Origin of the sequence: Nonomuraea sp. NPDC003560 (assembly GCF_042878785.1) — a bacterium.
Taxonomy (GTDB): Bacteria; Actinomycetota; Actinomycetes; order Streptosporangiales; family Streptosporangiaceae; genus Nonomuraea.
In genome coordinates, this window is record NZ_JBIAOF010000024.1 from 1 (window position 1) to 55,775 (window position 55,775).

The 55,775-nt window shown below is 72.1% G+C and carries 51 protein-coding genes and 1 pseudogene (1 of these 52 running past the window's edge); 31 read left to right on the forward strand and 21 right to left on the reverse strand.

All coding sequences use genetic code 11. From position 1 onward, the window contains the following. Positions 1–809: 809 nt before the first annotated feature. Complete coding sequence (locus ACFYUV_RS50115) at positions 810–1,520, reverse strand: GntR family transcriptional regulator (RefSeq protein WP_387683003.1); 711 nt, start codon at positions 1,518–1,520, stop codon at positions 810–812. Between the two features lie 122 nt (positions 1,521–1,642). On the opposite strand from ACFYUV_RS50115, the gene ACFYUV_RS50120 reads away from it, so the two are divergent. From ACFYUV_RS50120 to ACFYUV_RS50145, 6 genes are all read left to right on the forward strand, one after another. Further along, on the forward strand, positions 1,643–2,167 hold the full coding sequence (locus ACFYUV_RS50120) for a YbhB/YbcL family Raf kinase inhibitor-like protein (RefSeq protein WP_387683005.1): 525 nt from the start codon (positions 1,643–1,645) through the stop codon (positions 2,165–2,167). Beyond that, entirely contained in the window at positions 2,164–2,565 is a 402-nt protein-coding gene (locus ACFYUV_RS50125; protein WP_387683007.1) for a cupin, read from the forward strand. Before ACFYUV_RS50120 ends, ACFYUV_RS50125 begins: the two co-directional genes overlap by 4 nt. 139 nt (positions 2,566–2,704) lie before the next feature. Continuing rightward, positions 2,705–3,985 (forward strand): M14 family zinc carboxypeptidase, encoded by a 1,281-nt coding sequence (locus ACFYUV_RS50130; RefSeq protein ID WP_387683009.1) that lies wholly within the window; start codon positions 2,705–2,707, stop codon positions 3,983–3,985. Positions 3,986–4,193: 208 nt separating this feature from the next. Continuing rightward, the gene (locus ACFYUV_RS50135; RefSeq protein ID WP_387683011.1) at positions 4,194–5,087 is read left to right on the forward strand and encodes a LysR family transcriptional regulator; all 894 of its coding nucleotides are present in this window, start codon (positions 4,194–4,196) and stop codon (positions 5,085–5,087) included. 37 nt (positions 5,088–5,124) lie between these two features. Then, entirely contained in the window at positions 5,125–6,150 is a 1,026-nt protein-coding gene (gene speB, locus ACFYUV_RS50140; protein WP_387683013.1) for an agmatinase, read from the forward strand. Positions 6,151–7,135: 985 nt separating this feature from the next. Then, complete coding sequence (locus tag ACFYUV_RS50145; protein WP_387683015.1) at positions 7,136–7,843, forward strand: poly-gamma-glutamate hydrolase family protein; 708 nt, start codon at positions 7,136–7,138, stop codon at positions 7,841–7,843. On the opposite strand, the gene ACFYUV_RS50150 is transcribed toward ACFYUV_RS50145, so the two are convergent. From ACFYUV_RS50150 to ACFYUV_RS50175, 6 genes are all read right to left on the reverse strand, one after another. Continuing rightward, positions 7,810–8,109 carry a hypothetical protein gene (locus tag ACFYUV_RS50150; RefSeq protein ID WP_387683017.1) on the reverse strand — a complete coding sequence of 100 codons (300 nt, stop codon included), beginning with the start codon at positions 8,107–8,109 and terminating at the stop codon, positions 7,810–7,812. The two genes, ACFYUV_RS50145 and ACFYUV_RS50150, sit on opposite strands and share 34 nt — an antisense overlap. 369 nt (positions 8,110–8,478) lie before the next feature. After that, a complete protein-coding gene (locus ACFYUV_RS50155; protein WP_387683019.1) occupies positions 8,479–9,603 on the reverse strand; it encodes a hypothetical protein in 1,125 nt (374 codons plus the stop codon). Positions 9,604–10,693: 1,090 nt separating this feature from the next. After that, positions 10,694–12,637, reverse strand: coding sequence for a protein kinase (locus tag ACFYUV_RS50160; RefSeq protein ID WP_387683021.1), 1,944 nt, complete (start codon positions 12,635–12,637; stop codon positions 10,694–10,696). Between the two features lie 431 nt (positions 12,638–13,068). Beyond that, positions 13,069–14,796, reverse strand: a complete 1,728-nt coding sequence (locus ACFYUV_RS50165; protein WP_387683023.1) for an SIS domain-containing protein — start codon at positions 14,794–14,796, stop codon at positions 13,069–13,071. A 36-nt stretch (positions 14,797–14,832) separates the two neighbouring features. Continuing rightward, entirely contained in the window at positions 14,833–15,705 is an 873-nt protein-coding gene (locus ACFYUV_RS50170; protein ID WP_387683024.1) for a BtpA/SgcQ family protein, read from the reverse strand. Between the two features lie 436 nt (positions 15,706–16,141). Further along, positions 16,142–17,590 carry an FAD-dependent monooxygenase gene (locus ACFYUV_RS50175; RefSeq protein WP_387683026.1) on the reverse strand — a complete coding sequence of 483 codons (1,449 nt, stop codon included), beginning with the start codon at positions 17,588–17,590 and terminating at the stop codon, positions 16,142–16,144. Between the two features lie 63 nt (positions 17,591–17,653). On the opposite strand from ACFYUV_RS50175, the gene ACFYUV_RS50180 reads away from it, so the two are divergent. Next, positions 17,654–18,325, forward strand: coding sequence for a TetR/AcrR family transcriptional regulator (locus tag ACFYUV_RS50180; protein ID WP_387683028.1), 672 nt, complete (start codon positions 17,654–17,656; stop codon positions 18,323–18,325). A 168-nt stretch (positions 18,326–18,493) separates the two neighbouring features. Further along, a pseudogene (locus tag ACFYUV_RS50185) lies at positions 18,494–18,724 on the forward strand (aldo/keto reductase); the annotation flags it as partial. Here the strand turns inward: ACFYUV_RS50185 and ACFYUV_RS50190 are convergent. Further along, positions 18,670–18,819, reverse strand: coding sequence for a hypothetical protein (locus ACFYUV_RS50190; RefSeq protein WP_387683093.1), 150 nt, complete (start codon positions 18,817–18,819; stop codon positions 18,670–18,672). The pseudogene ACFYUV_RS50185 and the gene ACFYUV_RS50190 sit on opposite strands and share 55 nt — an antisense overlap. A gap of 316 nt (positions 18,820–19,135) precedes the next feature. On the opposite strand from ACFYUV_RS50190, the gene ACFYUV_RS50195 reads away from it, so the two are divergent. Beyond that, a complete protein-coding gene (locus ACFYUV_RS50195; protein ID WP_387683095.1) occupies positions 19,136–19,684 on the forward strand; it encodes a hypothetical protein in 549 nt (182 codons plus the stop codon). A gap of 90 nt (positions 19,685–19,774) precedes the next feature. Here ACFYUV_RS50195 and ACFYUV_RS50200 read toward each other — a convergent pair whose 3' ends face one another. Then, positions 19,775–20,014, reverse strand: coding sequence for a hypothetical protein (locus ACFYUV_RS50200; protein ID WP_387683097.1), 240 nt, complete (start codon positions 20,012–20,014; stop codon positions 19,775–19,777). Between the two features lie 14 nt (positions 20,015–20,028). After that, complete coding sequence (locus ACFYUV_RS50205; protein ID WP_387683099.1) at positions 20,029–20,181, reverse strand: hypothetical protein; 153 nt, start codon at positions 20,179–20,181, stop codon at positions 20,029–20,031. Positions 20,182–20,555: 374 nt separating this feature from the next. Between ACFYUV_RS50205 and ACFYUV_RS50210 the strand changes: the two genes are divergently transcribed. Beyond that, on the forward strand, positions 20,556–20,996 hold the full coding sequence (locus ACFYUV_RS50210) for a hypothetical protein (protein WP_387683030.1): 441 nt from the start codon (positions 20,556–20,558) through the stop codon (positions 20,994–20,996). 881 nt (positions 20,997–21,877) lie between these two features. Here ACFYUV_RS50210 and ACFYUV_RS50215 read toward each other — a convergent pair. Then, on the reverse strand, positions 21,878–22,132 hold the full coding sequence (locus ACFYUV_RS50215) for a hypothetical protein (protein WP_387683031.1): 255 nt from the start codon (positions 22,130–22,132) through the stop codon (positions 21,878–21,880). Here ACFYUV_RS50215 and ACFYUV_RS50220 point away from each other — a divergent pair. After that, positions 22,131–22,271: a hypothetical protein gene (locus tag ACFYUV_RS50220; protein ID WP_387683033.1), complete on the forward strand. Its 141-nt coding sequence runs from the start codon at positions 22,131–22,133 to the stop codon at positions 22,269–22,271. The two genes, ACFYUV_RS50215 and ACFYUV_RS50220, sit on opposite strands and share 2 nt — an antisense overlap. Positions 22,272–22,399: 128 nt before the next feature. Here ACFYUV_RS50220 and ACFYUV_RS50225 read toward each other — a convergent pair whose 3' ends face one another. Beyond that, on the reverse strand, positions 22,400–26,743 hold the full coding sequence (locus ACFYUV_RS50225; RefSeq protein WP_387683035.1) for an NACHT and WD repeat domain-containing protein: 4,344 nt from the start codon (positions 26,741–26,743) through the stop codon (positions 22,400–22,402). Between the two features lie 333 nt (positions 26,744–27,076). Between ACFYUV_RS50225 and ACFYUV_RS50230 the strand changes: the two genes are divergently transcribed. The 4 genes from ACFYUV_RS50230 (at position 27,077) to ACFYUV_RS50245 (ending at position 31,414) form a co-directional block, all read left to right on the forward strand. Continuing rightward, complete coding sequence (locus tag ACFYUV_RS50230) at positions 27,077–27,676, forward strand: neutral zinc metallopeptidase (protein WP_387683036.1); 600 nt, start codon at positions 27,077–27,079, stop codon at positions 27,674–27,676. Between the two features lie 156 nt (positions 27,677–27,832). Further along, a complete protein-coding gene (locus ACFYUV_RS50235; RefSeq protein WP_387683037.1) occupies positions 27,833–28,108 on the forward strand; it encodes a hypothetical protein in 276 nt (91 codons plus the stop codon). 78 nt (positions 28,109–28,186) lie between these two features. Further along, a complete protein-coding gene (locus ACFYUV_RS50240; RefSeq protein ID WP_387683039.1) occupies positions 28,187–29,473 on the forward strand; it encodes a cytochrome P450 in 1,287 nt (428 codons plus the stop codon). A 105-nt stretch (positions 29,474–29,578) separates the two neighbouring features. Then, positions 29,579–31,414 carry a CocE/NonD family hydrolase gene (locus tag ACFYUV_RS50245; RefSeq protein WP_387683041.1) on the forward strand — a complete coding sequence of 612 codons (1,836 nt, stop codon included), beginning with the start codon at positions 29,579–29,581 and terminating at the stop codon, positions 31,412–31,414. A gap of 73 nt (positions 31,415–31,487) precedes the next feature. Here the strand turns inward: ACFYUV_RS50245 and ACFYUV_RS50250 are convergent, their stop codons facing one another. Further along, positions 31,488–32,519, reverse strand: coding sequence for a M20 family metallopeptidase (locus ACFYUV_RS50250; RefSeq protein ID WP_387683043.1), 1,032 nt, complete (start codon positions 32,517–32,519; stop codon positions 31,488–31,490). Between the two features lie 90 nt (positions 32,520–32,609). On the opposite strand from ACFYUV_RS50250, the gene ACFYUV_RS50255 reads away from it, so the two are divergent. Continuing rightward, positions 32,610–32,999 (forward strand): PPOX class F420-dependent oxidoreductase, encoded by a 390-nt coding sequence (locus tag ACFYUV_RS50255; RefSeq protein ID WP_352326421.1) that lies wholly within the window; start codon positions 32,610–32,612, stop codon positions 32,997–32,999. Positions 33,000–33,020: 21 nt separating this feature from the next. On the opposite strand, the gene ACFYUV_RS50260 is transcribed toward ACFYUV_RS50255, so the two are convergent. Further along, entirely contained in the window at positions 33,021–33,602 is a 582-nt protein-coding gene (locus ACFYUV_RS50260) for a TetR/AcrR family transcriptional regulator (RefSeq protein ID WP_387683044.1), read from the reverse strand. Positions 33,603–33,730: 128 nt separating this feature from the next. Here ACFYUV_RS50260 and ACFYUV_RS50265 point away from each other — a divergent pair, with 128 nt between their 5' ends. Continuing rightward, positions 33,731–34,879 (forward strand): FAD-dependent oxidoreductase, encoded by a 1,149-nt coding sequence (locus ACFYUV_RS50265; RefSeq protein ID WP_387683046.1) that lies wholly within the window; start codon positions 33,731–33,733, stop codon positions 34,877–34,879. A gap of 38 nt (positions 34,880–34,917) precedes the next feature. Here ACFYUV_RS50265 and ACFYUV_RS50270 read toward each other — a convergent pair whose 3' ends face one another. Then, positions 34,918–35,688: a methyltransferase domain-containing protein gene (locus ACFYUV_RS50270; protein WP_387683047.1), complete on the reverse strand. Its 771-nt coding sequence runs from the start codon at positions 35,686–35,688 to the stop codon at positions 34,918–34,920. Between the two features lie 157 nt (positions 35,689–35,845). Here ACFYUV_RS50270 and ACFYUV_RS50275 point away from each other — a divergent pair, with 157 nt between their 5' ends. Continuing rightward, positions 35,846–36,763 carry an NADP-dependent oxidoreductase gene (locus tag ACFYUV_RS50275; protein WP_387683049.1) on the forward strand — a complete coding sequence of 306 codons (918 nt, stop codon included), beginning with the start codon at positions 35,846–35,848 and terminating at the stop codon, positions 36,761–36,763. 126 nt (positions 36,764–36,889) lie between these two features. Here ACFYUV_RS50275 and ACFYUV_RS50280 read toward each other — a convergent pair whose 3' ends face one another. After that, entirely contained in the window at positions 36,890–37,534 is a 645-nt protein-coding gene (locus tag ACFYUV_RS50280) for a class I SAM-dependent methyltransferase (protein WP_387683050.1), read from the reverse strand. 119 nt (positions 37,535–37,653) lie between these two features. On the opposite strand from ACFYUV_RS50280, the gene ACFYUV_RS50285 reads away from it, so the two are divergent. From ACFYUV_RS50285 to ACFYUV_RS50305, 5 genes are all read left to right on the forward strand, one after another. After that, on the forward strand, positions 37,654–38,226 hold the full coding sequence (locus ACFYUV_RS50285; RefSeq protein ID WP_387683052.1) for a TetR/AcrR family transcriptional regulator: 573 nt from the start codon (positions 37,654–37,656) through the stop codon (positions 38,224–38,226). 202 nt (positions 38,227–38,428) lie between these two features. Continuing rightward, positions 38,429–40,138 carry an ABC-F family ATP-binding cassette domain-containing protein gene (locus ACFYUV_RS50290; RefSeq protein WP_387683054.1) on the forward strand — a complete coding sequence of 570 codons (1,710 nt, stop codon included), beginning with the start codon at positions 38,429–38,431 and terminating at the stop codon, positions 40,136–40,138. A 148-nt stretch (positions 40,139–40,286) separates the two neighbouring features. Next, positions 40,287–41,249, forward strand: coding sequence for an alpha/beta hydrolase (locus tag ACFYUV_RS50295; protein ID WP_387683056.1), 963 nt, complete (start codon positions 40,287–40,289; stop codon positions 41,247–41,249). Further along, positions 41,246–42,553 carry a sensor histidine kinase gene (locus ACFYUV_RS50300; protein WP_387683058.1) on the forward strand — a complete coding sequence of 436 codons (1,308 nt, stop codon included), beginning with the start codon at positions 41,246–41,248 and terminating at the stop codon, positions 42,551–42,553. Before ACFYUV_RS50295 ends, ACFYUV_RS50300 begins: the two co-directional genes overlap by 4 nt. Further along, positions 42,550–43,221 carry a response regulator transcription factor gene (locus ACFYUV_RS50305; RefSeq protein ID WP_358297365.1) on the forward strand — a complete coding sequence of 224 codons (672 nt, stop codon included), beginning with the start codon at positions 42,550–42,552 and terminating at the stop codon, positions 43,219–43,221. Before ACFYUV_RS50300 ends, ACFYUV_RS50305 begins: the two co-directional genes overlap by 4 nt. 2 nt (positions 43,222–43,223) lie before the next feature. Here the strand turns inward: ACFYUV_RS50305 and ACFYUV_RS50310 are convergent, their stop codons facing one another. Then, positions 43,224–43,529, reverse strand: coding sequence for an antibiotic biosynthesis monooxygenase family protein (locus ACFYUV_RS50310; protein ID WP_387683060.1), 306 nt, complete (start codon positions 43,527–43,529; stop codon positions 43,224–43,226). Positions 43,530–43,560: 31 nt separating this feature from the next. Between ACFYUV_RS50310 and ACFYUV_RS50315 the strand changes: the two genes are divergently transcribed. Beyond that, complete coding sequence (locus ACFYUV_RS50315) at positions 43,561–44,145, forward strand: TetR/AcrR family transcriptional regulator (RefSeq protein WP_387683062.1); 585 nt, start codon at positions 43,561–43,563, stop codon at positions 44,143–44,145. A 167-nt stretch (positions 44,146–44,312) separates the two neighbouring features. Beyond that, complete coding sequence (locus ACFYUV_RS50320) at positions 44,313–45,056, forward strand: SDR family oxidoreductase (RefSeq protein ID WP_387683064.1); 744 nt, start codon at positions 44,313–44,315, stop codon at positions 45,054–45,056. A 7-nt stretch (positions 45,057–45,063) separates the two neighbouring features. Here ACFYUV_RS50320 and ACFYUV_RS50325 read toward each other — a convergent pair whose 3' ends face one another. Next, positions 45,064–46,554, reverse strand: coding sequence for an FAD-dependent oxidoreductase (locus ACFYUV_RS50325; protein ID WP_387683066.1), 1,491 nt, complete (start codon positions 46,552–46,554; stop codon positions 45,064–45,066). Between the two features lie 47 nt (positions 46,555–46,601). Between ACFYUV_RS50325 and ACFYUV_RS50330 the strand changes: the two genes are divergently transcribed. From ACFYUV_RS50330 to ACFYUV_RS50340, 3 genes are all read left to right on the forward strand, one after another. Continuing rightward, positions 46,602–47,258 carry a TetR/AcrR family transcriptional regulator gene (locus ACFYUV_RS50330; protein WP_387683067.1) on the forward strand — a complete coding sequence of 219 codons (657 nt, stop codon included), beginning with the start codon at positions 46,602–46,604 and terminating at the stop codon, positions 47,256–47,258. Positions 47,259–47,336: 78 nt separating this feature from the next. After that, on the forward strand, positions 47,337–49,724 hold the full coding sequence (locus tag ACFYUV_RS50335) for an ATP-binding cassette domain-containing protein (protein WP_387683069.1): 2,388 nt from the start codon (positions 47,337–47,339) through the stop codon (positions 49,722–49,724). Next, positions 49,721–50,551, forward strand: coding sequence for an SDR family oxidoreductase (locus ACFYUV_RS50340; protein WP_387683071.1), 831 nt, complete (start codon positions 49,721–49,723; stop codon positions 50,549–50,551). Before ACFYUV_RS50335 ends, ACFYUV_RS50340 begins: the two co-directional genes overlap by 4 nt. Before the next feature lie 10 nt (positions 50,552–50,561). Here the strand turns inward: ACFYUV_RS50340 and ACFYUV_RS50345 are convergent, their stop codons facing one another. The 3 genes from ACFYUV_RS50345 to ACFYUV_RS50355 all read right to left on the reverse strand — a co-directional run bounded on the left by ACFYUV_RS50345 (position 50,562) and on the right by ACFYUV_RS50355 (position 52,046). Further along, entirely contained in the window at positions 50,562–50,975 is a 414-nt protein-coding gene (locus ACFYUV_RS50345; RefSeq protein ID WP_387683073.1) for a VOC family protein, read from the reverse strand. Between the two features lie 77 nt (positions 50,976–51,052). Next, positions 51,053–51,601 carry a copper chaperone PCu(A)C gene (locus tag ACFYUV_RS50350; RefSeq protein ID WP_387683075.1) on the reverse strand — a complete coding sequence of 183 codons (549 nt, stop codon included), beginning with the start codon at positions 51,599–51,601 and terminating at the stop codon, positions 51,053–51,055. A 130-nt stretch (positions 51,602–51,731) separates the two neighbouring features. Continuing rightward, the gene (locus ACFYUV_RS50355) at positions 51,732–52,046 is read right to left on the reverse strand and encodes a hypothetical protein (protein WP_387683077.1); all 315 of its coding nucleotides are present in this window, start codon (positions 52,044–52,046) and stop codon (positions 51,732–51,734) included. A 246-nt stretch (positions 52,047–52,292) separates the two neighbouring features. Between ACFYUV_RS50355 and ACFYUV_RS50360 the strand changes: the two genes are divergently transcribed. From ACFYUV_RS50360 to ACFYUV_RS50370, 3 genes are all read left to right on the forward strand, one after another. Beyond that, entirely contained in the window at positions 52,293–53,450 is a 1,158-nt protein-coding gene (locus tag ACFYUV_RS50360; protein ID WP_387683079.1) for an AI-2E family transporter, read from the forward strand. Between the two features lie 100 nt (positions 53,451–53,550). Next, positions 53,551–54,024, forward strand: coding sequence for a hemerythrin domain-containing protein (locus ACFYUV_RS50365; RefSeq protein ID WP_387683081.1), 474 nt, complete (start codon positions 53,551–53,553; stop codon positions 54,022–54,024). 270 nt (positions 54,025–54,294) lie between these two features. After that, positions 54,295–55,775: the 5' portion of a SulP family inorganic anion transporter gene (locus tag ACFYUV_RS50370; RefSeq protein ID WP_387683083.1), read on the forward strand. Its footprint extends 715 nt past the window's final position; 1,481 of the gene's 2,196 nt are visible here — the first part of the coding sequence; it begins with the start codon at positions 54,295–54,297; its stop codon lies beyond the right edge, outside the window.

Consider the following 55,775-nt stretch of genomic DNA (forward strand, 5'->3'; position numbering starts at 1 on the left):
CGCACTCGAAGGATCACGCGATGGCCGTCTCTGTTTCACGGCCGCCACGCTTGTGACCAGGTCAAACTCGTACACCACTCCCGTGGACGCAACCCTCTCGGAGCCCGGTGTGAGCCGTGTACGAGTCTCGTCTACTCATCTCATACTCGCAGGTACGGCGCTCCTACCCATGTATGCGGCGCATGCCCGCGGCTGACATTCTCCTGTCCGTTCAGCATTCCAGCACGTCACGCCGCATTTCTTCCGCAGGGAGCTCCCTGCCTGGCAACCAGCACCTCAGTGATCAGTGCCTGCTCCCACGGACCTGTCGGATTGTCGGCCAGCAGCGGCTTCCTCAGCGCTTCCACGAGGGTGCGCAACCGATCACCGAGTACGCCGGGCGAGCTGTACGAGTTGGAGAGCTGCAGCCGAGCAGCCCCTCTACGTCCACACCAGCCGCCGCAAGGTCTGCGCCGCGCTCGTGAACGCCGTCGTCGCGCTGGGCCACGCTCACCCCGGAGGCCTCGACCGGCTCGCACCGCGCCGCTGAAACCTCGCGCCGAAAAGCGCGACCCGGGGGGAATGGACCAAGGTGTCTACGAAACGGAGAGCATCTCCGCTCGGGTTGGGATGTACCCCCTCTCCCTGGTCCGGGCGGTCCGATGGTTATCTGGGGTTGTCAAGCGACCTGGCTGGTCAGCCGCGTGAAAGTCTGTCAGGCACGTCAGACAAGTGGAGCTCAGCATGCCGAGCATGGTGAGCTCCGGCGTGAAGGCATTCGAACGTGTGGAGAGCGATCGATCAGCGTTGATCTCGCTGCCTGTCGAAAGTTACGACTGCAGCTTGACTTGATCAGGTGCGGATGTGAGGGCGGCGACGGTGAGCGTCAGGTGCTGGGTCAGTACCTCGGTGGCGGTGTCGGCGTCACGGGCCAGCGCCGCTTCTTCCAGGCGGCGGTGTTCCGCGGCGCCGTCGCGGTCGGGTGTGCGCTGCGCCGACCAGCGGCGGGCCAGCTCGCCGGCCGTCCATAGCCGGTCGAAGGTGTCCAGCAGCACGGGGTTGCCGCACCCGTCCAGCAGGGTCCGGTGGAAGACGCGGTGTGCCTCCGACCACGCGATGGTGTAGTACTCGCCTTCCTCCGGCTCGTACGGCGGTGTGCGGGTCAGGCGGTGGTGGGCCGCGCGCACCCGTGCCTCCCAGTCGAGGTCGCCGCGCTCGATCGCCAGGCGCAGCATGACCGGCTCGATCGTACGGCGGGCCTCGGTGATCTGTTGCCACCGCCGGTCGGAGAAGTCGGGGACGGCGAAGCCGCGGTTGGGCAGCCGCACCGCGATGCCCTCGCCCACCAGTCGCACCAGGGCCTCGCGGACGACGGCCAGGCTGACCTGGTGCTGCTGGGCCAGTTGCTGCGGCTTGAGCGCCTCACCCGGGGCGTGCTCGCCCCTCATGATCGCTTCCTGAAGCCGGGTGTGAACGCGCTCGGAGAGCATCTGTTTCGTCGAGGGGTCGGCCGTCCGCATCATGCCCTCAGGATAGACCATCTGCCAAATAATCGATTATTCGTGTTACAGTCGATGATATGCGAACGGCGCCCCCCGATGGCGCTGCTCACGTCTGCCGCCCCATCGGCCGACACCCTCACCATTTGTTCGAAGGACCAGACATGAACAACCCCTTTGCCCGCCTGCCCCAGGTGCCCTCCTTCACCGTCACCAGCACCACGCTGGCCGACGGTGCCCCCTGGCCCGCCGAGCAGATGTCCGCAAGCCTCCCGGGAGGCAAGGACATCTCGCCACAGCTGTCGTGGAGCGGCGCCCCCGAGGGGACGAAGAGCTACGCCGTCACGGTGTACGACCCGGACGCGCCGACCGGCTCCGGGTTCTGGCACTGGGCCGTGGCCGACATCCCCGCCACCGTCACCGAACTGCCCGAAGGCGCGGGCGACGACACCGGAACCGGCCTCCCCGACGGCGCGTACCAGCTTCCCAACGATGCCGGGGTGGCGCGTTACCTCGGCGCGGCCCCGCCCGTGGGGCACGGCCCCCACCGCTACTTCGTCGTGGTGCACGCCCTCGACACCGAGACCATCGGCGTCCCGGCCGCTGCCACCCCCGCCTACCTCGGCTTCACCATCGCCGGTCACCTCCTCGGCCGCGCGGTCCTGACCGCCACCGCCGAGACCCCATGACCGTGACCCCGATCGAGCTCTCCGCGTCCGGCATCCATCTGTCCCGGGGCGGCAGGATCCACGCCGGCGCCCGGCCGGCGGACGCCGGGCGCGATGGCTGGCACCTGAAGGCATTCCACGCCAGGACCGGCTCCGACGTCCACGCCGACCACTGGCACGTGAACACCGAGGCCGACGAGATCGTGTCCTGCGTCATCGGCAAGATCCGCCTCTACCTGCGTCCACAACGGTCGGGACGGCAAGGGGAAGGTGAGGAGGAGATCAGGCTGACGGCCGGCACCGCCGCCATCGTCCCGCGCGGACGGTGGCACCGGATCCAGCTCGACATCCCCAGCACCATCATGACCATCACGGCGTCATGTGGCGGCCGTTCGGAGAGCCGCGCCGACCCCCTCTGACGGCGCCTGCTCTCCGATGGCGCGCTTTCTGGTGACCGACGCCCTCCAACGGCACGCGCTCCTAGCTTCGCTTACGCGGCCGAGCAGGGAGCCTCGACGGAAACGGCCACCGCGCGACGACGCTCGGAGGACGCTGAGCATGGAACGACTCAAGCGATACCTCGAACGGGTTCCGGACGCCTCCCACTTCCCGACCCTGCCCGAGATCGAAGATCGGCTGCGGCGGATCCACGCGCGACACCCGGAGACGACGGCACTCGAGGTCATCGGCACCTCTCGTGCCGGGCTGCCGCTCACCATGCTCTCCGTGAGCGCAGGGGCCGCACGCGGTGACCGGCACGCCGTGGTCACCGGCATGCCCCACCCCAATGAGCCCACCGGCACGTTGGGAGCCCTGGCCCTTGGCGAACTTCTTGCCGAGGATCCGTCGCTGGTAAAGGAACTGGGCCTGGTCTGGCATCTCGTGCCGTGTGCGGACCCCGACGGCGCCGCTCTCAACTACGGCTGGTACGCCGGCCCCTACACCCGCCGCCACTACGCCGAGCACATCTACCGCCCCCCGTTCCCCGAGCAGTACGAGTGGACGTTCTCCCGGCCCGACCTCGACCCGCCCGGCCTCGACCCGATCCCAGAGTCGGCGGCCGTCGCCGCCGTCATCGACAACTTGCGGCCGACGTTGCTGATCACCATGCACAACGGCGAGACCGGCGGTCTCTTCGCGTATGTCACCCAGGATCTGCCCGGCCTGGTCGAAGGGCTCGGAGAGACCGGTGAGGCAACAGGGTTGCCCATTCACGGGGGCCGTCCCGAACTCGACGTCCACGTCCTTGGCCGAGGACTCTTCCAGATGTCGGATCCAGCGGGCGGCATGCTGTCGAGCACCGAGTACGCCCTGGCATACGGCACCGTGGGCGTCGTCCAGGAGCCACCGATGTGGGTCCATGCCGCCATGGCCGACGACGCTCTCAGCGATCAAACCCTCCGCCAGGTCCACGACGCCGCCCAGGCAGCCAGAGCCGATCTGGCCGTTCGCATGGCCGGCTGGGTCGCCGCCGTTCGGGCCCACCACGACCTCGACACCCCTCGCGGCCGGGGGGTGCTGGAGCAACTGCGTTCCCTGAACGCCGGTCCCGAGCCCGGCCTGGAGTCGGCCGACCAGCAGTGCACCCTGGCCTACGCACGATCAGTGGCCGAGGACGTGCTGCTCGACACCCTGCGCTGCACGGGACATCTGACAGCGTTTCTCCGAGACGAGTCGAAGAGGTCGCCGTTGACTCCGGAGGTCGCCGGCGTCCTGGCCGAGGTGTCGAACACCCTTGCTGCATCGGCTGAGCGGGCGAGCGAACTCACCTTCGTCGGACTCGGACCCGCCGTCCGGGCTCACGTCGGCATGGCGCTGACCACTGCGAGTCTGTTGTGAGCGACCGCCCGCATCGCACCAGGTGAACCGCCGGACGAGCGCCTTTCGATGGTGTTCGTCTCACAGCCTCCCCGTGGGCCGCCATGTGGCCCACACCATCGTCGTGATGCACCGCATCCGATCGTGGAGACTGGACCGACTGCGGAACTGATCCGTGCGCCTCGTCATCGCTCAAGGCGCACCTTGCTTGAGGCGGTGCCCCGACTGAATGATTGACCTGCGTCAGCTCCAGGTGCTGCGCGCCATCGCGGTGAACGGCTCTCTGGCGGGGGCGGCACGGCAGCTCCGGTTCGGCCAGCCCACGATCAGCTACCACCTAGAGGCCCTGGAATCCCACCTCGGTGCGCGGCTGGTCGAACGGAGCCCTGCCGGTGCCGTCCTGACCGACATCGGCGCGATGGTGCTGGAGCACGCGGCCGGGGTGCTCGACCGGATCGCCGTGGTGGAGTCGGAGGTGCAGGCCCGTCTGGCCCATGGCCTGGCCACTCTGCGTGTCGGCGCCTTCACCACGGCCGCCACGAAACTACTCCCACGCCCGCTGCGGCGAGCGACCGAGGGCAGCGGGGTCCGGGTCGAACTGACCGAGGCCGAGCCCCTTGAGCTGCTTACACGGGTCAGGTCCAGGTCGCTGCACTGCGCGCTGATCTACGACGTCGCAGGTGTCACACCGCGCTACGGATCGGATCTGTACGTGGAGAAACTGTTCGACGATCCCTTCCGCCTGCTGCTGCCCGTGGAGTACGCCCCCGCCGGGCCTGTCGATCTCGGGCAGTTCGCCGAGGAGGGCTGGATCATCTCCGCCGGCGGCTACGACCCAAGCGACCAAACACTCTTCGCCACCTGTCAATTGCTCGGCTTCCGCCCTCGCATCGTGCTTCGTACGGACAACTACAGCGTGATCCACGGATTCGTGGCCGCCGGTGGCACGGTCGCGTTGGTGCCCGAGCTCGCGCTGGAGCAGGGACACGACGTCGTCGCCCGGGAGACGGCGCAGGACATCGGCGCGCGCAGCGTCCTGTTCGTCACCCCTGCCGGCCCGCAGCCGCCCCTCGTCGAACGGCTTCGTACGCAGCTCCATAGCCACTATGGAGCCGCTACCTAGAACCGGGGCATTCCGACCGTGTCGCCTGACTGCGACGATGGGCGACATGACCCGTTACGGCGCCATGTACGGCCCTGACCTCACGTTCCTCGGCGTGCCTGCCTGTGATCTTGACGAGCCCGAAACCTGGAGCGATGCCCGGGTCGTCATCCTGGGTGCTCCATACGACGGCGGCACCTCCTACCGGGCAGGCGCCCGATTCGGTCCCGGTGCCATCCGCCAGGCATGCTACCTCGGGCACGATGGCACCCGCCCCTCTCTGGCCCTGGGCGTGGACGGCCTGCTCGACCTCAAGGTCAAGGACGCCGGAGATGTGGAGATGTTCAGCGGTGACGCGCACGGTGCCCACGCGGCCTTGGAGCGGGCCGTGAACATCGTCTCGGCGGCCGGGAAGATTCCACTCGTACTGGGCGGTGATCACTCTATCGCCCTGCCGAACGTCACGGGCGTCGCCCGCGCAGTCGGCTGGGGCGGGGTCTCGATCATGCATTTCGACGCCCATGCCGACACCGGAGACAGTTCCTTCGGCTCGCTCATCGGCCACGGGCAGCCGATGCGCCGCCTCATCGAGTCCGGTGCCGCCAGGGGCGACAGATTTCTGCAGATCGGGCTGCGCGGCTACTGGCCCGGGCCCGAGACGCTCACCTGGATGGCCGAACAGCGGATGCGCTCCTACGAGATGACCGAGCTCGTCGAGCGTGGCCTGAACACCTGCCTCGACGAGGCATCGCAGATTGCCGTCGACGGTTGTGATGGCGTGTATCTGTCGATCGATGTCGACGTGGTCGACCCTGGAATGGCCCCGGGCACCGGAACCCCCGAGCCTGGCGGACTGACCTCACGCGAACTGCTGGACGCCGTACGACGGCTTGCCTACGAGTTGCCCATCGTCGGTGTCGAGGTGGTCGAGGTCGCTCCTGGCCACGATCAATCCGACATCACCGCCATGCTCGGCAGCCGGATCGTGCTGGAAGCGCTGTCCGGTCTCGCCCGCCGGCAGGCAGAGAAGAACGGCGGGCTCGAGCCATGGGATCGCAGCCAGCCGTTGCTCGACAGCTACTGAAGCACGAAGGCGCCCGACAGGCCGAGCGCTCTGACATCAGAGCGCGATCAAATGCGTGGCGGTCAGAACCGCCGCCAGGATGTCCCGCACTGGATCCACGCCGCTGCCCCGACCGGCCGGCACGGTGAAGGGCCTTGGCAAAGGCTGGGCGCAGGAATTAGCGCGAGCGACCTGGGGCTTGTTCGCCTGTTAGTGGTCTGTGACGTGATGGCCCCGACTTTCTACAGCCCCGGCCAGCCGCCACTGGGTTGATCAGTGGGAGCGGCGGCGGGGCGCCAGGATCTCGGTGACCTTGGCGATGACCTCAGGTCCGGGTTTGACGTGCGCATGGCGGTGCGGGGGTTCTTGTGCCGGGTCTTGCCCATGATGAGCTGCAGCGGCACTTCGGCGTCGCCGAGGTGGGTGGCGGCGCTGTGGCGCAGCTGGTGCAGATCGAGGCCGGCGTACTTCTCCAGCAGGACGCGGGCGCGGTCGTAGCCCAGGCGGGCGCGACCGGTGTGCGGGCAGATATCGCCAGCCGCCGGCCGGCGGGCGGGGACGGGGCGCGTTGGGCCAGGAACAGCGGACCGTCGTGCGCGTGCTGCCGTCCGGGAGCCGGAGAAGCCGCGGCAGCCGCTCGGCGATCAACTGCCAGGCCGCGTCCAGCGCCCGTACTCGTCCGGCCAGGTGCTCGGCCACCGGCTCAAGGCTCGGCCCGTGCAGGACGCCCTCCTGGACCGCCTCCCACTGCGCGCCGTCCAGCAGGCGCGCCCGCGGGTCGGCCCAGGAAGAGCAACTGGAGGACGACTGGCGCTGCCTGCCCATGCTGCTGGCTGGCCGGTCTGGCGTGAACGACACGAACTTTGCACATTACGCCGCATGCTTGGTTCGAGTCCGGGACGGCTCCGCGCCGGCCGGGGTGGGGGGCCAGGGCGATCCCGCGAGTCAAGATGGTCACGCGTACCTGGCATGATGGCGGCCCAGGAAGATCTTCGGAAGGCTTGATGTGAAGAAGACGCTGTCCATCGCCGTTGCGGGCCTGCTCGTGATCGGCCTTGCCCCTGCCGCGCACGCCGTGTCCACGGCGCAGGTGAGCGCGCGCGATGTCTACGCCGGCTACGCCCAGCTCTCCGCCCAAGAGACCGAGGGCAGGGACTATCGCCGCGTCCAGCGCGTCCCCCGCGGAGCGCGGGTGGCGCACATCGCCATCCACGGCGGCGCCATCGAGGCGCCCACGTCGCAGCTCGCCGACCAGGCTGCAGGCCGCAGGCACGCCTACTACTCGTTCGAGGGCATCAAAGCCTCCGGCAACAGCGCTCTGCACATCACCGCCACGCACTTCGACGAACCCAAGGCGCTCGCGGTGGTGGCGGGCGTCGACTACACCATCTCCTGGCACGCCGCCGCAGGCACCGGCGCCACCACTTACGTCGGTGGACGAGACACGGCATTGATCAAGAAGGTGAAGGCCGAGCTACGCGCCGCCGGGTTCCCCGTCGCGGCGTCCGTGCCCACGGAGATCGGCGGCACGAGCACCCGCAACATCGCGAACAGGAACCGCAGAGGCATGGGAGTGCAGCTGGAGATCAGCCGGGGCCAGCGGGAGCGGTTCTTCGACGGCGGCAAGCTGACTCGCGCCTGGGTTGAGAACCCCGCCAACCGTACGAACGCCTTCTACCGCTACGTCGCGGCCGTCAACCGTGCCCTTGGCTGAGCGGCACGGATCTTCTTGCCACGGTCCTCGCGCGGCGGCGTGTACGACATGCGCAGATATGAGCAGATCACGTCCACGATCGTCTGCCGCAGCGCCGGGGTGTCCTGGGCCAGGCGCTCCAGCGCGTACAGACCGGCCAACCGGACGGGGGCCTGAGCGTTGCCGAGCTGCTCGGCGGCCTTGGTGTAGAGCTCGGTGACCCGGCGTTCGGCAGCGTCGTGCGTGGTGTGCGCGGCGGCAAGCTCCTGGTGGCGCTGACGGCGCACGCCAGCCGGTCCTGCTCGTGACCCAGACCGCGAACATGCGATCTCTGAAACTCGCCGCCCTCGTGAACCTCTCGTCCGCCACGTTCGGTTGTTCGATGAAGGCGATGGGCCCGCCCGACAAAGCCGTGCGTCGCGGCCACTTCCTCGGCTGTGGGGTCGGGCACGGAGATGAGCAGCTCCACGTCCGACGGGTCAGTCTCCAGGACATCGCTTCCGGCAACTGCGGGCGCATCGGATCGTAGAGCTGCCCGAGCGTGGGGCGGAAGGTCATGGCCACCGCAGGTAGTCTCCTCGGTCACGGGCACTGGGGTGCGGCAGTCCCGCGGCTGCCGTCGTCATCGCACATCGTCATCGCACATCGGTCATCGGTCATCGTGCGGCGTCACTGTGGCGGCCATCTTCACGGCCACGGGCCTCGTTCTTGTCTCCGGCGGACTGGGCACGGCGATCGAACGCATCACGAGCGGTGTCGCTACCGGGATTCCTGGCTGCCGCGGACTGGATGCGGGCCGCGGCGTCCCTGCCCATTAGCATGCTCTTGCCCATGCCCGCTGATCTACCCCGACCACCGCTACCGGAACGAGGAAGATGATCAAAGCCTTCGACAAGGCCTGCCGAAGAGCACGATCGCGCGACAGCGAGCATCATGGCCCACCGAGCCTGCTGCTGCGGGGCTTGCCGGAGAATGCGGAGGCAGCGCCGAGTCCGGCAGGACGCCGACCGCCGGGTTGAGGCCGCCAGGGCGGACGCCCGCGACGCCTGGGCCCAGGTGTCCGAGGCGAACGCGCCCGGGGCACGGCCGAGCAGGCCCGCGACGACGCCCTGGGCGAGCGGGAGCAGGCCCAGGCCGAGCAGCACCGGACGTCCGCCGCGGCGCCGGCCACCCAGGCGGCCGGGGCCGGGCGCCGCTCGGCGGCTGGCCGGGCGAAGAAGGCCAGCCCGACGCTGCTGGACGCCGGAGCGCCCGGGGCGCCCGGTCCGGGCCGGGCCACTAGCTCGGTCACGGTGTCGTCCCAGGGGCGGACTGGTCATCTGGATGCTCACGCGCAGGCGCGGTGGCGCGGTCGTAGGCGGCGCCGAGGGCGCGCAGCACGGCGTCTCAGTCCAACGGGGCGCGCGCATCGGTGCGTGCAGCTCCCTCTTCACCGCGATGCTGTCGCCGGTGAGCTCCATGTCAAGCAGGTCGCGCGGGCCGCCGTAGCTGTCGCCGTGCTCGTCGGCGGTCAGCAGCTCGGCGGTGATGCGGGTGGTCAGGCTGTCGCTGAGCGCGGTGCGGTTGTCGCGAGCGGCGGCGCGGTCAGCGGCCGGCGTGAGCACGGGCACGCCGGTGGCCAGCAGCGCACGGGCACGGGAGGCGGCGGTGGAGTCGCTGACCTGGCCCAGCCCCTCCATCAGCGCCGCGTGGTCGCCGGACCGGTCAGCAGTGTTGAGCAGGAACGCCAGAGCTTTGGCCAGTTGCCAGGCGATCTCGGCGTACGGGTCGGCCTGGTTCATCGGCTGCGACAGTGCGCCGTACAGCGCCTCGCTCAGGGGACGCAGCTCGGGCAGCGCTGCGTGAAACTGGGCCGGGAACAGCGGCTGGGCCGGGCGCGGGGGTCGAGCTGGTCATGACGGCTCCGAGGGGGCGGTGGGGGCGCTGGTGATCGTGCGGGGCAGTTGGCCGGAGGTGTAGGGGTACTTCTTACGCAACGCTGCAAACCGGGCCTTGGCCTGGGCTGCGGTTACGGCGGCGGGACGGGCAGGCTGTGGCTCAGCAGCTCGGCGATCTGTTCCCAGGTGCGGCCGCGAGCGCGGGCGGCGTGCAACACGATCAGTTCGCGCTGCTCGGCGGCGCAGCCACTGGTGGCTGCCCCTGGGCGGCGCCCACCGCGCGCTGGCCGACAGCCGGGATGCCACCCGAACAGGTCGAAGCCTGGCTCCGGGACGTCCTGCGCACCCATGGCTGGCAGCCGGCACCACCGGAGGTGTGGCTGCCTTTGCTTCCCTTCCGATCAGGCCGCTACCGCCCCATCCGCGTCCTGCCACTCCGTGCAGTCCAAGGGCCTCCCTCCGCTGGGCGCGGCTGACCAGACGCTGTCCGCCCGGGCGGAACGCCTGCGGCCGGCCGCTGCCCTGTGCTGTCACGGGCTGACGCTCGCAAGCTGCAGGTCGGTGCCGCCCCTTTCCCCAGCCGATCACTGGCGCAGACATCGATCAGCGGGCTCAGCAGCGGCCACGTCTATGTCATGGCCGCTGCTGAGCGAGAAGGTGGTCACCATCCGGCCGCCCTGGTCCGGGCGGTCCACCAGCTCACCCTGATATCCAGGAACCGTGCAAGCTGCTGAACCTGCCCGAACCGAAGGTCACCCCGCCCCGCCGTCGGCGCCGAAGGGGGCGGATCAACGTCAGATCTGACGTGATATCGGAGCTGCCGCTCCTCCCGCCGCCGCGCACGTTCCGCACGTCTGGCCTGGCACCGTTCACGACGGTCCTGGCGCCTGGCCTTCCGATGCTCGCGGCGTGCCGCCACCACCGCCCGGCGGTGCTCAAGCCACCTCTCCAAGGAGTTGTGCCGGAATACGGCAGAAACGGGTCGTAGGCTTGATCAATCTGGATCACTTCGCAGTTGCCGCAACCGCACGGTGCCGTCCCTGCTGCCGGTGGCCAGGATCTTCCCGTCCGGGCTGAACGCCACCGACAAGACCCAGTCGGTGTGGCCGGTGAGGGGGCGGCCGATGGAGGTGCGGGTGGCCACGTCCCACAACCGGACGGTGTGGTCGCTGCTGCCGGTGGCCAGGATCTTGCCATCGGGGCTGAACGCCACCGAATCGACGCCTTCGGTGTGGCCGGTGAGGGGGCGGCCGATGGGGGTTCGAGTGGCCATGTCCCACAACCGGACGGTGTGGTCACTGCTGCCGGTGGCCAGGATCTTGCCATCGGGGCTGAACGCCAGCGCGGCGACCCAGTCGGTGTGGCCGGTGAGGGGGCGGCCGATGGAGGTGCGGGTGGCCACGTCCCACAGCCGCACGGTGTCGTCATCGTCGGCGGCCAGGATCTTGCCGTCCGGGCTGAACGCGACCGAGGTGACGGTGCCCGTCGGGTTGTTGCGGGCCGCGAGGGGGCGGCCGATGGAGGTGCGGGTGGCCACGTCCCACAGCCGCACGCTGTTGTCTTCGTCGGCGGCCAGGATCTTGCCGTCCGGACTGAACGCCAGCGCGGAGACCGGGGCGGGCGGGCTGTTGAGCGTGAGGGGGCGGCCGATGGAGGTGTTGGTGGCTACGTCCCACAACCGCACGGTGTTGTCATAGCTGCCGGTGGCCAGGGTTCTGCCGTCGGGGCTGAACGCCACCGCGGAGACATCGTCGGTGTGGCCGGTGAGGGGCGTGCCGAGGAGGGTGCGGGTGGCTACGTCCCACAACTGTGCGGTGTCGTCTCCGCCGGTGGCCAGAATCTTGCCGTCGGGGCTGAACGCCACCGAGTGGGCGATGCCGTTGTGGCCGGCGAGGCGCTGGCCGAGGAGGGTGGCGGTGTCTTCCCGGGTGAAGGTGTAGTAGGCGGCCGACAGGGCGGCGGCCAGGCCTGCGACGCCCAGCCCGGTGAGCAGGCGGCGGCGGGACAGGACCTGGTGCACCTGATCTCGTGTTGCGGATACCGGTGCGGACGCGAGGGGCAGGGTCGGCGGAGGCGCCTGGGTGGTGGGGGCGGCTAAGCCGGTTTCGATGGCCTGGCGCATGGCCGCGGCATCCCGGTGGCGCTGTTGGGGGTCTTTGGCCAGCGCGGTCGCCAGTATCTCGTCCCAGAAGGGGGCCGAGGCCGGGCTCAGTTGGGAGGGCGGCTGCGGGGTCTTGTGGATGTGCTGGAAGAGCACGACGGCGGGTGAGTGCCCGGTAAAGGGCGGCCGACCGGTGAGCAGCTCATACAACACGCATCCGGTGGAGTACAGATCCGAGCGGGCGTCGGCGGGCTTGCCGTCGGCCTGCTCGGGCGACATGTAGGACGGGGTGCCGATCTGTATTCCGGTGGCGGTCAGTCGGGTGGCCGTCTCCGACATGAACTTGGCGATCCCGAAGTCCATCACCTTCACCCGCACCCGGCCGCCGACGCGGTGGACCATGATGTTGGCGGGCTTGATGTCGCGGTGCACCACCTCCCGGCCGTGACTGTGCTCCAACGCCTCCAGGACCGCCGCCACGATCTGCCCGGCCTCGTCCGGGGACGGTGGCGCCTGGCGCAGCAGATCGGCCAGTGTCCCGCCCTCCACCAGCTCCATCACCAGATACGGAACCGGATCCCCGTCACCGATGTCCTCACCGCTGTCCTCACCGACGTCGTAGACGGTCGCGATGTGGGGATGCGACAAGCCCGCCGCCGCCCGCGCCTCCCGGCGGAACCGGGCCCGGAAGTCCTCATCGCGCAGCATCTGCGCGGGCAGCACCTTGACCGCCACCATCCGCTCCAGCTCCCGGTCACGCGCCCGGTACACCACCCCCATACCGCCGCGCCCTAACGGTTCCAGCAGCTCATACCGTCCCGACAGCACTCTCACCACACCACTCCGATCCCGCCACCCCTCTGATCAACACCAAAACTACGGGCCAGAGCGCAGGCTGACGTCTCGGCCACCTCGGCGACTCCGCCACCTACGCAGCACTCGCGTAACGCTGACCAGCAGTTGTGCCACCCCGCGGCCCGGTCCCGCCCTATTCCGGTGGCATCCCTTCAAGAGCTGCCTTCGATCCCTGCTGCCGGTCGGCATGGTTGCCTTGGCCATCCTGGTTAGGACGACCCCAACGCGCAGAGGAGCGGCCCTGCGGCGGAGACTATCTGCTGCCAGAGGGCAGCCTCTGGCCCAAAGTTGATCACTGCGTGCGCCTTCTTCTTCTGAACCGGAAAGGCAAGGCGGCCGATGCCCCTGCGGCGCTCCTCCATGGCGGCACACCAGCCAGCCCTGCCCAAGGCATATGTGAGGAAGAAGTGCTGTTACTGGCGTACAAGCGGAGACGCTGGAAGTGCTTCAGCCCTGCCGGGCGCAGGGGGCGAGAACGCCGTGGTGAGGAACGCGCTCACCGCCATGAGAAGCGCACGCGACGCGCCAGGGGTCCACGTCACCGCTCGCCACCGTGGTGGCGTGGGGCGGGTCGCCTTGGGCTGGAGTCGCACGCCGTCATCCTGGGCGCCCGGTACGACGGACGCAGTGGTAACGGTCAAGGAGCATCTCGGAACCCGCACATGCGTGCAATCACGTCCTGACCAGTTTGAGGGAGCATTCCCTCGAGCGTCCAAGGGCTCAGAGATCGCCGAGGAGGCCCAATGGCTGATCAGCGTGTGGAAGGCGGGGAGGCGGCTGGAGAGGCGGCCTGACGTGGTGGAGGTGTTGCGCGCGCGGTGACGGAGGTGTTCGCCCCGCAGTACGTGGCGATCGTCATGCCGCCGGCGGCTGGACTGCTCGCTGAGGGGTGGCGGGGGCTGGGTGGGGGGCCGCGGCGTTGTGCGCGGTCGGGGTGCGGCGGGGCCGCCTGGATTCGATTCACCTGGTGGAGCGGGCGTCGCGGAAGGGCCGATGGCGGCAGGGTTCGCCGCCGTGGTGGTCGGGCTGGCCGTGCTCGCGGTGTTGGACGCTCCTGGGGTGGTGACGGCGTCGGTGGCCGTGATGCTGGCGTGGGTGCTGGTGATGGGGCCGATCACCCTGTGGTGGAAGATCAGCTTCCACACGGGGGTGTCGGCGGGTACCGCCGTGGTGCTCGCGCATGTGCTGCCGGGGCCAATAGCGATCACGGTGCGGCCGAGCGCGCGGGGCCGCCGCGCCACGGCCAGAGCGCGCCGCCGGCTACGGCCCGCCGCCGCGAACACCAAGGTCGGCATGTCCAGCGGGCGGGCCAGCACCTCGACATGTTCCCACTCCTGGAGGTCCTGCGCCGCGGCGAGCACCCCGGCTGCCTCGACGAGTTCGGCGGCGGCGAACTGGGCACTGCCGTATCCGGGACCGCTGCCCAGTGCCAGCATCACCGGTGCGCCGGCCACCTGATCGGCCACCCGGGCGCAGTTGTGCCGTACCAGGTCGGTGGTCGCCGCCACGGCGTCGGCCACTGCTGCGAGCTCGGCACCCACGGTGTCGGCTGCGCTGTCGGCGAGGTGGCCTCGGGCTCGGCCGATCTCGATCGCGACCACGTACAGGGGCAGGAGGCTGGCCTGGAAGGTGCGGATCCCAGGGCATGGCAGCAATCCGGTCAAGGGAAGCACCAGCGCGTGCTGCGCGGCCCGCGCCACGGCGCTGTCCGGGGTCGAGGTGACGGCCAGTGTCCACACGCCGTGCTGGGCGGCGCGCGTGAGCACGTCGACAACCCGGGCGTTGCCACCCGACGCCGAGACCCCCACCACCAGCGTGTGCACTCCCGCTCGGCGCTCCCACGGGGTGCCGTACTCCAGCAGGCGCAGCGTGCTCACAGGTTCGCACGCCACCCCGCCCAAGGTATGGAAGGCCATCTCGGTGGCCAGCGCCGCGTGCAGAGAGTCGCCGTTACCGGTCACGACCACCCGCGTCAGGCCGTCCCAGCTCGGCCCTCTCGCCCGTCGCCGTGCGGCGTCCGCGACCACGGGGTAGCAGGCGCGCAGGTCCTCGCTCAGCGCGGCGACCTGGCGGGGTATCTCTGCCAGCGTGTAGCGAGAGGTCACCGTTATGCCTGCCTTCCCGTGGTGGCCGACGGTCACCGTGGCCAGGGTCGCCTTCCGTCCTGGTTATCCCACCTACCGCTGGGCGGAGCGCACGATGTCCACGTACGACGCCACCTTGTCCTTGTCGATCATGCCGCCCCAGCCTCCGTTCTCCAGGCAGGTTCCGACGAACGCCGCGTCCGCGCCATCGGCCGATCCCAGGAGACGGGCGGCGTTGTCGTGGTGGGTGTGCCCGGCCAGGACGACCGGAAGCCGCGGGCACGCCGCACGGACTGCGGCGATCATGCCCATGGTGATGTCGTCGTCGCGGTGGCACAGGGAGACCGCGTCCGCGCCTGCCTGCCGGGCCGTCGCGGCGACCTCGGCCACCGTCTTGCCGCCGCCGAACCAGGAGAAGTGCATCGACGCGACTTCGGCGATCAGTGCGATCCCTTGCGCGCCAATCTTGTTCCGGTAATCCGCCACCGCGAGCGGGTCGCCCTGCACCAGGCCGCCCGCTGTCATGGTCGCCCCGACCAGCGCGCCGACCCGGGTGAAGTGCCCGCCCGCGACCTGCGTCACCGCCAGCGACGCCTGCACGGCGTTGCGCATCAGCTGGGCCCCGACCTGGAATCCCGGCCCGGCCGTCTCCACGACGGCCCGGGTGATGAGAGCCATGGCCGCGATCCGCGCTGGATCGGAGTCTGTCCCTGTGGCGTACACCCGGTCCACCGTCTGGATCAGGCATCCGTTCGCGCCGCCTTCCACGAGCGCACGCGCGGAGGCGACGGCGCGCTCCACGATCGGCTCGACACCGCCCCCGTCATAGAAGGGGGTGCCGGGCAGCGGCGGCAGATGGATCATGCCCAGCACCAGCTTGCCGCGTCCTAGCCACGACACTCCGTCCGAACCTGGCATGGCCACCGCTTCCGCCTCGGGACCGCCTGCGAAGGCGCTCGACGCCAAGATCTCCGGCCCCTCTCACCATGACACCGTTCCAGCCGATCGCCCACCCCCGTACCGCATCGGCCGGGCACGGCGTTCCGCCTCCTGCTGGGCCCAACTGCAGATCAAGGCTGCCATGCCCGTGACACTCCAGCGGCCTGCCTCCTCGCCCTCGCGCCCCCGAGCGCTGAGAGCTCGACGGGGCGGTTTGCGCCCTTCCAGGGCGTCGGGTTCGCGGACCCGCATCCAGCCGCGCGAGGCCGGCCTGCGCGGGGGTGCGAACACCCGCCCGCCGCGCCTCTCCATGTCCACGCAGCGGGGACGGCAGGCGATCCGCGCACCTGCCGGAAGGCGCGACGGCCGCCATGTCTCAGCGTGTGACAGTCTGGAAACCTCGCCGTCCGATCTGGACCGGGCTGGTCCGGCGTTCAGCAGGGTCCCGCCGTGGCGGGGCGGGTCAAGCCGCCCCCGTCCAGTCCAGCAGGGCCTGCTGCTCGGCCTCCATCGGCCCCGCCCAGGCGAGGTGCCCGTCCGGCCGGACGAGGAGCGCCTCGGCCTCCTCCAGGTCGGGCGAGGGCTGCCAGGCCGTGGCGGTGACGATCTGCATGCGGTCGTCCCGGCTGCCGGGCGCGCCGGCCCGCTTTCCCGTATGGACGAGCAGGAATCGCCCGTCGTGCAGCAATTCGTACAGACGCCCAACCTCGGGCCGCTCCGCGACGCTGATCGGCAGATCGGGCACCCGGGCCCCGGCCGGGAAGCCGTCGCCGTAGTGGGTGCCGATCGCCGAGACCGAGGCGGCGAGGTCGTGATTGACCTCCCCGATGCGCAGGAGGCCGTCGAGCATGCCGCGCAGCGCCATGACCGGCCGCCGGTACTGCGGCACCAGAGTCAGTTCCATCAGCAGCGTCTGCACCTCGGTGTTGGCGGTGACGGCCGCGCCGACCGGGCGGCGCTCGGCGTCGTAGGAGTCCAGCAGCCCTTCCGGAGCCCAGCCCTTGACCTGGGCGGCGAGCTTCCACCCCAGGTTCATGGCGTCCTGCAGACCGGTGTTGAGGCCCTGTCCCGCCGCTGGGAAGTGGATGTGGGCCGCGTCGCCCGCCACCAGGAGCCGGCCCTGCCGGTACCGCCCGGCCAGGCGGGTCGCGTTGCCGAACCGCGACAGCCAGCGCGGCTCGGCGACGCCGAAGTCCGTGCCGGCGACGTTCGTCAGCGCTTGCCGGAACTCCTCGTACGTCAGGGGTAGGCCGGACGGCACCCGCATGCGTTCGGGATCGATGACCACGAACCGGGTCAGCCCGCCCTCCAGCGGCACGGCCAGCACGCCGCGGGCCTCGGCCACGCGCACGGCGTCCGGATCGGTGACCGCGAAGTCGCCGAGCATGCCGGACAGCGTCTCGTCGGTTCCGTCGAAGGGGATGCCGGCCGCCTGCCGGACGATGCCGCGTCCGCCGTCGCAGCCCACGACGTAGGAGGCGCGCAGCGTCTCTTCCCGGGCTGTCTGGACGACGACGCCGTCCGGCTCCTGCCGCACGGCGGTGACCTGACAGCCACGGACGATCTCGGCGCCCAGCTCGCGGGCGCGGGCGTCGAGCAGTTCCTCGGTCCGGGCCTGCTCCAGGAACAGGGTGTAGCCGTGCCGGGTGTCGAGGGCGGTGAAGTCGAGGCGCGTGTTCAGGCCCGCGAAGTGCCACCCGGGCAGGGTGTGACCGCGGGCGAGGAAGCGGCCGGCGATGCCGCGCAGGTCCATCACCTCGATGCTGCGCGGGTGCAGCGTGAGCGCCCGCGACTGGCTGGTGGGCGCGTCGTTCCGTTCGAGCACGCGGACCGCCACGCCCGCCAGGGCCAGCTCCGCGGCCAGCAGCAGTCCGGTGGGCCCGGCTCCCACCACGATCACGTCGATGTGCACGCTTGCGTCCCTCCTATTAAATGAACACCGTTCATAAAATCGAGGTCATTAGTATCACTGGGCATGGGACCCACGTCAACCTCCTCGTCCGCCCAGCGCTCCCGGGGCCGCCCCCGCAAGATGGGCGTGCCGGAGGCGGTCGCCACCGCCCTGCGCCTGGTCGACGAGGACGGGCTCGACGCGCTGACCATGCGCCGTCTGGCCGCGGCCCTCGACGTCCAGGCGGGCACGCTCTACCGGCACTTCGCCACCAAGCAGACGCTGCTCGCCGCCATGGCGGAGGAGATGCTCGCGGGCTGCGCCGACCCGCTGCCCGACGGGCTCGCCTGGCGCGATCAGCTCACCGAACTGGCCGGACGGCTGCGCACCGCGCTGCTGCGCCACCGCGACGGCGCACGCGTCTACGCCGGCACCCACTCCGTCGGCCCCAACACGCTGAACTACGCCGAGACCCTCGTGGGCGTGCTGCGCGAGACATGCCCGACCCCCGAGGCCGCCACCCGTACGGCACTCACGATCATCCATTTCACCGTCGGCCACACCCTGGAGGAACAGGCCGCCCAGTCTCTCGCCGGCTCCGAGTTGCCCGCCTCACTGACCCTGCTGCACGCGGCCCTCGACCCCGACGCCTACCCCAACCTGGCCGCCGCCGAAGCCACACTCACCAGCACCGATTTCGCCGCCCACTTCGCCCACGGCCTGAACCTGATCATCACAGGACTGACCACCGACTGATGCCGGCGTCGAGAGCCGGATCGCGAAAGGGCATGTCCTCAGGCCGGGCGGGCCGCAACCGTCGGGGAGTCCGCGCAGGGGGCGGACGCAGGAGACCAGGTCGTCCAGGGCGACGCCGAGCAGTTGGAATGGGGTGCCCACCTCCAGGAGCGCCTGACGCAGGTTGTCGTGGCGACACACCGGTTGTCGGGGAAGTTCACCCGCGCCGACGCCACCGCCGGGTCCAGGATCAGCCGCGACGCCGTACCCGAACACCACCTGGCGATCGCCGCCGAGGTCGACAAGGTCGCCGACGAGCTCGGCGTCTCCTCCTCCCAGGTCGCCCTCGCCCGGACCAGGGCGCATCACACCTGGATCCACCCGAGCTCCGGCGCGCGGACGCTCGACCAGCTCACCGACAACCTCGCCGCCTGCGACCTGCGGTTGCCGCCGGACGTGGGCGAGCGGCTCGACCAGGTCAGCGCCTGCCCGCTCGGGTTCCCGCAGAGCTTCATCAAGATTCGCGGGAGTCCGTCTACGGCCCCTCGATCGGCCGCTTCGACCGCCGGGTGCCGTGAGCGGCGACCGCCGATCCACGGGGGCAGCGACGGCCGCGGAACTCCGCCCGGTTCCCGCAGGACCGCGGCGGCAATCCTGGCCGGACGGAGACACCTTGAGCACCCGCCGATGGCAAATGCTGTTCGCGCGGACGCTGGGCCGGCGACGCGGAGCGGTTCACCCTACGTAAGAGTCCGCCCACAGTGGGTTGCCGGGCAACGAACGCCACCCGGCCCAGCCTGCCCGTCCACCTTCACGGAAGGGGCCCCGCCCATGTCGCCGCGACGTACCGCCCGAGGCTCGGGACGATCCGCGCCCGCCGTGCTCCTCGCCCTCACCGTGCTGGTCACGACGGGGCTGAGCCTGCTGCCCGCGTCCGTCGCGCACGCGGCGCCCCTCCAGGTCTGCACCCTCCAGGAGGACATCGTCTACCAGCCGCCGCTGACGAACACGCCCCAGACGGTGGCGTTCGCCGTCCACGGCCGGCTCACCGCCTGCACGGACGGTTCCGCCCCCACCGGCTGGTACGAGGAGTCCGGGACGGCGGCGGGCGCCACCTGCACCAGCCTGCTCTCCTCGGGCGACGGGACCCGGACCTTCCGCTGGAGCTCCGGAGAGCACAGCACGTTCGCCTACCACCGGGTCGTGAACCGGGTCGCCGGCTACATCCAGGTCATCGCCACCGGCTCGATCCAGGACGGCAGGTACCAGGGCCTGCCCGCCATCTCGCAGGGCCTCGGGCTCCAGCCCGACCCGCTCGCCTGCGCCGGCGGCGGCGTCACGCGGCTCACCGCGCCCGGAACCCTCACGATCGGCATCTGACGGGCGGCATCTGACGGGCGGCATCCGCGCACGCCCTTCCTGCGTGGATGGGCGTGCGCGGAGCAGCCGCAGGACGGTTCGCGGAGGGGTTCAGTCGGTCGGGGTGCTCGACGCGGGGTTCTCCTTGAGCCGCATGCACTCGTCGTAGTAGAGAAGCGCCTCGTTGGCGGCCTTCTCAGGGCTCCAGCCCCGGGCGACGAGGGCCTGGTAGTTGTGGTTGTAGATCTGGTAGCAGTCGGTCCGGCTGTCGGCCTGGGCGGCGACGGCGGCGGGGACCATCCAGGCGGCGGCCAGGAGCGTGGCGATGACGAGGCGGCGTGCGTGACGCATGGCGATCCTTCCTGTTACTTGGTTCCCCAGCCGGGCGAGTGGCAGGCGGGTCCGTTCGGTCCGGTGTTGCATGACTTGCCTTCGGTGGCCTGGACCGGCAGGGACAGCGCCCCCACTGTGGCCGCGGCCAGCAGCGCGACGGTGATGACGGGACGAAGACGGGTCACATGGGCTCCTGCGGTGAGGTCGCGACGTACGCGAGATGCTTCCGTGCCGGCCGCCGGATGCCCCGATGATCTCCGGGACCGCACTGCGATTGTCGGACGCCGGCGGCGGCCCCGGCTCCTCCCCGAGGCCGTGCCCTCCGGCCACAAGGAGGACGACAGCCACGGCCGCCCGGCGCCTCAGGAACCGATGTTGAGGAGTTTGCCGAGGAGGGCGGTGAGAGGTGTCGTCGAGGAAGGCCGGGATCGCGGCCTGCGCCTCAGCCAGCCGCCGCCGCCCCGGGTCGGTGATGGTGACGGCGTAGGAGCGGCGGTCGCGGGGGTTACGTTCGCGGCGTACGTGGCCCGCCCGCTCCAGGTCGTCGCAGACGCTGACCATGACGCTGCGGTCGATGCGCAGCTCCTCGCCCGCTTCTACAGCGACACCTGCACCTACGTCCGCCTACCCGGCCACGCAGGAGGCTGCCTCAACCCCGGCCTCGCTGCCCGGTGAGCACGTCGTCGTGGTGGAGGCGGGCAACTCGGCGGTCCATGTCGCCTACGAACTGGCCACCGACTTGGCCATCGGGCGCCGGGTGACGCCGGCCAGCCGGGAGCCGATCCGGGTCATGGCCCAGCGCCCGCTGGGGCGTGACCTGCACTTCTGCTTGCGCGTGACCGGGTTCGACCGGCTGCCGCCGGCCCACGCCGAGGCCCCGCCCGCCTCGCCCGTGCTCGATGACGACCGCTACCTTCAGGCGCTGCGCGAGAGCGTACGCCTGGACGGCCGCTTCGACACGGAGCAGGGCCTGGCCTGGCTGAAGTCGCTCGGGCTCTGAGTCGCCGGTAACAGTCTGGGTTACGACTGGCGGTTACAACGGCGATGTCGTTTCCGAATAGCAGCGCGAGCGCGAGCTTGGAACACGAACGGGAATGACGACGCGCGTGCTGTATTTAAAACGCTACGAGACTTGATACGTAGCTGAGAAAGAAGCCTGGCGAACGCTACGCTGAGACCGGGAACCGAGACTTGGGGTCCTGTGGTGGAGGTTTCCCCCGCCGAAGCTTGCCGGCCAGACGGGGGTCACCATCTTGCGGGCTCAGGCAGCCGATTCGGCTACCTGAGCCTGTTCACCACCAGGTCTACGGCCATGAGCACGGCTCGCACGGCAAGCGGCGCCCCTTCCGGCCACCAAGGGTGGTTCTTCCTCTTACGTCCTTTGCGCACTGGATGCCCTTCCTCGTGGTGTGACGAAGGGACCGGCCATCTGAGCAGCCGACCCCCCGATTGACTGCTGCCAGAACCGCGTGCGCTGCGGACAAGACAGAGCTTAGACGTGCGGTCATGTGGCTGTATTGCATTAGCGGTTTATCGGGAGCAGGCCCGCTGTTGGCTGTGTCGGCTCCGTTGGGGTGCTGCGGAAATACGCGTAATCTCGCAGGTTGGTGCAGGGATTTTCGTTCGCCCCGCACGACAATGTGTGATGAGAGTCACATCGAGTCGTGTCGGCGTGTCATCGCTGCTCCGCATCAGGCCGAGACGCTGGCCACCCCACTCAGCGCGCGTGACGACCACGAGGCGGCGATCGACACGTCCCCCTCTTCGACCACATGCGCAGGCACGGGTTCGACGCCGACCTGTTGCAGCGGGCGATGGCCGCCTGCGACATCCCGACCCATCGCCGGAGAAGGCTGGTCCAAGACCTCGCCGACGGCACAGTCAGCTCCGCATCCCCTCGACCATGAGCACCCGGGCCGCCTCGGCTTCGGTCGCCGCGGGCACTTCGACGAGATCGTTCTCGTGGCGCAGGACGGTGACGATCCCGGTCAGCAACGTGAGCCGGCGGATGCGGTCTCGGGCGACGACCTGCCGGTCGGAGGGCGCCCGCGAACTGCTCGGCGGACTGCCCCCGGCCGCGGCGATGCGATGCTGGATGGACCTGTTCGGGGACTGGATCGCGACCAAGAACGGCATGCCCGACACGCTGCTCGCGATGATCGAGTCGGGCGAGATCGCCCATGCGCAGGCCCGGAGCGAGCCACTGGTGGCCATCACCACGATTCTCGACGCCGGTCGCGCGGCGGGCGACCTCCGCTCCGACGTCACCGCCTGAGACATCGCCGCCTCCCTCATCGGCATCTTCACCGTGGCCCCCCGGCGCGAGCATGAAGCCAAGGCCGGTCGCCTGCTGGACCTCCTGATGGACGGCCTCAGGCCGCCCGCCCGGCCGGCACGCTGAACTCAGCGTACGAAGGCAGCGCAGGTCGGCACGTACGGTTTGCCCGGTACGTACAGGTTCCACTCCGGGCGGCTGATCGGCCGCTGGGCCAGGGCGCATACGGCGGCTTCAAGGTCGGAGGGCAGGCTCACATCCCACGCGCGAATGGTGGAGTCATAGCCGGTGCTGACGAGGGTGCGGCCGTCCGGGGTGAAGGCGATCCCGGAGACGTCCCCGTCGTGTCCGGTCAGTGGACGGCCGAGTGGCCGCTGGGTGGCGACGTCCCACAGCCGGATCGTACGATCACGGCTTGCGCTCGCGAGCAACCGGCCGTCGGGGCTGAAGGCCGCCTTCCATACCGTGTGGGTGTGCCCCACGAGCGGCTGGTTCTTCGGCCGTACCGCGTGCGGATCCCACAGCCGGATCGTGCGGTCGCTGCTCGCGCTGGCCAGCAGCGAGCCGTCCGCGTTGTACGTGATGGAGGTGACGGCGTCGATGTGGCCGCGCAGCGGGGCGGCCTTCTCGCGGCGGGAACGCCGATCCCACTGGCGGATGCTCCCGTCGTCCAGCCCTGCCGCGAGGGTGGCGCCGTCGGGGGAGAAGGCCAGGGCGGAACCGCGCACGCCTGCCACCGGCGGGCCGAGCTGCCGCCGGGCGCGTACGTCCCAGAACCGCAAGGTGCCGTCCGCGCCGGTGCTGGCCAGCATCCCCCCGTCGGGGCTGAACGCGAGCCCGCGGACCCAGCTCTGCCCGTTGCGCTCGGTGTGGCCGCGCAGCGGTGGCCCGATCGGCCGCTGGGTGGCGACCGTCCACAGGTCGATCACGCCGTCGGCCGCGCCGGTGGCCAGCATCGTGCCGTCGGGGCTGAAGGCCACCGGGCCGCCGTCGCCGGTCCTGCCCGGCGCGATGGGCTGCCCGAGCAGGCTCACGACGAGGCGTCCGCGGCGGTCGCGCCCGGCCAGGTTCCACAGCAGCACGCTCGTGCCGCTGGAGGTGGCGAGCGTACGGCCGTCATGGCTGAGGGCCATTTCGTAGACATCGCCGGTGCCGGGCCTGGTGACGGGCCGCTCGATCTGCCGGCCGCGGACGAGGTCCCAGACGCGTACGGTTCCGTCGTTCCCGGCACTGGCCAGCGCCTTCCCGTCCGGGGAGAAGGCCACGTCCAGCGGCGTGCCGGTGTGGCCGACGAGGGGAGCGCCGACCGGCCGGCGGGTGCTGAGGTCGTACAGGGCGATCGTGCCCGCCTCACCGCCGGTGGCCATGGTGACGCCGTCGGGGCTGACGGCCAGCGCCGAACCGGAGGCTTTGAGGGCGGCGCCGAGCCGGCGGTGAGTGGTCGTGTCCCACCAGCGCACGGTTCCATCGCTGTCATCGCTCAGCAGCTTGGTGCCGTCAGGGGTGTAGGCCACCTTCCACGCCGTGATGTTGCCCTTGCGGGTGGCCGTCCGGGGCGTGATCTCGCGGCGACGGGCCACGTCCCAGAACAGCACGGTTCCGTCCGTGCCGGCGGTGGCCAGTACGCGCCCGTCCGGGCTGAAGACGACGTCCTCGACCTGGTCGGTGGTGATCTGGGCGAGACGCCGCCGGGTGGCGACCTCCCAGAGGTACAGGATGCCGTCGTCTCCCGCCCCGGCCAGCGTCTCGCCGTCGGGGCTGAGTGCCAGCGCGTCGAAGCGCACGGTCTGCCCCTCGATGACGTCCGCGACGGTGAGCGGGGCGCCGGCCTGCCGTTGGCCGGCGACGTCCCAGATGTAGATCGCGCCCCTGTTGGATTCCTCCGTACCGCTCGCGCAGAACAGGAGTTTGCCGTCGCGGCTGAAAGCCACTGCCCGCGCCCATTCGCCCGGCCCGGTGGTGAAGCGCGCGATCGGACGGCCCGTGGCGATGTTCCACAGCCGGACGCTGCCGTCACGTCCGGCCGAGGCCAGCGTCCTCGCGTCGGGGGCGAACGCCACCCTCTCGACCTCGCCGACGTGACCGGTGAACACGGCGCGAGCAGGGTTGAGCAGGGCGGTGGTCATGGCCGCGCGGGAATCCGGGGTGTCCCGTATCTCATGGGCCGTGACAGCCAGCAGCCGGGACAGAGCCGGATCGGTCTCGCTCAACTCCACGCTGCGACCGGCCAGTTCGCGCGAGCGCACGGTGCTTTCCTGGTTGCTCGCCTCGGTGGCGCGGTTCATCGCCACGCCGACGCCCGTCAGTGACGCCAGCGCCAGGATGGTGAGCAGGGCGAGGACCACGCGACGGGTCCGCGCGGTCCGCGTCGCCGCCCGCTCGCTCGCGTGCAGGAACGCGCGATGCACGCCGGTGAGCGCGGGGCTGCGTACAGGATCGTCGTCCCAACGGGGGAACGCCTCCTGCAGCGCCGTCAGCCTGGTGCCCCGGTAGAGGAACGCCGGATCGCGGCCTCTGGCCTGCCAGTCGGCGGCGCTGTCCAGGAACTGCCGCAGCACCAGGTGATCGCTACGATCGTCGTCGAGCCAGCCGTGCAGCTTGGGCCACGCGCTCAGCAGCACGTCGTGCGCGATCTCGACGGTGCCGCGTGGGCTCCCCTCGTCGGCGCCGCCCTGAACGAGGAGCCGGCGCTCGGTGAACGCCTCCAGCACGTCATTCACGTCGGCCGCCCGGTCGGCGGCGTGCGAGCCCAGCAGTTCGGCGCGCGTGACGCGGCGGCGTACCGGCCGCCCGTCCGGGCCGGTGGCGGCCAGCCGCAGGAACACCTCGCGCGCCAGGCGTCGCCGCTCGGCGGACAGGCTCCCGTAGACCTCTTCGGCGGCCGACTCCACGGCATGGGCGACGCCGCCGACCAGCCCGTACGTCCTGCTGGTCAGCGTTCCGCCCTGGCTCTTCTCCCAGGTGAGAAGCATCGCCTGGGACAACAGGGGCAGCACGCCTGCGCCATAGCCGCCCTCGTCGGCGTACGAGCGCAGATCGCTCAGCACGCTGTCGACCAGACCTGCCTCGACCTCCAGGCCGGCGATGCCCGCCGGCCCGGTAATGGCCCGGCGCAGGTCGGATTCGGTCATCGGACCGAGGACGAACTGCCCGTCCTCCAACGCCTCGGCCAGCGTGGGGTGAGCGGCGCAGGTGGAGGCGAAGTCGCCACGAACGGCCAGGACGACCAGCGCGGGCGTGCCCGCGACCGCGACCAGGGCGGTCAGGAACGCCTCGCGTTCCCGACCGCCGGCCAGCAGGAACACCTCCTCGAACTGGTCCACGACCAGCACGAGCCGACCGGCCTCGTGCCGGGCTTGCCGCTCGGCATCAGCGAGTACGGCGTGCCGCACGGTGAGGTGCGCGTCCTGCGGATTGGCCTCCAGTGAACGGCGTACCGCACCTGGTTCGAGCCCGCCCAGAGCGCTCAACCGGACCGCCATCTCATCCAGTGGGCGCGCGGTCGGAGTCATCACCACCTGCGGCCAGTCCTGGCAGTTCACGGCGCCGGGCAGCAGCCCGCGGGCCAGTGCGGGCAACAGCCCGGCCCGCAGCAGGGAGGATTTGCCCGCCCCCGACGCGCCGGTGACCATGGCCGGCCGCGCCCCGGACAAGCGCTCAGCGAGCTTGCCCAGCAGCTTCGCGGTGGCGCGCTCACGGCCATAGAAGATCGGGGAATGGTGGCGGTCGAACGGCCACAACCCTCGATACGGCGCCTCGTCCAACCATCGAGGACCGGGAGCGTCCGCCTGCTGCTGCGAGGTGGCCGCGCGCCGGCTGACGGCCGCTATCTCATCACGTATCAGGATCAGCTGCACCGACTGCTGAAGGGCGAGATCCCGATCGTGCCGTTGCTCGGCGGCCTGGCGGTACAGCAAGTCCTGAAGCTGAGTGGCCTTGCCCGACAGATCGCCCAGCAGTTGACGGAACTCGGCGAAGCTTCCGCTCAACTCGGCGAAGACCGTCGTGAGATGGGCCTGCAGCCGCTGGTCTCCGCTGGTGAGCGCGGCCTCCAGAGCGGCTCCTGCCGCATCGATCCCGTGCAGCACGCCGGCGATCTCCCGCCGCAGGTCCGGCGTGTTGCTGTTGGCGGCCTCCAGGGCTTGCAGGAGCTGGGTTCCGATCTCGTTCTCGATCTCCTCCCCTGACAGCAGACGGCCGGCGGCGCGCCTCCGTACCGCGTCCATCGACTTGATGATCACATCGGCCAGCACGTTGCCGCCGACACCGGCCAGCACCTGCACCCCGGCCGCGACGGGACCATCGGCGCCTTCGAAGGCCAGCGGCACCAGGGCGCTGGCGCACAACGTCGCGATGACCGCGTGCGGCGACAGCTTCAGCAAGCCGCTCCCGCTTCGCCGCACCACCGAGGCGATCCGCTCCCGCGCCGCGTGCGCCTGGGAATCGCCGGGCACCCCGGTGGCCGATCCCATCCACAACCCCCATCGATCCGCGAAGGCGCCCGCCTGCCCTCTGATATCGCCACAGCGCCTCACACCGCTACAACCGCTGTCGAGGTCCCGGCCGATCGACATGCGCTCGTGGCCCCAGGCGGAAGAGCGCACGCAGGCCCCGCACCGGCCACCGCCCGTCCAGCCCGAGTACGGCCCGGCGCCCTCGCTGGTGGCAGGCTGGACGCGGCCACGGTCCTGGTCGAGTCAATGTGGGTTTGGGCGCATGTGGGCTGACACCCTTGTAAAGTCCGGTGCCATGCGTCCGAGCTCGAGACCTGCGAGGAGCCGGATGCGGCCAGCGCCGACGTCGAGGTGTTCCGGCGCTATGTCGAAGAGGTCTCCCTCTGTCTGGACAAGGCCTGGGGGCCGCTGCTGACGAAGGCCGGTCTGCGGTACACCAAACCCAAGGTGGTGTTGTCGTACGGCGAGCGGGTCAAGACCTCCTGCGGCATCTACGCACCCGACGCCACTGACAGCGTCTACTGTCCTAACACCAAGACCGTCCACATGATGGTCAGCGACTACGGACTCAAGGGCGAGATCGACAAGCCACAACTGCTGGAGGCCCTCAGCACGGGCTATGCCATCCATGTCCAGAACGTCGCGGGCATCATGAACGCCGTGGCCAAGACCATGAAGAAGCTGTCCAAGCGGGACGCGCTGGCCCTTCAGTCCAGATACACGCTGCAGACGCTCTGCTTCTCCGGGGCGTTCACCGGCAGTGTCTGGGATTCGCTCGGCCACACGCGCGAGCACGGCCAGGACTACTACATCGACCGGCACGTCATCGACGGCAATTTCGCCGGCCTCGGCAAAGCGTCCAATCGTGTCTACTGGATCAGGCGGGGGTTCGAGTCCGAGTCTCCGTCCGCCTGCAACACCTTCACGGCTCCGGCCGCCAGGGTGAAATAGCGCGCGCCCATGTCACGCGGGTCGACGCCGGCCCCTTGGGCCATCCCACGTGAAAGGTGTATTCGAAGCCAACAACCCAAGATGACGATGGCGCTTGCCGTGACGGCTCCATTCCTGATCGGGTGGACCTGTAACAGCAGGTGGCAGGAGCGGCCCATGAGGTTACAGGCGAAGACGTGGAAGCTCGTCGCCGGCACAGTGCTCGGAGCCGCGGCGGGCATTCCGCTTGGACTCCTGCTCAGCGCCTTCCTGACATGGCGTCACGTCCTGGCCGGCATCGTCCTCGGCGTCGTATGCCTGATAGCGGCGACGCTGCTCGTGCCCACGAGGCACAAGCGCGCCGCGGCCGAAGTCCTCAAGGAAGCCAAGAGATTCCCGGCCGAGACGGACGTGGAGGTTTTTCCTCTCAAAGTGGCGTCCTCATTCTGCTGACGCGGCGAACCGGAGAAAGGTGACCGCGGCCGGTCCGGGACACTTGCCGGGCGGGCGCGTCCGCGAGACGGTGGCCGGATGCGTGACATCCCCGGCCCTCCTCCCGCGGCGGACGGCGGGCTGAGCGCCGTCGCGGCCGCCGGCGGCCTGCACACCTACCAGCTGCGGCTGCACGAGCGGTACGGCCCGCTGGTGCGCTTCCAGCTCCCCGGCGCGCCGGCCGCGATCTCGGTGGCCGACCCCGTGCTGCTGGAGGCCACGGCCGCGATCGACGCACGCCCCGACGAGCTCTTCGCGTTCCTGGCGCCCCTGTGCGAGGCCGGCAACCTGCAGACGCTCCCCGCCGACGAGCACGGCCCCTTCCGCCGGGTCCTGCTCTCGGTGCTCGCCGGCCGCCGCTCGCACGAGGCGCACTTCGCCGGCTTCGTCACCCTGGCCACCGAGCTGGCCGACCGCTGGGAGCGCCGCGCCGCCGACGGCCCGGTGGCGCTCCAGCAGGACCTGAGCGAGCTGTCCCTGCGCATGATCGCCCAGTACACCCTGGGCGGCGGCCTCGCCGACCCGGCGCGGGTGGTGAGCGCGTTCGGGACCGTGCTGGCCGTCCACCTGGGCCGTCGCCACGAGCGCGACGACGACCTCGCGCGCGGCGACCGGGCGCTGGCGTACCTGCGCGAGGTCGTGGACGGGGTGCTGGCCCGCGGCGGCAGCGAACTGGTCGCCGCCCTGGCGCGGGCGGACATGTCGCCCGCCCGGATCAGGGACACCGTGCTCATGATCATGCTCGCCGCCCACCACACCACCGGCGTGGCCGTCTCATGGACCCTGCACCTGCTCGCGCGCAACCCCGGCCCGGCCGCGCGGGTGGCCGCCGAGCTGGACGACGTGCTGGGCGACCGCGCCGCCCCCGACTACGCCGACCTGCGGCGCCTGCCGTACCTGGAGATGGCGCTCAAGGAGTCGATGCGGCTCTACCCGCCCGGCCCGTACGGCGCCCGCGAGACCACCGAGGACCTCACCCTGGACGGCCACCACGTCCCGGCCGGCACCACGATCTTCTACCCCTTCTGGGCCGTGCACCTCGACCCCCGCCACTGGCCGGACCCGCACGCCTTCAGGCCCGACCGCTTCACCCCCGAGGAGCAGGCCGCCCGCCACCGCTACGCCTACCTCCCCTTCGGCCTCGGGCCGCGCGGCTGCGAGGGCGCGAGCCTGGCCATGGTCGAGGCCGAGCTGGTGCTCGCCGTGCTGCTCAGCAGGTTCGCCTTCGAGCCGGTCGAGGACCATCCGGTGACGCCCGTCGAACGTTTCGTGCTGTGGGCCGAGCACGACATCCGCATGCGCCTGACCCGCCGCCTCCCCCGCTGACGTCCCGGACGGGTGTGGCGGGGCTTGCCTGGGCGGGCCCGCTGGCATATGAGTGATGCACGCTCGTTCGGACGCCGCCGGCACACCTATGCACGGGGAGAGTCGATGAACATCCGCGGGAAGGCGACGGCCACTGTGGCGGCCGGCGTCCTGGTCACGATCACCACCCTCGCCGCGGGCGGCCCGCCCGCCTCGGCCCTGACCACGGCCGGGACCACGGCTGGGACCACGGCCGGGACCACGGCCCCGGGGGTGACGCACGAGGAGAACCCCCGCGTCCCCGCGGGCGCCGCGTGGTCGGAGGCGTACTTCCCCTCCGCCGACGGCAGCGGCGTCGAGCTGCACGCCGACGTGCTGCGCCCGGCGCACCTGCCGGCCGGCGCGCGGACGCCGGTGATCGTCTCGGTCGGCCCCTACTTCGCCCACGCCGGGCAGACCGGCCCGGAGGGATGGGACCAGGTCGGGCCGTCGGCGCGGTTCCGCGACTTCGTGGACGGCGCCGGGCTGATGGCCCGCGGCTACACCTTCGTGATGGTCGACCTGCGCGGCTTCGGCGGCAGCACCGGCTGCCTCGACTGGGTCGGGCCGGGCGAGCAGGCCGACGTGCGGGCCGCCGTCGAGTGGTCGGCGGCCCAGCCCTGGTCGACCGGCAAGGTCGGCATGTACGGCAAGTCGTACGACGCGGTCACCGGCCTGGTCGGCAACAATCTCAGGCTGCCGAGCCTGAAGGCGGTCGTCGCCCAGGAGCCGGTCTGGAACATGTACAACTACCTGTTCAGCAACAAGGTCCCGCGGCCCAACGTCACGGGCACGCCGGAGGCGTACAACTCGATCGCGACGATGGCGCCGATGGCCGGCGACAGCGACCGGTACAAGGCGAACGCCCAGTACGAGACCGCCCATCCCGCCTGCCTGTCCGACAACATCACCAACAACAACGATCCCGACCTGCGCTCGGCGTACTGGCGGGCGCGCAATCTGGCCGACCGGGCGGCCGGCACCAGCACGCCGCTGCTGGTCACCCAGGGCTTCATCGAGCCCAACACCAAGCCCGAGGACATGGAGGTCTACCTGGACAACCACCGCGGGCGCGAACGCGGCTGGCTCGGCCAGTGGGAGCACGTGCGCGGCAACGACACCGACGCCCAGGGCCGGCTGCTGCAGGGACGGGCCGGCTGGTTCGACGAGGTGATGCGGTTCTACGACCAGTACCTGCGCGGCGTGCGGCCCTCGGCGGCCGACCCGGCGTACGCGATCGAGGACAGTCTCGGCGGGTGGCGCGCCCAGCCGACCTGGCCGGTGGTCACGACGTCGTACGAGGCCCGGCTGTCGGCCGGCGCGTACCTGGACGACGGCGGCGGCGCCGCGGCGACGGCGACCACCGCCCCCTCCGGCCGCTGGGACATGGAGCACGCGCCGCCGCTCGAACCGCTCTCCACCGCCGAGAAGAGCTCGGCCAGGCAGAGCGCCGCCGCCTCGGGCAGCTTCTGGACCTGGTCCACGCCCGCCGCCGAGCGGCTCAGGCTCACCGGCACGCCGCGGATCAGGCTCGACGCGAGCACGAACGGCAACGTCATGGTCCGCCTGTGGGACGTCGCCCCCGACGGCAGGGCGACGATGTTCGACGAGAACGTGGCGCTGCTGGAGCGCCGCGGCCCGGTCGCGTTCGACCTGAAGTCGGCCGACTGGACCTTCGAGCCGGGCCACCGGCTGGGCGTGCAGATCGGCACCATCGAGTCCAACGGCTGGCTGGACGTGCCCTCGGGCAACACGATCAAGGTCTCCGGCGCGCGCCTGAGCCTGGACCTGCTGGCCACGCGGCACGACGTGCCCACCCAGGGGGACCGCTCGCCGTACCTGGACCGGTACCTCGCGGCCTACACCACCACGCTCGGCGGCGTCGGGCCCGGCACCTTCCCGCTGCGGCTGTCCCGCCGCTGACCCGCCCGGCCCCGGCCCGTCCCCGGCCCGTCGCGCGCCCGATCCGCCGGGCCTGGAGACGGGCCGGGGAACGTCAGAGCGCCTCGCCGCGGGCGCGCAGGAACCCGGCCATCGCCTCGACGCCGAGGGCGATCGCCCGCTCGTCCGGCACGAAGTCCGGGTCGTGCGGCACGCCCTGCTCGCCCACGCCGAAGAAGAACATCGCCCCCGGCGCCCGCTCCAGGAACAGCCCGAAATCCTCCCCGTTGAACGGATAGGACGCGTGCAGCAGCAGGGCGTCCAGGTGCCGCGCGCCGGCCCTGGCGTGCTCCGGAGAGTTGACCGACGACGGGTGATGGTCGAGGAACCGCAGGCGGGACCCGGCCTCGGCGCGCAGCAACGCGCGGATGTCGTCGTACCGGCTGTCCGGCCAGGCCCGGACCCACCCCTGCACGGCGTCGTGCTCGCGGTGGACCTGGGCGTACACGAAGGTCGCCAGGGGGCCGTCCGGGGTCCGCAGGTCGGTCTCCAGCTGTGCCATCTCCTCCGGGGTGGCCGGCGGCGTCACCGTCGACAGGCCCGCGACCAGCGCCTCGAACCGCCGGGCCGCCGCCGGCGACAGGCCCTCGATGCGGAAGACGTCCTGGCCGGGGTGCCCGAAGCCCGGGGCCACCGCGAACGTTCCGGTGGGCAGGGGCGCGCAGTGCAGGGCGTACACCTCGCGCGGCGGGACCGGATCCATGGCCCCGTCGGCGATCATGGCGCGGGCGCCCACGCAGGTCTCCTCGGCGGGCTGGAAGAAGAAGACCGCCCGGCCCCGGGGCCGCTCGCGGGCCAGGGCCCGCGCGACGCCCACGCCGATCGCGGTGTGCACGTCGTGCCCGCACAGGTGCTCCGCGCCGCCGGGCACGGCGACCGCGTCCAGGTCGGCCCGGTAGCCGATCGCGGGGCCGTCGCCGGCGTCCAGGACCGCGACCACGCCGTGGCCGCCGACGCCGGTCCGGACCTCCAGGCCCGCCTCCCGCAGCGCCGCCGCCACCAGGGCCGCGGTGCGCCGCTCCTGGCCGGCCGGTTCGGGGTGGCGGTGGATCTCGCGTCGTAACTCGATCAGATCGTCGTCGCTCATGGCCGAATGCTGGCACATCGTCCTGGACTCGAACTGATGGAATGGGTGGGTTTGGGGTGACGCCGGTGTCAAGGTTGCATACTTCCCCGCATGATCTTCACGCAGGCAGAGCTCGACTACCTGGCCGGACAGCACCTCGGCCGGCTGGCCACCGTCTCCCCCTCCGGAGACGTGCAGAACAACCCCGTCGGCTTCTTCGTGGACGCCGCCACGGGCACGATCACCATCGGCGGGCACGCGATGGGCGCCTCCAAGAAGTTCCGGAACGTCCAGCGGGGCAGCACCGCCGCCCTCGTCGTGGACGACCTGGCCTCGGTCGACCCGTGGGTGGTGCGCGGCATCGAGATCCGGGGCACGGCGGTGGCCCTGGCCGACCACGAGCCGCCGGTGCCGTACTTCTCGCGGGAGGTCATCGTGATCACGCCCGTCAGGATCGTGTCGTGGGGGATCGACGGCGGGCGGTCGTCCAGGACCGTCTGAGGGCGCGGGCCGGCGCGGTCGCTAGCGCGGCGGGCGCCAGCCGTGCGCGAGGAGGTCGAAGACCTGCTCGACGGCCCCGCGAAGATCCGGCCGCCCCCGCGTGAGCGCCGGGATGTCCAGGACGAACCGGGCGAGCGCGTGGCAGGCGACGTCATCCGGGGCCACGCCCGCGTCCTCGGCGATGGCCGTGCCGAGGGCGGCGGCGTGCCTGGTCCACATCCGTTCGTAGTACTCCAGCAGCGCCGGCGTGGACTCCACCAGCTCGGTGAACCCGGCCCGCAGCGGATGGGCCGCGACCTGCGGCCAGGACGCCAGCACGTGCCCGCGCAGCGCCTCGACGACGCTCTGCCCCTCCGGACGCCCGCGCACCGCCGCGACCAGCTCCGCCTCCCGGTCGGCCTCCTCGTCGAAGACCAGCGCCTCCTTGCCGGGGAAGTGCTTGAACAGCGTGGTGGTGGACACGTCGGCCGCCTCGGCGACGTCCCTGACGCTCACCCGGTCGTAGCCGTGCTCCAGGAACAGGCGCAGGGCGGCGTCGGCGATGGCTCGGCGGGTGGCGGCCTTCTTGCGTTCGCGGCGGCCGGCGACGGGTGGCGTGTCCATGCCGCCCACCCTACCAAAAGGTGGCATGAGTAAATTAGTTGACCGGTTGCACATTTGTACTCGTTCTGCTTCTCTGGAGCGGCGGCGCTCGCCGTACCCACCCCTGATCACGAACGAGAGGTCCAGTCATGCGCTCACCCGCACCCGCCACCGCGCGCATCCACGTCGTCGGGGCGGGCCCCGGCGGACTCACCTGCGCCCGGGTCCTGCAACGGCACGGCATCCCCGTGACCGTCCACGACCGCGACGCCCACCCGCGGGCCCGCGACCAGGGCGGCACCCTCGACCTGCACGCCGATGACGGCCAGGTCGCCCTGCACGAGGCCGGCCTGCTCGACGACTTCCTCCGGCTGGCCCGCCCGGAAGGGCAGGAGATGCGGCTGCTCGACCCGTCCGGACGGCTGCTCGACCACCACGTCCCGGCCGCGGGCGAGCTCTTCAAACCCGAGATCGACCGCGGTGTGCTGCGCGACCTGCTGCTCGGCTCGCTGGAGCCCGGGACCGTGCGGTGGGGCGCCGCCGTCGAGCAGGTCACCGGCCCGCCCGGCGGCCCGCGCCGGGTGCACTTCCGCGACGGCACGTCCGTCGAGGCGGACCTGGTCATCGGGGCCGACGGCGCGTTCTCCCGGGTGCGCCCCGCGGTCTCGGCCGCGGCGCCGCGCTACACCGGGGTCACCTTCCTGGAGGCGTGGTTCCACGACGTCGAGAACGCCCACCCCGCCCTCGCCGCGCTCGTCGGACAGGGCGGCGCCACCGCGGCCGACGGCGACCGGGCCCTGTTCGCCCAGCGCAACGGCGGCGACCACATCCGCGTCTACGTCATCCAGCGCCTGCCCGCCGGGTGGATCGCCGCGAGCGGCCTGAGCGCCGGCGACACCGCCGGGATCCGCGCCCGGCTGCTCGACGCGTTCTCTGGCTGGTCGCCGGACCTGCTCGGGATGATCACCCGCAACGACGGGCCGTACGTCGATCGCCCGCTGTTCGCGCTGCCCGTGCCGCACGTGTGGGCGCGGTCGTCCAGCGTGACCCTGCTCGGCGACGCCGCCCACCTCATGCCGCCGCTCGGCGTGGGCGCCAACCTGGCCATGCTCGACGCCTGCGAGCTCGCCCTCGCGCTGGCCGGCTGCGCCACGGTGGCCGAGGCCGTGGCCACGTACGAGAGCACGATGCTCCCGCGCGCGGCGGACGCGGCCCGCGCCCTTGAGCACGGCGCCGAGGCCCTGCTCGAACGGCACGAGAGCGGCGAGCTCGCCGCCTTCGCCCCGCCCCACCGCTGACCCGGCCCCGGCCCCGGCCCTGCCCTGCCCCTGGGGGCCTAACGCGTGGCCGCGGTCACGAACAGCGGCAGGGCGAGGAACAGCCGCCCGGCCCGCGCCCGTTCCCGCTGCTCGGCGAGCCAGCCCTCGGCCTCCGCCGCACTCACCGCCCCGGCCGAGCGCGCCATCCCCGCCAGGTCGGCCAGCACGGCCACCAGCGTCGCGTCGGTCACGACGCTGGTGTGCACCTCGACGGTGACGTCGGTGAAGCCGGCGTCCAGCAGCAGGTTGCGGGTGCCGCGGACGACGCGGGGCGATGTGACGAGGTCGGCGCGGGCGTGCACGATCCGGCGGGTGAGCGCGGCGTCGCCGGAGTCGATGACGATGGTGTCCCAGTCCTGACCGAGCAGCACGATCCGCCCGCCGGGCGCGAGCACCCGCCGCGCCTCGGCCACGGCGCGGGCCGGGTCGTCCAGGACGTGGTACACCTTCTCGGCGCGATAGCCGTGCAACTCGCCGTCGGCGAACGGCAGCGCGTACGCCTCCGCCACCCGGAACTCGGCGGCGGGCCACCGCCCGGCCGCCACGTCGATCATCCGCTCGTCGGGGTCGACGCCGATCGCCCGCGCGCCAAGCCCGGCCAGCTCCGCCGCCGCGCGGCCGGATCCGCAGCCGACGTCGGCCACCGCCGCCCGCGGCGCGAGGCCGAGCAACTCGTAGGAACGCGCCCGCAGCTCGGCCGCCCCGGGCAGGTGGTCCGCGAGGTCGAGCAGGGCGATGAGCGCGTCGGTCTCCTGGCCGGTACGGCCTGTCGTCTGGTTCTTGGTCATGTGCGGGATCCTGCGGCTTCAAGTGCGCTTGAAGTCAAGCCGCTTCCTGGGATCGGCGGTCCTGGGAAGAGCGGTCCGTTTCGGCGCCGGCGCGGGAGCGGCAGGGTGGGCTGCGGCCGCGCGAAGGGCCGGTCCGGACGAGGAGGGTGATCACGCGATGAAGGCTGTGCGGTTCCACGAGTACGGCGGGATCGACGTCCTGCGGGTGGAGGAGGTCGAGCGTCCGGCGCCGGGGCCCGGTCAGGTGCTGGTCGAGGTGCGGGCGGCCGGGATCCAGCCCGGCGAGACGATGATCCGCCAGGGGGCGCGGCACGGGCGCTGGCCGGCGACGTTCCCGTCCGGGCAGGGCAGCGATCTGGCCGGCGTGGTGGTGGCGGCCGGTCCGGAGGTGCGCGGGTTCGCGGTGGGCGACGAGGTGCTCGGCTTCACCCATCGCAGGGCGAGCCACGCGGAGTTCGTCGTGGCCGACGACGTGGCGCTGACCCTGCGGCCCGCGGGGCTGCCCTGGGAGGTGGCCGGGTCGTTGTACGTGGCCGGCACGACGGCGTACGCCACGGTGTTCGCGGTCGATCCGGGGCCGGGGGAGACGGTGGTGGTGTCCGGAGCGGCGGGCGGCGTCGGGTCCATCGCCGTGCAGCTCGCGCGGCGGCGGGGGGCGACGGTGGTCGGGCTGGCGAGCGAGGCCAACCACGCCTGGCTGCGGGGGCACGGCGTGGTGCCGGTCGCGTACGGGGAGGGCGTGGCCGAGCGGATCCGGTCGGCCACCGGCGGGAAGGTGGACGCGTTCATCGACACCTACGGGGACGGCTACGTCGATCTGGCGGTCGAGCTGGGCGTGCGGCCCGACCGGATCGACACGATCTGCGACTGGGCGGGCGCGGCCAGGGTCGGCGCGCGGACGTACGGGGAAGGGGCGGCCGCCTGCGCGGTCGTGGTCGGGGAGCTGGCCCGGCTCGCCGCGCGGGGCGAGCTGGAGGTGCCGATCGCCCGCGTGTACCCGCTGGAGCGGGTCCGGGACGCCTTCGGCGAGCTGGAACGTCGGCACACCCACGGCAAGATCGTGCTCACGCCGTAACGACGGCCTACGGACGGCGTTGCGCCCGACGCGGAACAGGGCGCGCGGTCCGGCCGGGTCGCTCTGACGCGGAACAGGGCGCGCGGGTACGGACGGGTGGCGCCCGACGTGGAACAGCGCGTGCGGCTAGGGACGGGTGGCGCGGATGTGGAACAGCGCGTGCGGCAGGTCGCCTTCGGCCTCCACCCGGAACCCCGCGCCCGGGATCAGCGTGCCGAGCAGGGCGCGCAGGTCGTGGCGCATCGCGGGACCGGCCAGCGCGCCGACGACGCGGCGGGCCAGCGGGCCGGTCGGCGGCCGGAACTCGGCCACGAGCAGCCGCCCGCCCGGACGCAGCACGCGGAACATCTGGCGCAGCGCCTCCGGCCTGGCCGCCACGGGCATGTGGTGCACCGCGAAGCTGGAGACGACCAGGTCGAACGAGCCGTCCGGGAACGGCAGGTCCTGGCCCTCGCCGACCACGTAGTCGCAGTTGGCGGGGGCGCGCCGGGCGGCGTACCCGATCATCTCGGGGGACGGGTCGAGGCCGGTCACCCGGCCGCTCGGGGTGACCACGGGGGCGATGATCCGGGTGAGGTAGCCGGTGCCGCAGCCGACGTCGAGCACGCGGTCACCGGCGCGCGGCCCGGCGGCGGCGGCCAGGCGGGTGAACGCGGCCCGGCGCCCGCCGAGGAACGCGACCGCGCTGAGCAGCTCGTACCGGCGCGGGTAGTCGATGGTGCCGCCGGACTCGGCGTGCTCTTCGTGGTGGTGCAGAAGCCTTCCCAGCATGGCGGTTCCTCCGGTCAGTTGCCGAACAACCTGTTCGGTAATGAATGATGTGTTCATACGGGACGCGGGTCAACGAGCAGATCGGCCGTGGCGTCCGGTAGCGCACAGGGAGGGGGAAGGTGTCCGGAGACCGGCGGGTGCGGCGCACGCGGCGACAGGTCCGGGAGGCGCTGGTGTCGCTGATCCTGGAGAAGGGCTATGAGGCGGTGACCGTCACCGACATCATCGAGCGGGCCGACGTCGGCCGCTCCACCTTCTACGCCCACTTCTCCGGCAAGCAGGAGGTGCTGCTCAGCAACCTGGCCGAGCTGGCGTTCCTGCGGCGTCCGCCGGGCGGCGGCGCGCCGGGGGAGTTGTTCGCGTTCAGCCTGCCGATGTTCGAGCACGTCCGCGAGCAGGAACGGCTGGTGCGCGCGCTGCTCGGACGGCGCGGCGGCGGGCCGGTGTACGCCCGGGGCGAGCAGGTGGTCGCCGACCTGGTCAGGGCCGACCTGCTGACGGCGGGCGCGCGGGAGCAGGCCGGGCTCGACCTGCTGGTGGTGTGCGTGGTGGGGGCGTTCATGGGGCTGATGCGGGCCTGGCTGGACGGCGCGACCGCCGCCTCGCCCGCCGAGCTCGACGCCGCCTTCCGCGCGGCGGTGACCCCGGGCGTCCGGGCCGTCCTGGGCCCGTCCGCGGGGTGCGGCACGTAGTCTACGGTGGGAACGTTTGTGATCTACGGCCAGGAGACCGGACATGGCAGGTGACGACGACATCTCCGGGTGACACCGGAGGGTGATCGGCCCCGGCGTGCGCGCGTGAGCGCCGCCGACGTGGGCCTTTTCGTCGTTCCCCGAAACCCTGTCCCCTTCACCGGGCGGCTTCGGCGCGCCCGCGTCCTCCTCCGAGGTTCACATGCTCTCCAACCCCTGCACGCCCACCGGCGACGTCCTGCTGGCCCACGATCTCGTCCGGACGCTGGGCACGCGGCGCGTGCTCGACGGCCTCTCGCTCACCGCCGCCCCCGGCCGCCGGATCGGGCTCATCGGCGAGAACGGCGCGGGCAAGTCCACGCTGCTGCGCCTGCTGGCCGGCGTGGACGAGCCCGACTCCGGGACCGTCGTCCGCCCCGCCGACCTGGGCTTCCTGCACCAGGAGTTGCCGTTCGCGGCTGAGGACACGCTCGCCGACGTGCTCGACGACGCCCTGCGCGAGGCGCGCACGGACCTGGCCGAGCTCGACCGGCTCACCCGCGAGCTGGCCGGGTCGCCGGAGGACGCCGCGCTGCTCGAAGCGTACGGGGCCCGGCTCGACCAGGCGCAGCAGCACGAGTCCTGGGACGCCGACCGGCGGGCGGAGATCGTCCTCGACCGGCTGGGCCTGGGCGGCGTGCCGGGGACGCGGGCGCTCGGCTCGTTGTCCGGCGGGCAGCGCGGCCGGCTCGCCCTGGCGGCGCTGCTGATCAGGCGGCCCGCCGCGCTCCTGCTCGACGAGCCCACCAACCACCTCGACGACGACGCCGCCGTCTTCGTGGAGGAGGAATTGCGCGGCATGACCGGCGTGGTCGTCGTGGCCAGCCACGACCGGGCCTTCCTCGACGCGGTCTGCACGGACCTGCTCGACCTCGACCCCGCCGTGGACGGCCCCGTCCGGTACGGCGGCGGCTACAGCGCGTACCTGACCGGGAAACGCGCCGAGCGCGAACGCTGGGAGCGGCGACACGCGGCCGAGCAGGAGGAACTGGACGAGCTGCGCCGCGCCGTCGCGGTGACCGCGCGGCGGGTGGCGCAGGACGGGTTGCGCCGCGACAACGAGAAGATGGGCTACGGCCACCGCGCCGGGCGGGTGCAGCAGCAGATCTCCCGGCGGGTGCGCGAGGCCGCGCGCCGGCTCGCCGAGCTGGAACGCGACCAGGTCCCCGCCCCGCCGCCCCCACTGCGCCTGCGCCCCCGCCTCACCGCCCCCCTCCCTCCCCCCGAAGGCCCGGAGGGGGACCGTGGCGGCGCGGCGGGCCGGGGTGGGGGGTCGTTGGTGTCGGCGCGGGACGTCCGGGTGGCGGGGCGGCTCGCGCTCGACCGGCTCGACCTGCGGGAAGGGGACCGCCTGCTGGTCACCGGCCGGAACGGCGCGGGCAAGTCCACCCTCCTCGCGGTCCTGTCCGGCGACCTGGAGCCGGCCGGGCAGGTACGGCGGCGGCCGGGGCTGACCGTCGGCCTGCTGCCCCAGGACACGACGTTCGAGCACCCCGGCCGCACGGTGCGGGAGACCTACGAGCAGGCCCTCGGGCCGGAGCGCGCCGAGGCCGTGCCGCTGCGCTCGCTCGGCCTGATCCGCGCCCGCGACGCGAACCTGCGCGTGGGGGAGCTGTCCGTCGGCCAGCGCCGCCGCCTCGCGCTGGCGCTGCTGATCGCCGACCCTCCCGACGTGCTGCTGCTCGACGAGCCCACCAACCACCTGTCGCCGGGCCTGGCCGACGAGCTGGAGGCCGCCCTGGCCGCGGACGGCCCCGGCGCGGTCGTGGTGGCCGGCCACGACCGCTGGCTGCGCGCCCGCTGGCGGGGCCGCCGTCTGCACCTGCCCGGCGAGGGCGTGACGCACGGCCCGGAGGACCTGGGACAGGGCTGACGCACGTTCCGTAGGACCTGGGGGAGGGCTGGCGTACGTCCCGTAGTACCTGGGAGCTACGCGGGAAGTGAGCTCCGCAGCGGGAGGCGCGCGGCCGGGGGCGATCCGTAGCGTCGGGGGAACCGTCCCCCCCGTCGGAAGGGTTCCCATGGGCAACCGCGGCCGCCGCCTCCTGCTCGCCACGCTCGTCGCCGCCTCGGTGGCGGGCCCGGCGGCGTGCGTGTCGGGGGAGGTGCCGGCGCCCGTCCCCGGCGTCGCGCCGCCGCCGTCCGGGCTCGCCGGGCGGTACGCCGCCGGGCGCGCGGCGATCCTGGCGGCCGGGCGCGACGCCGTCCGGCACGGCCACCGGCGCCGGGCCGCCGCCCTGCGCGAGATGGCCGACCCCGCCCGCCGGTTCCTGTCCTTCGACGGCCGCGACGCCGGCCGGGCGGTCGAGGTGTTCGGCGACCTGGCCACCGCCGCCCGGATCGCCGTGCTGGTCCCGGGCGCGGGCATCACCCTCGACAAGTACGGCCTGCTGCGCGGCGGCTCGATGCGCCTGAGCGCCGCGCTGGGCGACCGGTCGGCCGTGATCGCCTGGCTCGGGTACGCCACCCCGAGCAGCGTGAGCCTCCAGGCGCTGACCCTCGACCGCGCCGACCGGGCCGCCCCCGCCCTGCGCGCCTTCCTGGACGAGCTGCGCGCCCTCCGCCCCGGCGCGCGCGTCTCGCTGCTGTGCCACTCCTACGGCTCGGCGGTGTGCGGCCGGGCCGCGCCGGGGCTGGACGTGGCCGCCCTCGTCCTGTTCGGCAGCCCCGGGGCGGGCGTGGCCGACGCCGCGGCGCTGCGCACCCGGACGCCGGTGTGGGCCGCGCGCACGGCCGGGGACTGGGTCGGCCGGCTGCCGCACGTGTCCGTCGAGCTGCTGTCCGGCACCCTGGGGCTGGGCGCGGATCCGGTCGCGCCCGGGTTCGGGGCGCGGGTGTTCGACGCGGGCGGCGGCGGTCACAGCGACTACCTGGCGGCCGGATCGACGGCGCTGGCGAACCTCGCGCGGATCGTGACCGGCTCACCCGTAAGCTGGACCAAGGGTGCAAGCCATGACAGAACGAACATGGGCGAGGGCGGATGAGCAGGCTGCGCAAGGCCCTCGCCACGCTGGGCGCGGACCTGGGGACCATGGCCCCCGACCCCCTGCCGCGGATGGGCGGCCCGCGCGCCCTGTCCCGGCTCCCGCACGTCGCCGTCGCCCTGTACGCGCTGGCCATGGGCCTGTACCCGGGCGGGGAGGGCATCGACCCGACCGTCCCGCTGCTGGCCATGGCCATGGCGGCGGCCATGGTGCTGGCGATGTGGCGCCCGCTGGCCGCCTGGTGGGCGACGATCGTCCTCATGGTCGCCGGGGCGCGGTCGGGCATGGTGTACGTGTCGGAGCACCTGAGCCTGCCCTGGACGGTGCATCCCGAGACGTTCGAGCGGCGGCCCTTCCCGCACGTCGCCCCGACCGCCTTCCCGTGGACGGGCTCGGGCGTCGCCCTGCAGGCCGGCGTGCTGTTCCTGCTGGCACTGCGGGTACGCCCGGGTGTCGCCGTCAAGGCGCTGGCGATCACCACGCTGACCGTGGTGGCGATCGTGGTGCTCATGCCGGAGGCCAACGGGGGCGGGCTGGGCGCCACCGCCCTGCTGGCCGACGCGGTCGCGGTCGCCGTCGGGGCCGGGGTGCGCCAGCTGAGGACGACCCGTACCCGGCTGGAGGCCCAGGAGGAGCTGACGGCCGAGGAACGGGCCCGCCGCACGCTGCTGGAGGAGCGCAGCAGGATCGCCCGCGAGCTGCACGACGTCGTCGCCCACCACATGTCGGTGATCTCCATCCAGGCCCAGGTCGCGCCGCACCTGGTGGACGACCCGCCGCAGGAGCTGAGGGAGAACCTGGCCGGCATCCGGGAGAACGCCGTCGAGGCGCTGACCGAGCTGCGCCGGGTCCTGGGCGTGCTGCGCGCGCAGGACCAGCCGGCCGACGCGCCGCAGCCCACGCTCGACCGGCTGGAGGAGCTGCTGGCCAACGTGCGCGGCGCGGGCGTCACGCTCACCGCCGAGATCGCCGGGCAGGCGCGCCCGCTGTCGCCGGGGGTGGAGCTGTCGGCGTACCGGATCGTGCAGGAGGCGCTCAGCAACGCCATGCGGCACGCCCCCGGCGCGGCGGTGGCGGTCCGGCTGACGTACCGGCCCGGCGCCCTGGCGATCCGGGTCGTCAACGAGCCGCCCGCCAGGCCGGCGCGGCCCTCGCCGGGCGCCGGGCACGGGCTGCTCGGCATGCGCGAGCGCGCCGCCATGCTGGGCGGCGACCTCGTCGCCGGGCCCACGCCGGACGGCGGCTACGAGGTCAGCGTGTTCCTGCCGGTCGACTCGCAGAAAGGCGTCCAGGCCACCTCATGACGAGCATCCGCGTGCTCATCGCCGACGACCAGGTCATGGTCCGCCAGGGCTTCACCGTGCTGCTCAACGCCGAGCCCGGCATCGAGGTCGTGGGCCAGGCGGTCAACGGGCTCGACGCCGTCGCCAAGGTCGCCGAGCTGGACCCCGACGTCGTCCTCATGGACGTGCGCATGCCCGAGCTCGGCGGCATCGAGGCCACTCGCCGGATCGCCGCCCGTCCGGACGCGTCGGCGAAGGTGCTCGTGCTGACCACGTTCGACCTCGACGACTACGTCTACGAGGCGTTGCGCGCCGGGGCGTCCGGCTTCCTGCTCAAGGACGCCTCGGCGGCCGAGCTGGCCCACGCGGTGCGGGTGGTGGCCACCGGCGACGCGCTGCTGGCCCCGAACGTCACCAAACGCCTGATCGCCGAGTTCGCCCGGGTGAGCCGCGCGCCGCGGGCGCCGCTCAAGGAGCGCGTGGGCGACCTGACCGAGCGCGAGACCGAGGTGCTGGCGCTGATCGCGCAGGGCCTGTCGAACGCCGAGATCGCCGAGCGCCTGGTGATCGCCGAGCAGACGGTCAAGACCCACGTGAGCCGGATCCTGGTCAAGCTCGGGCTGCGCGACCGCACCCAGGCGGCGGTCTTCGCGTACGAGACGGGGCTGGTCCGTCCCTCGGGCTACTGACCTCAGGCGGCGGCCAGCCGGACGATCTCGCGCGGCCGGGCCTCGCGCTCGTCGAAGGCCACGTCGAGGTCGGCGGCGCCGAGCGCGGCCAGCGACGCGGCGAACGCCTCGTCCGACTCCCAGCGCACGATGGACACCACCGCCTCCGCCGACAGCCAGCACTCCGCCGACAGGCAGCCGGGCGTGCTGCGGAACGCCTCGGCCACCTTGCGCACCCGCTCGACGAACTCCTCCCGGTGTGCGGCGTGCGGGTAGTGCGTGGCGATCATGGCGACGTGCACGGGAGCCTCCTCTGTGTTGGTCAACATAGAATACGATTGATAGCACAGAGGAGGTGGCGTGACAACGCGACGGGAACAGACCAGCAACGAGAGCCGCGAGCTCATCCTCAACGCGGCGGCCGAGCTGTTCGCCGAGAAGGGCTACCGGCAGACCACGTTCCACGACGTGGCCGCCCGGTCGGGCATCAGCCGCGGGTCCATCCCGTGGCACTTCGGCGGCAAGGAGGGCCTGCTGCTGGCCGTGCTCGAACGGTCGGTGGCCAGGGTGCGCGACGGCCTCACCGACGCCCCCGAGGGCGAGCCGGACTTCGGGCCGTTCGACCAGGGCGTCGGCGCGATGTTCGCCCTGCCGACCACCAAGCTGTTCGTCACCCTGCTGGTCGAGGCGCTGGAGCCCGGCTCGCCCATCCGCGACCGCTACGTCGAGATCCACGACACGCTGCGCGACCACTGCAGGCGCTGGCTCGAACGCCTGCCGCTGCCGCCGGGCCTGCCGGTGGAGCCGCTGGCCGTCGCGCTCATCGGCGCCGGCATCGGCATCCACCAGCAGTGGCTGGTCGCCCCCGAGCGCGTCGACGCCGGCGCGGCCCTGGCCGCCCTGCGCGCCCTGGTCGCCGGGGTGCTGCCGCCCGCGCAGGACTGACCGCGGGCGCGGGCCGCCCTCCTCGCCGCCCCGGCCGTACGGACATGACAGGACATCGCCGGGTAATGGAGGCGTCACGACGGGTGCCGCCGGGCCGCCGGCTGGACATGACATCAGCCGGCGACCGGACGGCACACGAGGTGCCCCGGGCGATGAGGGAGGTCGTCATGAAGGTTGTCGTGGTCGGCGGGACCGGCCTGATCGGGTCGAAGCTCGTGCGCAGGCTGGCCGGAGAGGGGCACGAGGCGGTCGCCGCGTCCCCGAGCACCGGCGTCGACACCCTCACGGGGGAGGGGCTGGCCGAGGCCCTGGAGGGGGCGCGGGTCGTGGTGGACGTCTCCAACTCGCCGTCGTTCGAGCGGAGCGCGGTGCTGGAGTTCTTCGAGACCTCCACCCGCAACCTGCTGGCCGCCGGGGCGGCGGCGGGCGTCGGCCACCACGTCGCGCTGTCGGTCGTGGGCACCGAGCGCATGCCCGACAACGGCTACTTCGCCGCGAAGATCGCCCAGGAGCGGCTGATCGAGAAGTCGGGCCTGCCGTACTCGCTGGTGCACGCGACGCAGTTCTTCGAGTTCGTGCGGGGCATCGCCGACGAGTCGGCCGCGGGCGGCGCGGTGCGCATCGCGCCGGTGCTGTTCCGGCCCGTCGCGGGCGACGACGTCGCGGCTGCGCTCGCCCGGGTCGCGCTCGGGACGCCCCTGAACGGCCGGACCGAGGTCGCCGGCCCCGAGCAGTACCGGATGGACGAGTTCTTCCGCGACGCGCTGGCCGGCCTCGGCGACCCGCGCGAGGTGGTCACCGACGAGCACGCCCGCTACTTCGGCAGCGAGCTGACCGAGCGCTCGCTGGTGCCCGGCGACGACGCCACGCTGGGCCGGACCACGTACCGGGACTGGGCGGCCGGCGAGTAGGGCGCCGTCAGAACCAGGCGGCCAGGGCCTCCTCCAGCGCGGCGTCCGGCGCGTCGCCCGCCCAGGCGACGACGCCGTCCGGCCGGACCAGCAGGCCGCCGAAGTCGCGGACGTCCACCGGCTTGGCCGCCAGCACCGGCACCCGCGGGTCGGCCGCCAGACCGGCCCCGAGGTCCAGCAGCAGCCCGCGCCCCTCGTGCAGGTGGTCGCCGACCCGGGTGCCGTCGGCCAGCTCCAGGTCGGGGACGCTCCGGCCGACCAGCGGGTGGCCGCCGGGCAGCTCGTAGCGGTGCCAGACGCCGGAGAGCCGCTTGACGAAGTACGTGGTGCCCGCGGTGGTGTCGATCAGGTCGGACACGACGGCCCGCAGCGCCCGGGAGCGGGCCTCCGGCCGCATGAGCTCCACCTGGGCGCGGGTCCAGTCGAGCACCCACGCGCCGATGGGGTGGCGCTCGGCGGTGTAGGTGTCCAGCAGCGCCTCGGGCGAGCGGCCCCGGACGACGGCGGCCAGCTTCCAGCCGAGGTTGACGGCGTCGCCGATGCCCAGGTTGAGCCCCTGACCGCCGAAGGGCGAGTGGACGTGCGCCGCGTCGCCGGCCAGCAGGACCCGGCCGAGCCGGTAGGTGGTGGCCTGGCGGGCGTTGTCGGTGAAGCGGGTGGCCGTCCTGACGCCGGTGATGGTGACGTCCACGCCGGAGACGGCCCTCAGGCTGGCCTGCAGCTCCTCGGCGGTGACCGGCGCGGTGCGGTCCTCCGGCGGCCCGTCGAACTCCACGGTCAGGATGCGGCCGGGGGTCGGCCCGTTGGCGTAGGTGCCGGTGTCGGTGTGCGTCCAGCCGGTGCCGAGCTCCTCGCCGCCCTCCATCGTCACGACGGCCTGGTGGCCGGTGATCTGCGGGGGCGTGCCGGGGAAGTCGAAGCCGGCCAGGCGGCGCACGGTGCTGCGGCCGCCGTCGCAGCCCACCAGCCAGCCGCAGCGGAACTCCCGCTCGCCCGCCCGCACGACCACCCCGTCGGCGGAGGGCTCGAAGCCGGTCAGCTCCACGCCGCGCAGCACGTCCGCGCCGAGCTCGGCGGCCCGTTCGCCGAGCACCCGCTCGATGTCCTGCTGACGGATGCCGCTCAGGCGGGCGGCCGGCCCGCGGTCGGCGAAGTCGGGGTCGCTCTCGTCCACCCGGTCGGTCAGCAGCCACAGCCCGGCGAAATGCCCGGCGAAGGCGGACATCTTGGGCTGCCCGGCCGCCGCCGCGCCGCCCCGCTGGGCCATGAACGCCTGGAACGCCTTCATGGTCTCGGCCTGGGCCTCCTCCAGCACCGGGAGCAGCCCGCGCCGGTAGAAGGCCTCGGCGGTGGGCGTGTTGACCGAGCCGGCCTTGACCGTCTGGTCGATGTCGGTCAGCCGCTCCAGCACCGCCACGCGCACGTCGTGCAGCCGCAGCTCGCAGGCGAGCATCAGGCCGACGGGGCCGCCACCGGAAATGATCACGTCGTAGTCCATGGCGAAAACCATACCCGACTAAACTTTGAGTGCGATACACTTTTTCCGTGAAAGAGACTCCATCGCTCCGCGAACGCAAGAAGGCCGAGACCCGCAGGCGCATCTCCGACCACGGCTCGATGTTGTTCTACGAACGCGGCTTCGACGAGGTGACCATCGGCGAGATCGCCGAGGCGGCGGACGTCTCCAAGGTGACGGTGTTCAACTACTTCCCCCGCAAGGAGGACATCTTCTTCGACCGCGTCCCCGAGCTGGTCGACCTGGTCACCGACACCGTCCGGGGCCGCCGGGCGGGCGAGCCGGTGCTGTCCGCGCTGCGCGACATGCTCGTCCGGCACGCGCGCGAGGGCCACCCGCTCGGCGGGGTCGACGACCGGTTCGTGCACTTCTTCCGGGTGGTGGCCGGCTCCGCGGCGCTGCGGGCGCGCGCCAGGGAGATCGCCGACGAGCTGGAGGCCGTGCTCGCGGCCCTGATCGACGAGTCCGGCGAGGGGCTGCCCGGCCGGTTGACCGCCGCGCTGCTCGTCGGCGCCTTCCGCTCGGCCTTCCTGGCCACCGCGGCCCGCCAACTGGCCGGGGAACGGGCCGCCGACGTGCTTCCCGACCACGTCGCGGCGCTCGACCTGGCGTTCGACGTGCTGGCGCGGGGGCTGGCGCCCGTCCGGTCAGGATCGGAGAAGCATCCACCCCGCGACCGGCACTAACGTGAGGCCGTACCCTCGTGGCCGGCCGGATTCGGCCCGGCGACGCCTACGGGGGCCCGCGCGACAGATGGAGAGACGATGAGCACGCACACGCCGCCCGAGCGGCAGATCGCCGACAGCCACGATCTGATCCGCGTCCACGGCGCGCGCGAGAACAACCTCAAGGACATCAGCGTCGAGATCCCCAAGCGCCGGCTGACGGTGTTCACCGGCGTGTCCGGCTCGGGCAAGAGCTCGCTGGTGTTCGCCACCATCGCCGCCGAGTCGCAGCGGCTGATCAACGAGACCTACAGCACGTTCGTCCAGGGGTTCATGCCGACGCTGGCCCGGCCCGAGGTCGACGTCCTGGAGGGGCTGACCACCGCGATCATCGTCGACCAGCAGCGGATGGGCGCCGACCCCCGCTCCACCGTCGGCACCGCCACCGACGCCAACGCCATGCTGCGCATCCTGTTCAGCCGGCTCGGCCGGCCGCACATCGGCTCGCCCAACGCCTACTCCTTCAACGTGCCCTCGGTCCGCGCCAGCGGCGCGATCACCGTCGAGCGCGGCTCCAGCAAGACGGTCCGGCAGAGCTTCACCCGCCTGGGCGGCATGTGCCCCAACTGCGAGGGCCGCGGCACGGTCTCCGACATCGACCTCACCCAGCTCTACGACGACTCCAAGTCGCTGGCCGGCGGCGCCTTCACCATCCCCGGCTGGAAGTCCGACAGCTTCTGGACCGTGCGCGTCTACGCCGAGTCGGGGCTGCTCGACCCCCACAAGCCGATCCGCGACTTCACCGAGCAGGAGATGCGGGACTTCCTCCACCGGGAGCCGACCAAGGTCAAGGTCGAGGGCGTCAACCTCACCTACGAGGGCCTGATCCCGAAGATCCAGAAGACCTTCCTGTCGAAGGACAAGGAGGGCATGCAGCCGCACATCCGCGCCTTCGTCGAGCGGGCGGTCACCTTCACCACCTGCCCCGAGTGCGACGGCACCCGGCTCAGCCCGGAGGCCCGGTCCTCGAAGATCGACGGCGTCAGCATCGCCGACGCGTGCCGGATGCAGATCACCGACCTGGCCGAGTGGATCCGCGGCCTCGACCAGCCGTCCGTGGCGCCGCTGCTGACCACGCTGGGCCGTACGCTCGACTCCTTCGTCGAGATCGGGCTGGGCTACCTGTCGCTCGACCGGCCGGCCGGCACGCTGTCGGGCGGCGAGGCGCAGCGCGTCAAGATGATCCGCCACCTCGGCTCCTCGCTCACCGACACCACCTACGTCTTCGACGAGCCCACCATCGGCCTGCACCCCCACGACATCCAGCGGATGAACGGCCTGCTGGTCAGGCTGCGCGACAAGGGCAACACCGTGCTCGTCGTCGAGCACAAGCCGGAGGCCATCGCCATCGCCGACCACGTCGTCGACCTCGGCCCCGGCGCCGGCACGGAGGGCGGCACCGTCTGCTTCGAGGGCACCGTCGAGGGGCTGCGGGCCAGCGGCACCGTCACCGGCCGCCACCTCGACGACCGGGCCCGCCTGAAGGACGACGTGCGCAAGCCCACCGGCGCCCTGGAGATCCGCGGGGCGAACAAGCACAATCTTCGTGACGTGGACGTCGACATCCCGCTCGGGGTGCTGGTCGTCGTCACCGGCGTGGCCGGCTCCGGCAAGAGCTCGCTCGTGCACGGGTCCATACCGGCCGGCGCGGGCGTGGTGTCGATCGACCAGAGCCCGATCCGCGGCTCGCGGCGGAGCAACCCGGCGACCTACACCGGCCTGCTCGACCCCATCCGCAAGGCGTTCGCCAAGGCCAACGGCGTCAAGCCGGCCCTGTTCAGCGCCAACTCCGAGGGCGCCTGCCCCAACTGCAACGGCGCCGGCGTCCTCTACACCGACCTGGGCGTGATGGCCGGCGTCGCCACCGTCTGCGACGAGTGCGAGGGCAGGCGCTTCCAGGCCGAGGTGCTGGAGTACCGCCTGGGCGGCCGGAACATCAGCGAGGTGCTGGCGATGCCGGTGACCGAGGCCGAGGAGTTCTTCGGCGCGGGCGAGGCGCGCACCCCGGCCGCGCACGCCATCCTCGGCCGGCTCGCCGACGTCGGGCTCGGCTACCTCAGCCTCGGCCAGCCGCTCACCACGCTGTCCGGCGGCGAGCGGCAGCGGCTCAAGCTGGCCACCCAGATGGCCGAGAAGAGCGGCGACGTCTACGTGCTCGACGAGCCCACCACCGGCCTGCACCTCGCCGACGTCGAGCAGCTGCTCGGCCTGCTCGACCGCCTGGTCGACGGCGGCAAGTCGGTGATCGTCATCGAGCACCACCAGGCGGTCATGGCGCACGCCGACTGGATCGTCGACCTCGGCCCCGGAGCCGGTCACGACGGCGGCCGGGTCGTCTTCGAGGGCACCCCCGCCGACCTCGTCGCCGCCCGCTCCACCCTGACCGGCCAGCACCTGGCGGCCTACGTCGGCGGCACGTCCGCATGAGGCTGCTCGTCGTCGGCGGCAGCGGCTTCCTGGGCGCCGAACTCGTCCGGCAGGGGGCGGCGGCGGGGCACGAGGTGACCGCGACCTGCCACACCCGTCCGGGGGACGCGGCCGGCGTCACCTGGTCGCCGCTCGACGTGCGCCGGCGCGCCGACGTCGAGGCGCTGGTCGCCGCGGTCCGGCCGGATGCGGTCGTGAACGCCGCCTTCCGGCAGCGCGACTGGGCGACCACGGCCACCGGCGCCGCGAACGTCGCCCTGGCCGCCGCCGCGGCGGGCAGCCGCCTGGTGCACGTCTCCAGCGACACGGTCTTCTCCGGGGCGGCGGTCCGCTACGACGAGACGTGCCTCCCCGACCCGATCACCCCGTACGGCGCGGCCAAGGCGGCCGCCGAGACCGTCGTGGCCGCGGTCGCCCCGGACGGGGTGATCGCCAGGACGTCGCTGATCATCGGCGACGGCGGCTCGTCGCACGAGGCGCTGGTGCACGCCCTGGCCACCGGCACGAGGCAGGGCGTGCTGTTCACCGACGACGTGCGATGCCCGGTGCACGTCGCCGACCTCGCGGCGGCGCTGCTGGAGCTGGCCGCCGAAGGGCCGCCCGGCGTCCGCCACGTCGCCGGGGCCGACGCGCTGAGCCGGTACGAGCTGGGCCTGCTCGTCGCCCGCCGCGACGGGCTCGACCCGGCCCGGCTCCCGGCGGGCCGGCGCGCGGACTCGGGCGTGCCCGGCCCGCTCGACGTGCGCCTCGACTGCGCCGCCACCCAGCGGCTGCTGCGCACCAGGCTGCGCGGCGCGCGCCGGTTCCTCGACCCGGCCCGCTCCTGAGCTCGCCGGCTCAGGGGCGCTGGTTGATGCGGATCAGGTTGCCCGCCGGGTCCCGCACGGCGCAGTCGCGCACCCCGTACGGCTGCTCGGCCGGCTCCTGGACGATCTCCGCGCCGTTCGCCGCCAGCCGGTCGAAGACGGCGTCGAGGTCGTCGGTCGACAGGTTGATGCCGGCGAAGGTGCCCTTGGCCATCATCTCGACGATGGTGCGGCGCTCGTCCTCGGTGATGCCGCAGCCGTCGGGGACCGGTGGCTGGAGCACGATCGACGTGCCGGGCTGGCCCGCGGGGCCGACCGTGATCCAGCGTTTCCCGTCGTAGCCGACGTCGCCGCGCACCTCGAAGCCGAGGGCGTCGCGGTAGAAGGCGAGGGAGGCGTCCGGGTCGTCGTGGGGCAGGTAGCTGGAGTGGATGGTGATGTCCATGCCGGTCACGCTAGTTCCGCCGGCCCGGACGACGCTTCTCGATTCCTGACCGCCGTCCGTCCGCGCTTCCGGTGGCCTCAGCTGTGGCCCGGGACGGGGGTGCCGGCGCCCCGCTCCAGCGGCAGCACCGGGATGCGCAGGGTGGTCGTGCCGGTGGTCAGGCGGAAGGTGACGTCGATCGGCGTGGCCCCGAGCGGGCGGTCGATGTCGAGGATCTCCAGGTGCGGACGGCTCTGCCCCTCCTGCAGCGAGACGGTCGAGCGGGCCGGGACGGTCACGTTGACCTCCTCCTGCGCCGCCCCCGGCCCCGCCCGGTAGACGACCTTCCTGGCGTGCACGGTGCTGACGCCGTCGAGCTTCTGGGGCTGGTCGCTCTCGTTGACCAGCGTCAGGTAGAGGCCGAGGTCGTCGCCCGGCTTCTGCTGTTCCACGGACGGGGCCAGGATGTGGACGTGCAACAGCCGCATCGCCCCCACCTGCCCGTCGACCAGCCCCTCACGGGCCGTGCCCTGCGGAAGGGGCGACTCCCGCTGCCCCGGATTGCAGGCCGGCAGCAGCGCCAGCACGCACAGGGCCGACAGGAAGGGCAGCAGCAGCGCTCGCGGGCCCCGTGGTGATGTCCTCATGTTCGCGCCTTCGTGTGGTGTGAGGCCGGTGACGAGGCCACAGCGCGGGCCCGCTCGCGCGAGCGCCGCCTGCGGGGGGTTGACCGCAACCACGATGTACCCCCTTGACCGGCCCCCATGCCGGACCCGCCTACCCGCCGGAGTCGCGGTAGAAGCTCAGCCCGGCGTGCTCGGGATCGGTGTAGACCTTCACCGTCCCGTCCGGGTACGCGGCGAACGGCAGGACGACGCCGTCGGGGCACGGGTGCAGGAACATCAACGTCGGGCCCACGACGACGAACGAGCGGGCCTGTGGCGTGGCGTGCTCGGCGCCGTGCTCGGCCCGCCACCGGGCCACCCGGTCGGCCGCGCCCGGCTGCCTGGCGACGTCCTCCACCTTCCCGATCAGGTCCTCGATGGCGACCTGGTCGAGGATCTCGACCTGCACCTGCTGCGGTTCCCCCATGCCGTTCTTCCTTGGCTCGTGTCCTGCCCGGCCCCCGCGACGGGGACACCGGCCGGCCGGTGAGCCCGCCGCCCCCGGGATGTGCGGCCTACCCCCTGCCAGGTACGGCGAAACGGCGCAGGTCAGCGGCCTGATCGCCGGGCGCGCGCAGCCCGGCGGCCGCGTCCGGGACACGGGGGGCGGCGGCGACGATAGACCTCGCCGCGGCCGGGCAGAGAAGGGGGTTTCTCAGGTTCAGGAGCCCCCATGTCTGGTGATCAGTTCACTTCCGCCGCCCCGCCGGGCGAACCCGGCGCGGCGTCCGCGGCCGCCCGCGACGGCCACGCCTCCGGCCCCCGCCCGGAGACGACGGGGCTGCCCTTCGGCAGGCCCGGACGCCCGTTCGGCAGCACGCCCTTCGTCTTCGGGTTCACCGCCGCGCTCGGCGTGCTGACCGCCTGGCTGCTGGTCCAGGCGCTCACCGCCAGCGCCTCGATGCTCCTGCTGATCATCGTGTCGTTGTTCCTGGCCGTCGGCCTGGATCCCGCCGTGCGATGGCTGGAGGAGCACGGCCTGCCGCGCTGGGCGGCGATCACCGCGGTGTTCACGGCGGTGATCGTGCTGTTCGCCGGGTTCGCCATGGCGATCATCCCGGCGCTGTCGGAGCAGGCGGGACAGTTCGCCGAGCAGCTGCCCACCTACATCCAGCAGTTGCAGAACAACCCGCAGATCCGCGACCTGGACCAGCGCTACCAGCTCCTGGAACGGCTGCAGACGTACCTGACCAGCGGCGACCTCGGCCGGCAGGTGTTCGGCGGGCTGCTCGGCATCGCCTCGATCGTGGTCAGCGCCGTGTTCTCCACGCTGACCGTGCTCATCCTCACCCTGTACTTCCTGGGCGCGCTGCGCTCCATCACGCGCACCGGCTACCGGCTGATCCCGAGGAGCCGCAGGGACCGGGCCCGGCTGCTCGGCGACGAGATTCTCAACCGGGTCGGCGGCTACGTGGCCGGCAACCTGATCATCTCGCTGATCGCGGGCGTGACCACGTTCGTCTTCCTGTCGATCGCGGGCGTGCCGTACGCGCTGGCCCTGGCGATCATCGTGGCCCTCACCGACCTCATCCCGCTCATCGGCGCGTTCATCGGCGCGGGCATCGCCACGCTGGTCGCGCTGTTCGCCTCGCTCCCGGTGGCCATCGCCACCCTGATCTTCTTCGTCGTCTACCAGCAGATCGAGAACTACCTGATCGCGCCCAAGGTGATGAAGTCGTCCGTGGACGTGCCGGCCGCCGCCACGATCGTGGCCGCCCTCATCGGCGGCGCCCTGCTCGGCGTGGTGGGCGCCCTGCTGGCCATCCCGGTCGCCGCCGCCGTCCAGGTGATCGTCAACCACGTGGTGCTGCCCCGTCAGGAACGTCACTGAGGGCGCCGGGTGTGAGCGCCTGACCTCGGGGTACCTGGGGCGGACCCGACGCCCGGCATCCCTCGTCCCGCCGGGCGTCCCGACCCCAGGGAGGCCGTCCATGGACGCGATCGTGCTGCTCAAAGAGGACCACAAGACCGTGGAGAAGCTGTTCAAGGAGTTCGAGAAGGCGGGCCAGGACGCCCACAAGACCAAGCAGAAGATCGTCGCGCAGGTCATCGAGGAGCTGACCGCGCACACCTACATCGAGGAGAAGATCTTCTACCCGGCCGCCCGCTCGGGCGCCCCCGACACCACCGACCACATCTTGGAGAGCGTCGAGGAGCACCACGTCGTCGTCTGGATGTTGTCGGAGCTGAAGGACCTCGACCCGGCCGACGAGCGCTACGACGCCAAGATGACGGTGCTCATGGAGAACGTCCGCCACCACGTCGAGGAGGAGGAGAAGGAGTGGTTCCCGCAGGTGCGCGAGTCCATGGGACGCAACCGGCTGCAGGAGCTGGGCGAGGAGATGGCCAAGGCCAAGGCCGAGGCCCCGCGTGACCCCCTGAAGATCCCCAGCGCCTCCTCCTAGCCACGGCGCGGGATGGAACGGCCTGGAACGCCCCAACGGGTGGGTTCACGGACTGCGAGGTGTTCGAGTCGGTGGTCTCCCAGGACGCCCGCACCCACGTGTTCTTCGCCCTGGTCACCGTGAGTTGCGAAGACGCCGCGCAGTAAGGCGGAGCGGCAGGGCGGCGCGCCGGACAGCAGGGACATGTCCGGCGCGTTTTACCGTCGTCCGACGTGGGGTTGATCTGGCACTAAGGTGTGCCGCATGAATATAACTACGGAGAGTAGCATCATGCGTACTCTCAGACACGATGTGCCGGCATCGCTGGTGGTGTTCCTCGTCGCGGTGCCACTCTCGCTCGGCGTCGCCCTGGCCGCGGGCGCGCCGCTGGCCGCCGGGCTCGTCGCCGCCGCGGTCGGCGGCATCGTCGCCGGGCGGCTGGGCGGCTCGGTGGTGCAGGTCAGCGGCCCGACCGCGAGCCTGACGGTGGTGATCGCCGGTCTCGTGCAGACCTACGGCTGGCGCGCCACCTGCCTGATCACGATCATGGCCGGCGGCCTGCAGGTGCTGCTCGGCGCGTTCAAGGCGGCCCGGGCCGCGCTCGCGGTCTCGCCCGCGGTCGTCCACGGCATGCTGGCCGGCGTCGGCATCATCATCGCGCTCGCCCAGCTGCACGTCGTCCTCGGCGGCAGCCCCGAGCAGTCGCCGTGGGCCAACCTGGCCGAGCTGCCCAGCCAGATCATGGACCTGCACGGCCACAAGGTCATGGTCGGCATTCTCACCATCACGGTCCTGCTGGTCTGGAGCCGGATGCCCAGGCACGTCCGGATGATCCCCGCGCCGCTGGCCGCGCTGCTCGCCGCCGCCGTCACCGCCGCGGTGTTCGGCTGGAACGTCACCCGCATCGACCTGTCCGGCGCGATCACCGCGTGGGCGCCGCCGGTGCTGCCGGCCGGCGACTGGCAGCACATCGCCATGGGCGTGCTGCTGGTGGCGCTGGTGGCCGGGGCGGAGTCGCTGCTGTGCTGCGTGGCCACCGACAGCATGCACACCGGCCCCCGCTCCGACCTCGACCGCGAGCTGACCGGCCAGGGCGTGGCCAACATGGTGAGCGGCGTGCTCGGCGGGCTCCCGGTCGCCGGCGTGATCGTGCGCAGCACCACCAACATCCAGGCGGGCGCCCGCACCCGCTGGTCGGCGATCCTGCACGGCGTCTGGGTGCTGCTGTTCGCCCTCTGCCTGGGCTGGACGATCAAGCTGATCCCGATGGAGGCGCTGGCCGCGCTGCTGGTCTTCATCGGCATCAAGACCATCAGCCTCGGCCACCTCAGGAAGGTCCACGGCCACAACGAGGTGCCCGTCTACGTCATGACCATGTCCGGCGTGATCCTGGTCGGGCTGGCCGAGGGCGTCCTGGCCGGGCTGGCGCTGGCCGCGCTGCTGGCGCTGCGGCGGCTGACCCGGGTGACCGTGGACAAACGGCAGGAACCCGGCGGGGTCATGCACGCGACGGTCTCCGGCTCCCTCACCTTCCTGGGCGTGCCCCGGCTGACCCAGGAGCTGCGCGCCATCCCGCCGGGCGTCGCCGTCGACCTCGACCTGAACATCGACTTCATGGACAACGCCGCCTTCGACGCGATCCACTCCTGGCGGCTGGACCACGAGCGCCTGGGCGGCACCGTCACCATCGATGAGCTGCACGACGAGTGGTACACGATGGCGGCCAGCGGCGGACGCATGTTCCCGGCCAAGAGCCCGCCCAAGGCGCCCGG

Excerpts from the sequence above, each read along its gene's own strand:
- ACFYUV_RS50115 (WP_387683003.1), bottom strand. The coding sequence starts at position 1,520 with ATGGTCTATCCTGAGGGCATGATGCGGACGGCCGACCCCTCGACGAAA.
- ACFYUV_RS50120 (WP_387683005.1), top strand. The coding sequence starts at position 1,643 with ATGAACAACCCCTTTGCCCGCCTGCCCCAGGTGCCCTCCTTCACCGTC.
- ACFYUV_RS50125 (WP_387683007.1), top strand. The coding sequence starts at position 2,164 with ATGACCGTGACCCCGATCGAGCTCTCCGCGTCCGGCATCCATCTGTCC.
- ACFYUV_RS50130 (WP_387683009.1), top strand. The coding sequence starts at position 2,705 with ATGGAACGACTCAAGCGATACCTCGAACGGGTTCCGGACGCCTCCCAC.
- ACFYUV_RS50135 (WP_387683011.1), top strand. The coding sequence starts at position 4,194 with ATGATTGACCTGCGTCAGCTCCAGGTGCTGCGCGCCATCGCGGTGAAC.
- speB (WP_387683013.1), top strand. The coding sequence starts at position 5,125 with ATGGGCGACATGACCCGTTACGGCGCCATGTACGGCCCTGACCTCACG.
- ACFYUV_RS50155 (WP_387683019.1), bottom strand. The coding sequence starts at position 9,603 with ATGAACCAGGCCGACCCGTACGCCGAGATCGCCTGGCAACTGGCCAAA.
- ACFYUV_RS50180 (WP_387683028.1), top strand. The coding sequence starts at position 17,654 with ATGGGACCCACGTCAACCTCCTCGTCCGCCCAGCGCTCCCGGGGCCGC.
- ACFYUV_RS50190 (WP_387683093.1), bottom strand. The coding sequence starts at position 18,819 with ATGAAGCTCTGCGGGAACCCGAGCGGGCAGGCGCTGACCTGGTCGAGC.
- ACFYUV_RS50195 (WP_387683095.1), top strand. The coding sequence starts at position 19,136 with ATGTCGCCGCGACGTACCGCCCGAGGCTCGGGACGATCCGCGCCCGCC.
- ACFYUV_RS50200 (WP_387683097.1), bottom strand. The coding sequence starts at position 20,014 with ATGCGTCACGCACGCCGCCTCGTCATCGCCACGCTCCTGGCCGCCGCC.
- ACFYUV_RS50210 (WP_387683030.1), top strand. The coding sequence starts at position 20,556 with ATGACGCTGCGGTCGATGCGCAGCTCCTCGCCCGCTTCTACAGCGACA.
- ACFYUV_RS50220 (WP_387683033.1), top strand. The coding sequence starts at position 22,131 with ATGCCCGACACGCTGCTCGCGATGATCGAGTCGGGCGAGATCGCCCAT.
- ACFYUV_RS50215 (WP_387683031.1), bottom strand. The coding sequence starts at position 22,132 with ATGCCGTTCTTGGTCGCGATCCAGTCCCCGAACAGGTCCATCCAGCAT.
- ACFYUV_RS50225 (WP_387683035.1), bottom strand. The coding sequence starts at position 26,743 with ATGGGATCGGCCACCGGGGTGCCCGGCGATTCCCAGGCGCACGCGGCG.
- ACFYUV_RS50235 (WP_387683037.1), top strand. The coding sequence starts at position 27,833 with ATGAGGTTACAGGCGAAGACGTGGAAGCTCGTCGCCGGCACAGTGCTC.
- ACFYUV_RS50240 (WP_387683039.1), top strand. The coding sequence starts at position 28,187 with ATGCGTGACATCCCCGGCCCTCCTCCCGCGGCGGACGGCGGGCTGAGC.
- ACFYUV_RS50245 (WP_387683041.1), top strand. The coding sequence starts at position 29,579 with ATGAACATCCGCGGGAAGGCGACGGCCACTGTGGCGGCCGGCGTCCTG.
- ACFYUV_RS50250 (WP_387683043.1), bottom strand. The coding sequence starts at position 32,519 with ATGAGCGACGACGATCTGATCGAGTTACGACGCGAGATCCACCGCCAC.
- ACFYUV_RS50255 (WP_352326421.1), top strand. The coding sequence starts at position 32,610 with ATGATCTTCACGCAGGCAGAGCTCGACTACCTGGCCGGACAGCACCTC.
- ACFYUV_RS50260 (WP_387683044.1), bottom strand. The coding sequence starts at position 33,602 with ATGGACACGCCACCCGTCGCCGGCCGCCGCGAACGCAAGAAGGCCGCC.
- ACFYUV_RS50265 (WP_387683046.1), top strand. The coding sequence starts at position 33,731 with ATGCGCTCACCCGCACCCGCCACCGCGCGCATCCACGTCGTCGGGGCG.
- ACFYUV_RS50270 (WP_387683047.1), bottom strand. The coding sequence starts at position 35,688 with ATGACCAAGAACCAGACGACAGGCCGTACCGGCCAGGAGACCGACGCG.
- ACFYUV_RS50275 (WP_387683049.1), top strand. The coding sequence starts at position 35,846 with ATGAAGGCTGTGCGGTTCCACGAGTACGGCGGGATCGACGTCCTGCGG.
- ACFYUV_RS50280 (WP_387683050.1), bottom strand. The coding sequence starts at position 37,534 with ATGCTGGGAAGGCTTCTGCACCACCACGAAGAGCACGCCGAGTCCGGC.
- ACFYUV_RS50290 (WP_387683054.1), top strand. The coding sequence starts at position 38,429 with ATGCTCTCCAACCCCTGCACGCCCACCGGCGACGTCCTGCTGGCCCAC.
- ACFYUV_RS50295 (WP_387683056.1), top strand. The coding sequence starts at position 40,287 with ATGGGCAACCGCGGCCGCCGCCTCCTGCTCGCCACGCTCGTCGCCGCC.
- ACFYUV_RS50300 (WP_387683058.1), top strand. The coding sequence starts at position 41,246 with ATGAGCAGGCTGCGCAAGGCCCTCGCCACGCTGGGCGCGGACCTGGGG.
- ACFYUV_RS50305 (WP_358297365.1), top strand. The coding sequence starts at position 42,550 with ATGACGAGCATCCGCGTGCTCATCGCCGACGACCAGGTCATGGTCCGC.
- ACFYUV_RS50310 (WP_387683060.1), bottom strand. The coding sequence starts at position 43,529 with ATGTTGACCAACACAGAGGAGGCTCCCGTGCACGTCGCCATGATCGCC.
- ACFYUV_RS50320 (WP_387683064.1), top strand. The coding sequence starts at position 44,313 with ATGAAGGTTGTCGTGGTCGGCGGGACCGGCCTGATCGGGTCGAAGCTC.
- ACFYUV_RS50325 (WP_387683066.1), bottom strand. The coding sequence starts at position 46,554 with ATGGACTACGACGTGATCATTTCCGGTGGCGGCCCCGTCGGCCTGATG.
- ACFYUV_RS50335 (WP_387683069.1), top strand. The coding sequence starts at position 47,337 with ATGAGCACGCACACGCCGCCCGAGCGGCAGATCGCCGACAGCCACGAT.
- ACFYUV_RS50340 (WP_387683071.1), top strand. The coding sequence starts at position 49,721 with ATGAGGCTGCTCGTCGTCGGCGGCAGCGGCTTCCTGGGCGCCGAACTC.
- ACFYUV_RS50345 (WP_387683073.1), bottom strand. The coding sequence starts at position 50,975 with ATGGACATCACCATCCACTCCAGCTACCTGCCCCACGACGACCCGGAC.
- ACFYUV_RS50350 (WP_387683075.1), bottom strand. The coding sequence starts at position 51,601 with ATGAGGACATCACCACGGGGCCCGCGAGCGCTGCTGCTGCCCTTCCTG.
- ACFYUV_RS50355 (WP_387683077.1), bottom strand. The coding sequence starts at position 52,046 with ATGGGGGAACCGCAGCAGGTGCAGGTCGAGATCCTCGACCAGGTCGCC.
- ACFYUV_RS50360 (WP_387683079.1), top strand. The coding sequence starts at position 52,293 with ATGTCTGGTGATCAGTTCACTTCCGCCGCCCCGCCGGGCGAACCCGGC.
- ACFYUV_RS50365 (WP_387683081.1), top strand. The coding sequence starts at position 53,551 with ATGGACGCGATCGTGCTGCTCAAAGAGGACCACAAGACCGTGGAGAAG.